Raw genomic sequence first — 57,671 nt, forward strand, 5'->3', positions numbered from 1 at the left:
CCGGGCAGGGCCGCGAGGAGCATCTCCCCCACCGGTCGCTTTGTCTGGTACGAGCGGCGCAGGTAGGGCGTCTTCAGCACGAGGCAACGGTCGCCGCCGATGGCGAGCCCGCCCACTTCCCGGCGCGTCCAGTCTTCGCGGCTGTAAACGCTGACCGGTGAGATGTCGTTGAGGTAATGGAGAAATTGCCGCGGCTTTGATTCGTCTAGAAAAAGCTCCTTGCGGATGGCCGCCTCCGTAGCCGCGTTGCCCGTTTGCCCGAGCACCAGCCGCGCCGGGTCACCGAAGCCCTGGAATAGCACAAACACCAGCAGCACCACGCCGAGGAGAACGAGGAGGCCGTAGAAAAGCTTTTTCAGGAGGTAACGAAGCATCGGGTTCTAAGGTACGGGCGTTCCCCGGTCATCGTCCCGGGCCGGCTAAAGCTTTTTCATCAACCGGACGGCATTGGGCGCGGCGGCCTTGTCGCGGATCGTTCCCTTCTCAAGCAGGTACACTGTCGGGTTGGAACGCGCCGCTGTTTTCACGGCCGTGTTGTCGCAGCTCACGATCAGCACCTCGCTAAGCCCCGCGGAATTGAACAGCACCTTTCCCTTCGACACTTCGGGTGTTACCACGAACAGGGGCACGTTCTTGCTCCGCGCCGTCGCATACCAATTCTTGAACGCCGGCAGCCAGTCGTTGAGGTTGTCGAAGTGGAGCGCAAATACCAGCAGCGCCTTTGGCTCGGAAAGCACCTGCGCGGTGATGTCGTTGCCCGCCGGATCGGTAAGCGAAAAGCCCTTGATCGGCGCCTCGGCATTGCCCTTCCGCACGAGCGTTTGCTCGCGGTCGACGAACTTGTAGGTTGCCAGGTCGGAAGGGAGTTCGCTGATGTCGAAGAAATAGCGCTTGCCGCCTTTCTCGTAAATGAATTTCATGGCAAACGAATCGGGCACGGCACCCGCGGGGATCTTCATTTGCTCGGTTATGTTCCGGCTCACTTTGTAGGGCAGGCAATCGACGACGGGCAGGTAGCGCAGCATGGCCCACTGGAAGATGAAGCTGAAAGCGATGCTCAGCATCAGCACGAGCCGGTTGGCCCGGAAGGAGAACAGCGGCTGGATATACCGCTGGTACGTAAGTAGCCAGAGGATCATCAGCAGCAGCACAACATCCTTCACGAACGAAGCCAGCGGCGTAATGGGCAGGCAGTCGCCAAAGCAGCCGCAGCTGCGGAACTTGCCCGACAGGTAGGCGTAGGCCGTAAGGAACGTAAAGAAGATGATCAGCAGCAGCAGCCCGTTGACCACCCAGCGCCGCCAGATCCCGAGCAGCAGCGCGACGCCGGCAACGATCTCGAGGGCGATCATGAGTACAGCAAGCGCCAGTGAGTGCGCATGCAGGAAATTGAACAGCCCGATGAGCGCTCCCTTTGCGAAGAAGGAGCCCGCCGCCAGCGACGTATTCCAGACCTCGAAGAACTCCTCCATCTTGTATCCGAGCCCGAGCGGGTCGTTGGCCTTGACGAGGCCCGAGACGATGAACAGCACTCCGACAAGGATGCGGAAAATATTGGTAAGCGTTCTCATGATGGCAGTAGCTTATTGCGCGGCCGCCTCATCCTGGAGAATGAGCGCGAACACGGCGTAGTTGAGGATGTCGTTGTAGTTGGCGTCGATGCCTTCGCTCACCAGCGTCTGTCCCTTGTTGGCGAGGATCTGGCGGATGCGTGCGAGCTTCATCAGGATAAGGTCGACGAAGCTTTCCTGCGACATGGAGCGCCAGGCTTCGCCGTAGTCGTGGTTCTTATCGAGCATGAGGCTGCGCGCACTTTCGGCCGAACGGTCGTAAAGCGAAAGGGTGCGCTCGACGGGAAGTTCCTCGGCGGCGTCCTGCGGAAGCTGCAGCTGGATAAGCCCAATGATGGCGTAATTGACGATACCGATAAACTCGCCGCGGATATCGTCGCCAATCCGCTGCACGCCTTTTTCCTGGATGGTGCGGATGCGCAGTGCCTTGATGTAGATCTGGTCGACGATCGAGATGGGACGCAGCACGCGCCACGCGGTTCCATAGTCGCTGGTCTTCTTGGCAAACAGGTCGCGGCAAGCCCCGATCACTTCGTCGTATTGGGCCGTTGTGCGCGCCACTCCTTCCGGTACGTTCATGTAGGTGTAATTGGTACTTTAGCTCCAAAAGTAATAAACGTGAGCCGTGAACCGTCAGCACCCGAACAAGATATATCACCGGTACCCAAGCGCTTTACCCTTAATTGCCGCGGGCGCCTGCTCACGCTGGATGGCCCCGCCGTTCTCGGCATCCTCAATGTAACCCCGGATTCATTCTACGGCGGAAGCCGCGTCGGTACGCAGGACGACCTCCTTCGCCGCGCCGAGGCGATGCTGGCGAACGGCGCCTGGATGCTCGACATCGGCGGACAAAGCACGCGGCCCGGCAGCGAGCGCGTCGCTGCGGACGAAGAACTGCAACGGGTGCTGCCGGCGATCGACGCGCTGCGAAAGCGGTTCCCCGACGCCCTTCTTTCGATCGATACGTTTTATGCAAGCGTGGCAAGGGCGGCCGTTGAAGCCGGCGCGGTGCTCGTGAACGACGTCAGCGGCGGCGCCATCGACCCGGAGATGATCGCAACGGTCGCGGCGCTGCGCGTGCCCTACGTATTGATGCACACGAAAGGCGACCCGCAAACGATGCAGCAGCAGGCACAGTACGGCGATGTGGTTACCGAAGTATTCGACGCCCTCAACCAGCGCCGCCAGGAGCTGGTCGCTGCCGGCATCAGCGATATCATCATCGATCCGGGCTTCGGCTTTGCCAAGACGGCCGCGCACAACTTCCGCCTCCTGCGGCAGCTCTCTTTTTTTCACCGCCTCGAAAGCCCGCTGCTTGTAGGTCTGTCGCGCAAGGCAACGGTTTACCGCACACTCGGCGTAACTCCCGAGGAAGCGCTTAACGGCACTACCGTGCTGCACACGGTTGCCCTGGAGCAGGGCGCGCAGCTGCTCCGCGTACACGACGTGCGCGAAGCCATGGAGGCCATCCGGCTGCTGCGGGCGCTCGAAGATGCCTGAATAAGAAAAGCCGCTCGATCGAGCGGCTTTTTCTATTGTCTTTTTACCTGGATCAATGACCCTGCGGATTGCCAACGGGCGGTGCCGATTGCATACCTGCGCGCGGATCCTGCATGCTTACGGAGCGAAGCTCGACGTCGAACGTGAGGATCTCGTTGGGGCCGATCTTGCTGCCGGGAGGCGGGTTCTCGCCATAGGCCAGCGGCGAAGGCAGGTAGATGCGACCCTTGTCGCCCTGCTTCATCATTTGTACGGCCTCATCGAAACCGCGGAGCATCTGCCCTTTGCCTACCTGGAAGGAAAGCGGCTGGGGATGGTGGAAGCTCGTGTCGACGTTGGAATCGAATGCGGTACCATTCAGCGTGCGGCCTGTGTAGTACACATCCACATAGCTGCCCTTGTCGGCCTTGGCGCCCGTACCGGACGACAGGATCTGAACAAACGCACCGGAAGGCGTTTGCTGTGCCTGTGCGCCGCTTTGCGCAAGGATCTGCTGGATGCGCTGCTGGTCTTCGCGGATCTTGCCCTGGAGTTTCTTGTCGTTGCGGAACGCTTCGTCGCGGCTCTTGGCCTCGTCTTCGCGGGCAGCCTCCTGGGTGGCGAACACATCGAGCACCTTGATGCGGTAGTTGATCTTGCCTCCTTTCTTGAAGAAGGGCGGAACCGCCTGCGGTGTGCGGCGCATGAAGGTGTCCATCGACTGAACTGCGATTACGCTGTCGCCTTTGTGGAGCAGCGGGATGAGCTCGGAGATATCGTAGGGATTCGACTGAGCCGTCACAGGCATGTAGTACGGCTGGCCCTGGTCCCAGGTCGATTGCAGCACGCTGTCTTTGCCACCTGTGTTGACGGAGAGGGTATAATGAACTTTGAGCCACTCGTTAAGCTTCACCTTGGGAGCGCCGCTTTGCGAGATAATCTTGTAAGGCATGCCACCCTTCGTTTTCTTGAAGCCCTGGTCTTTACAGCCGGCGAGGAGCAGGCCCAGGGAGGCGGCAGATAAAAGCGTCTTGAAATGCATGTATCGGTTGTTTATTGTAAAATCGAACTGTTTTGCTGGATGGCTTCGCGGAAGCGCTTCACCGTATCCACGAGTGACGCGCTGTCGCGGCCGCCGGCGGCGTTGAAATGCCCCCCGCCTTCGAACCAGGTTCGGGCGAAGGTATTGCAATCGAAGGTGCCCTTGCTCCGGAACGACCACTTGCGCTCTTCGTCGCGGTCGATGCAAAGCCCCACGAGCTTGATCCCCTGGATCGACAGCGGGTAATTCACGAGCCCTTCGGTATCGCCGGTCTTGATGTCAAACTTGAGCAGGTCGGCCTTCGGGATCGATATGAGGGCCGTATTGAGCTCGTAGATCACTTCCATGCGGTTGGCAAGCACGTGGCCGAGAAAGCGAAGACGGTTCTCGAGGTAATTGTCGTACAGCTGCTCGTGCACGCGGGTATGATCAAGCCCCTGCTCCTTGAGGTGCGCGGCCATGCGGTGCGTCGATGCCTTTGTCGACGAAAAGCGGAACGAGCCCGTATCGGCAACGACGCCTGCATAGAGGCATTCGGCAATCTGCACGTTAACAAGCTCGCGGTGACCCGAATCCACGATAAAATCATACACCATCTCGCAGGTGGAGCTCTTGCCGGTATCGGATACACCGTACTGGAACATCTGCTCGTCGGGCTCCTGGTGGTGATCGATGAGGATCTTGACACAGGAGAGCGCGGACAGCTTCGGAGCCATCGTCTTGGTGCGCCCCATGTGGTTGAAGTCGAGGCAGAACAGCCAGTCGGCGGAGTCGAGCCACTCGTCGGCCGCAGCGCGCTCGAGCTCGTAGTCGAGCACCTCGCGGGCGCCCGGCATCCAATCAACCCAGCGCGCCCAGTTGGTCGGCGAGATCACCTGCACGCTGTGCCCCAGCTGCAGCAGGAAGTGGCGCAGGCCGAGGGTGGAGCCCATCGCGTCGGCGTCGGGCTTCTGGTGCATGGTAATGGCGATGCGGCGGGTCGGGCCGCTGAGCAAGGGGTATATTTCGGAAAGGGGCTGCATAGAAGTCGGCAAACCTACGGCAAAAAAGCGAAGGGGCAGCCCGCCGCCGGCGAAAGCAGCGTCAATAGGAGCGCGTATAGGTGACGCCCTCTTTCAGCCGCACGGAACCCGCATCGGTGCGGAAGCTGCCCGGCCAGGTCTTCCAGCCTTCGTAGCTGCCGGTGATAAGGGCGAAGTGCAGGTGGGGACCGTCGGTGAACCCTACGTTGCCGCTCAGCGCGATCGGGTCGCCGGCCTGTACCACGTCGCCGGGCTTTACCTGTGCGCCGTTCTGCCGGATATGGGCGTAGTAGCCAAAAGTGCCGTCGGCGTGGAGGATGGTGATATTGTTGTTGAATTGCTTGCACGACGGATCGGCACAGTGGCGGTCGTTGCTTTGCACCACATCGACAACGGTGCCGCCGCGCACGGCGCGGAGCTGCGTGCCTTCGGGCATCGAAAAGTCGAGCGCGTATTCGCCCTGGTGCGAGAAGTTGCCGTTGTAGCCCTGGTGGAGTCGGTATTGCTCCCCCTTGCTGAAAGGAAGCAGGTACGTCGTGTCGGAAGGATGTGCCGTGACATCACCCATGGCGATGCGGTAGCTGAACTTCATAGCGTACGATTTGCCCGGCCGCGCGGCGCTGAGCACGCCGATCCGGAATTTGTCCGAATGCGAAGGAACGAGGAATTGCATCCGGCTTCCCTCCGAAAAGGCGAGGTTCGTGTTTTCCATTTTGAACAGCAGCGACACCGGGTACCATTCGGGATTGCTGGCGTAGAGCACGATGCTGTCGCCCACTCGCTCGCTGGAAACTTTGGCGCGGGGCTGCGCGGCGGCGGCGATGGCCTGGATCAGAAACAACAACAGGAAGGCTTGTTTCATAGCAGTGGTTTTTGGTACTGCAAAGGTAAGCCCTGTCAGGGTCGCTTTCGGTAGATGCCCACCGTGTCGGCAAACCGGAAATAGCGCGGGTCGAAGGAGCCGTAGTCGAACTGCCCCCACTTCCCGAAGAATACTTTGTTGGGACCGCTGATCCAGTCGAACTCTCCGGGATAATCTTCCGCGATGATCGACGCGCTCCGGCCGCATTCGATGGTGGAGAGGAGCCAGAACTCGTAGGGCGTTCCCCAGGACTGCAGCAGCGTGTCCTTCGGCCAGCCACCGGCCGGGATGATCCATTTCTTTTCCGCAGACTTCGCATTCGCGGCCAGCAGCTCCCGGTGCCAGTTCAGCCGCGCGGTATAGAGTTGATGCGTTTCATAAACACGTAGTACGCACACGAAGCAAACCGTCGCGATGAGCCCTGCCTGGACGCGCGGCGAGGGAATTGCCGGAAGCACATCGTAGGCCAGCGGCACCGCGACGATGATCGCCAGCGGCAGGTACATGTTTTCAAAGTAAAACTGGTCGCCGCCCTCGGGGTAGCTGATGTTGACCAGGAAGGCATAGCCGAAAAAGAAGGCCGCCTGCAGCGCCGCTTTCCGCCAGGCGCCCCTCGATCCGTAGAAATACAGGCAGCCGCCGAGACCGACCGGTACGAAATAATAGTCGTGGATGAAGTAGCGCAGCAGGCGCGCGTTCGCCGGCATGCTGAAATAGTCGGGAAACCGCGAAACGATATTTCCGAAGCCCGACATCTTATCCTGGTCGTACGAATTGCCGAGGAGGAGCGACTTGATGGCAAAGATCGCGAGGCCTGCGCCGAGGAGGCTGTACAGAAGCCCGCGCCGCCCGGTACCGATACACAGGAACAGCAGCACGAAGGCGAAGGGAAACAGCAGCAGCGGGTGGGCAAAGCCGACCGTGAGCAGCAGCACCGGTGCCGCGAACAGGAAGTGCTCCGGTATCCGGTCGCCGGCACGCGCGCGATCGAGCAGGGCGAGGAACAGGAAGAAGAAGGCAGCACCCTGCGGGAGCTCCGACTGGATCCAATAAAAGCTGTGTGTCGTCATCAGCACGAGGAAGAGCAGGTAGGCGCCCGCCACACGCGTGTTTTTCAGCCAGCTCGCTATAACGAAGAACACCAGCGCCGGGAGCAGCACGAAGGAAAGCGAGTACAGCAGCGTGATGGCCGCGAGCGACAGGCCGGCGCGGGCACCCAACAGCGGGAACAGCTGCGTGAAAAAGGCGGCGAACCGGTTGTTCTGGATCGCGAGGCTGTCGTCGTGCAGGATGCGAAACAAATGAAACGAGATGTCGAGGAAGACGGCGCGCTCCTTGTAAAACAGGGCGGCAAGGCCAAGGAGCAATGCGAAGGTGATAGCCCCGATACGAAGCAGGTTCTTGAGCGACATGGTTGGTTCGGCCGCACTCTTCGGGCGCGGCAGGCTGCCGAAGATAGCCGGAATTGGCCGACTGCCGCAAAGCCTCTATTTTAGCCCCGATTTATGCCAACTGCGATTATTATCGGCGCCGGCCCCGCGGGCCTCACCGCGGCCTATGAGCTCCTCCAGCATACCGACATCCGCCCCATCCTCATTGAGCAGGACAGCCAGGTAGGCGGCATTTCCAAGACCGTTAACTACAAGGGCAACCGCATCGACCTCGGTGGCCACCGCTTCTTCTCGAAGTCGGATGCCGTGATCGACTGGTGGCTGCAGTTCCTGCCGCTGGCCGGAAATATCCGCCCGGAAGACCTCGAGCTGACCTACCGAAACCAGAAGAAAAAACTGGCTGGCGATGCGCGCAATGGCACCGACGACGAAGCGGTCATGTTGCTGCGTCCGCGGAAAAGCCGCATCTACTACGGCGGCAAATTTTTCGACTACCCCCTTCGGCTCAACTGGACCACGCTCGCCAATCTTGGCTTTGTGAAGCTGACGCGGATCGCTGCCACCTATGCCGCCGCCAAAGCGCGGCCCATCCGTCCCGAGCTGACGCTCGAAGATTTTTTTATCAACCAGTTCGGCCGCGAATTGTACAGGACCTTTTTCAAGGAGTATACGGAGAAGGTCTGGGGCGTTCCCTGCCAGGAGCTGCCCGCTACCTGGGGTCAGCAGCGGGTGAAAGACCTCAATGTGGGCAAGGCCCTGCTGGATGCCCTGCAATCGCTTGTGCGCCGCGATCGCTCGCTGAACCAGAAAACCAAAAGCACCTCGCTCATCGAGCAGTTCTTATACCCGATGCATGGCCCCGGGCAAATGTGGGAAACCGTTGCCGCCGGGATCGAGCGGCTCGGTGGCGAGATCCGGCTCAACACGAGCGTCGAGCGTATCCGCTGCGCGGAGGCTGGTACCGTGGAGTCGGTAACCATCCGCGACGCCAAAACCGGTGCCGTCAGCGAGCTGGCAGGCGATCATGTTTTGTCTACGATGCCGATCAGGACCCTCGTAAACAGCCTCGACGGCTGCGCCGTGCCCGACGAGGTACGCCAGGTGGCCGAGGGGCTCGAATACCGCGACTTCCTCATCGTGGGCCTGCTCACGCGGCGCCTGTTGAAAGAAGACCGCGAGGGTATTCCGATCACCGATAACTGGATCTATTTGCAGGACGGCGGTATTCGCGCCGGCCGCATGCAGCTGTTTCACAACTGGAGCCCCGGGATGATCGCCGAGCCGGGCATGCGCTGGATCGGCGTGGAATATTTCTGCAACGAAAGCGATGACTTCTGGCAGCAAAGCGACGAGGCGATCCGGATGCAGGCCATCGCCGAGATGGAGCGCATCGGGTTTATCGATCCCGCGCAGGTGCTCGACGCCACGGTGATCCGCGTGCCGAAGGCCTATCCCTCCTACTACGGCAGCTTCGAGCAATTCCCGGTGGTACAGGATTGGCTCAACACGTTCAACAACCTTTGGTTCATGGGCCGCAACGGCATGCACCGCTACAACAATACCGACCACAGCATGCTCACGGCGATGGCGGTGGTAGACCTCATTCGCGGCACGGCGAGCGACAAAGCCGCCACCTGGAATATCAACGCAGAAATGGAATACCACGAGGCAACAGACGGCAAGGACTGAGCGTCAGCTTCGCGGAAAGTGAACGGAGACGGCATGCGCACTCCGCTCCAGCAGGTCGAAGTTGCCTGCGTCGAGCTCTATCTCCGCTACCGGCGGGCTGCCGATCGTGAGCACGGTCAACTTCGTGAAGAGGACTTTCTTCTCGCGCACGGCCCGCACATCGCGCCACGGAATAAGCAGCGGCGGGTGAAAGAGTCGAAAGAGGAACACCGGCTTCAGATAAAATCCGTCCCGCCCGATCCACAGCACGAGGCAATTGCGGTAGCCGACGCCGTTGATTCCGGCCGAGGTAATACCGATACGCCTGCCATCGAAGGGAAGGTCGTACCGGTATTCCGCCGCCAGCTTGTCCCAGCCTCTTTTTGCCAGTGTCCGGAAGACGACCGGAACCAGCACAACAAATAAAAGCGGGAAATAGGGAATGAATTGCTCCGGATGCATAGCCTTAATGACCTACAGTTTTGATAAGCGTGCCGCGTGCCACGTTGTCGGTAAGCTCCATGCCATTGAGGATGGCCAGCTCGGTGAGCCTGCTTTCCGGTGTACCCAAAGCGGTCAGCACCTGGCGGAGCGTACCGGCCGTACCGACGGTCTTGACACGAACGCGCTCGGGAACGCGGTTCAGCTTATTGGGATCAGTCAGCGCGCGGAAGCCTTCCATGACCGATGTGAACTGACCTTCGTAGGCCGGGTAGTCGGTGGAAGCCGACACGCCGATCAGGTGGTAGATCGCGTTGTTGTACTGGATGAAATACGACAGCGTCCGGATCGTGCCTCCGCTTTGCTGCTGCTGGTCGGCCACTACGATCAGTGCAGGCAGCCCATTGACCGTAGAATTACGGGAGCTGCGCGCCGTGAGCTGGAACTTCTGGAGTTGCGCCGTCGCTGCTTCCTGGAGGTTGGTACCGGGGGCAAGCGTCAGTATCATGAGGGCCTTGCCATCCTGCGGCGCCATCTGGAACTGCTGTGGCGAGTTTTGTGTTTGCCAGCCTTGCGGCACGGGAAACTGGAAGCGAAGCTCGGGATGGTAGAAGGCGCCCCCTTCCACGAAGCCCTGGCGCGGGTCGGCGCCGTACACGATACCCTCGATGCGGCGCAGGTAGGAGTCGCGGTTGACCTTCAGGTTAGCCGTGTTGCCGGTTTTCTGCTGCCATTCGGTGGCGAGCTGGTTGACGGTCACGAAGCGGTCGCCCGGGTCGGGGTGCGTGCTGAGGAAGGGCGGCAGGGCCTCACCGCCGTGCGATTGCGTTTCGCGCTTCAGCGTGTTGAAGAAGTCGGCCATGCGGTGTGCGTCGTAGCCCAGCTTCGTCGAGTATTCCACACCGAGCTCGTCGGCCTGGCGCTCGTCGTCGCGGCTGAATTTGAGGAGCAGCAGTCCCAGTCCCTGCGAGGCCTGCTGCGCGAATTGCCCGAGGTTGGGATTGATGATGACACCGGCGAGAATTCCCACCTGCCCGAGGATCTGGTTGCGCTGCTGGATAACGGAGTGGCGCGCCGTTACGTGGCCGGTTTCGTGGCCGAGAACGCCTTCCATCTGGGCCTCGTCGTTGAAGTAGGCCATGATGCCGCGGGTGAAGTACACGTAGCCGCCGGGGGTGGCAAAGGCGTTGATGACGTCGGCATCGAGGATCTTGTAGTTCCATTGGAGGTTGGGCCGGTGGCTCACGGCGGCTACGGCGCCGCCGCGCTCGCGGATGTAGCGCTGCAGGGCACTGTCGGGGTAAAGCCCGAACTGGGCCACGATCTCGGGGTCGGCCTGCGCCCCCTGCTGGATCTCGGAGGCCTCGGAGGTAAAGACCACCTGCTTCTTGCCCGTTACCGGGTTGCGGGCGCAGGAGTTGATGAGCGCGATGGCTCCGGCCAGGGAGCCGAACAAAAGAAGTCGTTTCATAAAAGCATCTATTGAGTCAAATCCAATCAAAAACTGAGCCTTGCCAAAAATAGGGAGCGTGCCCGTATCTTCGCGCCGCAAAACAGCAAGCATTATGACCAACCGCACATTTACGATGATCAAGCCCGACGCCATGCGCAATGGCCATGCCGGTGCGATCCTGGATAAAATCATTAAGGCCGGCTTCCGCGTCGTTGCCCTGAAGCAAACCAAGCTCAGCCTGGAGAAGGCTGGCGAGTTCTACGCCGTTCACAAAGAGCGCCCCTTCTACGGTGAGCTCACCCAGTTCATGAGCAGCGGCCTTATCATCGCCGCCATCCTCGAAAAAGACAACGCCGTAGCCGACTTCCGCAAGCTCATCGGCGCCACCAACCCCGCCCAGGCCGAGGAAGGCACGATCCGCAAGGAGTTCGCCACTTCGGTAGGCGAGAACGCCGTACACGGCTCCGACAGCGACGAGAACGCGAAGATCGAAGGCGACTTCTTCTTCTCGGGCCTCGAGCAGTTCTAATGCTCCCGGAAGACAGCAGAAACCTATCCTGCAGCCAAACCGATACGTCGAAATAGCACGATAGAAAAGCCCGGATAAACGTATCCGGGCTTTCTTATTCTCCCCTAATTGCAAGAAACTAAAGACTCTTTTCGAGTTTTTTCAGCATGTTGTTGGCCACGGGCTCCACGGTATAGCCGGCCTTGCGGAGGAGGCTGATGACGCCCTTGTCGCCGGGCAGGTGCCCCGCTCCCACCGCCACCACTACCGAATGCTGCGGCATCAGGTCGCCGAGCTTCCGCACCCAGTCCACGTTGCGGCGGTACAGCAGCACGTCCATGTACTGCTCCATCCCGGCATTCTCGCGAACGGTGATGGCGGCCAGCTTGTCAAGACGCTGCGCCACATAGGCCTGCATCATTTCCTCGAACTCCTGCCGGCTGTCGCCCTTGCCGTAATTCTTTACATAATCCACCAGCTGCTGCGCCTGCAGGCGGTAAGGTATCGAGTCGAAGATGCTCATCTGGAAGGCCATCGTTTCAAGTCCGCGGATGCCGCGGTGCTGCTCTCGGGCCTCCACCATGATCAGCTGCTCCATGCCCACGGGATTTTCACAGGTCATGTCGGCCTCCATCAGTGCCGAAGCGGCTAGCATCGGCTTGAATTTCTCGAGCATCGCAAAGGGGATCATCCCCGGCTTGGCGGCAAAGAAGTTGCGTACCGAATCGTAAGCTGTGCGCGGAAGCAGGTCGGCAAGCGTGGTGTCGCCGTTCATCTTCATCTTGTTCATGACGCCCATCAGCTCCTGCATGTTTTCCATGTCGAGCTCGAGGTATACGTAGTCGGAGCGCTTGATGGCGTCGCGGAGGCTGTCGCTCAGGTCGATGCGGGTGGCGCACAGCATATGCATCGTGCCGAAGAGATACGAGGGCTGCTTCAGGTCTTTCCCCGAAACCCGCCACAGGAGCGTATTTTCGTCGGCTGCCGCGTCTTTGTTTTGGGCAGGCGCGCTTACCGCTGCCACGAGCAGCAAGAGGCCCAGGAGGATGCGTTTCATGTGTCTTTCGTTTGGGTTAGCAACCGGCGGCATGGATGCGGTGGATCGTCCCCAAATGCGGCGTACGGCTATCTGCGCTTGTATAGTTCAAGGGGAGTGCCAAAGTCGGCAATCGGCAATCGCTAATCGGCAATGCTGAAGCGCGAAGAAAAAAGGCAGCCTGTACAGACTGACTCTCTTACTGCCGATTCCCGATTCCCGATTGACGATTCACGATTCACGATTCACGACGCTACCGCCTCTTCTCCATACATCTGGTCGCGGAAGCGCAGCGAGGGCGAGGAAATGAACGGGCCGATCTCCAGGCTGTCCCACTTGGCGTCGACGCTGCGGATGGTGGCGTCGTCGGCCACGATGATGTTGGGCCAGTCGCGGCGGAAGCCATCGAGCTCCGCGGTCTTGCGGGTGCCGTCCATGCCCAGGCACGCGCTCCGGTGCGCGGGGTCGGAGGCGGCAGGGCCCTCCCACAGGAACGAGTCGCGGCGCGGGTCGAGGTTGTTGCAAAAGCGCCAGAGCGCCACGCCAAGGTCGTTCGCGTCAACATTATGCTCCACGTAAAGCAACAGCTTCACGCCTTCGAGCTCGGGCCGCTTCGCCAGTGCCTCGTGCAGCTCGCGCACGTGGTTGGGACGATCCTTGGCCACCGACAGTAATAATACGGGAATCTCCTGCTGCAGCAGTTCGCTGTTGACGAACCGGACCTCCGGAAAGGCTTCGCTGATAAAGGAGAGATCGCGGGCGCCGTTGGTGAAGAGGTAGCGGTCGTCCACTTCCTCCTCGTGCTTCGCGGTGCCGTCAATACACATCTTGCCACCGTACCCGAGCTTGCTGCAGCTGTGGTCAAGCACGTCCATGGGTCCCTGCGAGAAATAGATATCGGTTGCCGGGTTGACATTGCGGAACACGTATTGCGCCAGCGACTTGTAGTCCTGTATCTGCACGCCTTCGTCGGCAAGCACCAGGATCTTATTGAACATCATCTGGCCGGCGCCCCACATGGCGTTCATCACCTTCTGGCCCTGCCCGGCGTAATCCTTCTGGATCTGTGCGATCACGAGGTTGTGGGCCACGCCCTCCACGGGCATATCCATATCCTTGATCTCGGGGATGAGCGTCATCTTCATCGGCGCGAGGAAAATCCGCTCGGAGGCTTTAATGAGCCAGGCGTCTTCCTGCGGCGGTATCCCGACGATAGTGGCCGGGTACACCGCATTCTTCCGGTGCGTGATGGCCGTGATATGAAAGCGCGGGTACCAGTCGGGGAGCGAGTAGTAACCGGTATGGTCGCCGAAGGGTCCTTCCCAGATCGGCTCCTCCGAAGGATCCACATAGCCTTCGATGATGAAGTCGGCGTCGGCAGGCACTTCGATCTCGGGCTGCGTGATACAGCGAACGAGCTCCACTTTCCGCTTGCGGAGAAAGCCGGCCAGCATGAATTCATCCACGTTGTCGGGCAGTGGCGCGGTTGCCGAATAGGCATAGGCCGGGTCGCCGCCAAGGGCTACCGCCACGGGCATCTTTTTCCCGAGCTTCTTGTATTCGTTGTAATGCCGCGCCGATACCTTGTGCTTGTGCCAGTGCATCCCGGTGAGCGTTTTGTCGAACACCTGCATGCGGTACATGCCGACATTGCGGATACCGGTATGCGGATCTTTGGTATGAATCACCGGCAGCGTCACGAAGGGGCCGCCATCCTTGGGCCAGCACGTGATCACCGGGAGCTTTGTGATGTCGGGGTCGGTCATGACCACCTGCTGGCATTCACCGCGGCCGCTTTTCACCTTGGGCATCCAGCCCGAAAATTCGGCGAGCCGGGGCAGCATCCGCAGCTTGTCCATGATCCCTTCCTTCGGCGCCGACAACATCTTGAAGAGCCCTTCGATCTCGTGGGCCACTTCGTCGAGCTGCTGCACACCGAGCGCAAGACACATCCGCCGCTCGGAGCCATAGGCATTCATCAGCACCGGGAAATTGTAGCCTGTATTCTCAAAGAGGAGCGCCTTGCCGCCGCCGGCTGTCTTCGATACCCGGTCGGTGATCTCCGCGATCTCCAGCTTCGGGTCTACAAAGGTCTTGATACGCAACAACTCGCCTTCCCGTTCCAGTACGTCGATAAAATGCTGCAGGTTCTTGAATGCCATTGTGCAAAGGTAGCCCCCTGTCCCCCAAAGGGGGCACCTGTGAGCTAGCTTTCCTTACGAAAAGGACCATTCTTTATTGTCGAAACAAATATTGTTGAATGATTCAAATGCGCTGCGTGGACAACAAGCAACGGACATCTGGAATCACGTCACCTACAGATGGATGGTTCAGCGGAGAAGAACCGTCCGACCTATGTGCCCCCTTCGGGGGACAGGGGGCTTACTCCACTCCCTTCGGGCATCCATAGCGCCGGTCGGAGCCGCGGCCACCGCCGTTGCCAAGACGAAACTGCAGGTGCAACCCGGTGAAGTAATAGAGGTCCTTGCGCCGTTCGGACCCGCGCATCGTTCCCTTGTCGGGGTACGCCGCCGAAGGATCGACCTCGGGCCGGCGGAAGGCGAGCTCCACGGCTTTGGAGCCGCGGGTTGCCAGCAGGTCGTTGGCGTCGGCATAGGTGCTGCTGACGTCATCGAGGTAGTCGGTAAATGTTTTCCGGATGCCGACCTCGAGACCGAGCTGCCAGCGGTCGCTGATTGCGTAGGTGACACCGCCGCCGAACGGGATCGCAAGCTGTGTCAGGTGATAGGCCTTGCGGTCGGGGTATTGCGGAAGCCCCTGCCCTTCGGTGCCGAGCGGCATCAGGTACCATTTCTGTCCCGACGAATCGTAGGTGTACGGGTTGAAATGAAACAGGGCGACACCGCCGAATACATAGGGCGACCAGCGGGTATCCTCGAGGTTGAAGAAGGTGTACTGGGCCACGAGGCTGGCCTCGGTAAGTTTCGTGGCGAAGCTGAAGTTGCGCACGCGCAGTTCTTCTTTCGTGTTGTAGCGATCGCTGGCTTCAAGGCTCGAGAGCGTGAATCCGCCGCGAAGGGCAAGGCGCGGGGCAAGATCATAAGAGGCAGTGAGGCCGATGGCCGGGCGGGCAAAGCGGCCCTGAAAGTTGCTGCTTTGCAGGTCGCCGCCGTACTGGCTGACGCCCCCGAAAAGGCCGATACGAAGGGGAGATTGGGCAAACGAACAAAGAGACAAGAGCAGGGCGGTGACGGTTAGCTGGATCCGCATGAAGGTTGGTGTTTTCGCGCAAGCAGGCAAATTTGGGGCCACTCGTCACATTAACAAGAGCATGCGCGCCGTTTCTTTTATTTTCACGGCACAACTCCCGAAATCTTATGCGTCAATTCTTGTTTCCTGCGGCCGCCGCTACCCTGCTATTGGCCGCCTGCAACCAGCAAGCTACCGTTGCCGGCGCCACCATCGACAGCCCGGCCGCGGACAGCCTCTATTCGAATCGTGATACAACCGTCAGCCCGCGCGACGACTTCTTCGACTATGCCAACGGCGGCTGGATCAAGCGCCACCCGATCCCCGACGATCAAAGCTCATGGACCATCGGCCATGCCGTGCAGGAAGACCTCTACGACCGCCTCCGCCATATCAATGAAAGCTCGCTCAATGCAAGCGGCGGCACTGAGCAGAAAGTCGGCAACTTCTGGTGGAGCGCGATGGACTCCACGGGCTCCGAGCAGCAGAAGCTCCAGCCCATTCAGCCCGAGCTCGCAGCCATCGCCGGCACAAAAGACCTGAAAAGCTTCCTCGACGTACTCGCCGGTCTGCAGATGAAAGGCATTGGCGCCGGCTTCAACCCCTCGGTGGCCCAGGACGCCAAAAACTCCGATGCCATGTCCCTGTACCTGAACCAGGGCGGGCTTGGACTTCCGAACCGCGATTACTATTTCAACACGGATGCGCGCACCGTGGGCATCCGCAGCGCTTACCAGGATTACGTGCGGAGCGTATTTGCCGCCCTGGGCAGTGACTCTGTTGCCGCCACGCAAAAGGCTGCCACGCACCTTGCCTTCGAGACACGCCTCGCCAAGGCATCGCGCAAGCTCGAAGACCTGCGTGATCCCTACCGCAACTACAACAAGATGACGATGACGGAGCTTGACAAGCTTTGCCCGGCCATCAACTGGAAAGACCTGCTTGGTAAGGAAGACGTGCACGGCGTCGACACCGTGATCGTGGGCCAGCCTGAATTTTACCAGGAGCTCAACGCGGCACTCCGCAGCACGCCGCTGCCGGTGCTGCAGGACTACCTCCGGTTTCACCTCGTTCGCGGAACAGCTCCGTATTTAGACAGCACAACCTATCTCTCCTATTTCAATTTCTACGGAAAGAAGCTGCGTGGCGCGCAAAAGCCGAAAGCCCGCTGGAAGCGCATGCTCGACCTCGAGAACACGCTGATGGGCGAAGCCCTCGGTAAGGTGTTCGTAACGGAGTTCTTCCCGCAGGAAGCCAAGGACCGCTACTCCAGGATGGTGGAAGACATCCGCACCGCACTGAAAGAACGCATCGAGAAACTCGACTGGATGAGCGACAGCACGAAGCAGAAAGCCTATCACAAGCTCGCGACAATGAAAAAGAAAGTGGGCTACCCCGACAAGTGGAAAGACTTTTCGGCGATGAAGATCGAGCGGCAGCCGCTGGTGCGCAATGTGCTTGCCGCAAACGACTGGTGGCATCACTACGAAGTGAACAAGCTGGGCAAGCCCGTCGACCGCGACGAGTGGGAAATGAACCCGCAGGAATACAACGCGTACTACAACCCAAGCAACAACGAGATCGTGCTGCCTGCCGGCATCTTCACCGTACCCGGTTATAAAGACAATCAGCTCGACGACGCGCTTGTGTATGGCTACGCCGGCGCCACCACCATCGGCCACGAGATTACCCATGGATTTGACGATGAAGGACGCCAGTACGACGAGAAGGGCAACCTGAAGGCCTGGTGGACAGCCAAAGACTCCGCCGCCTTCGCGCAGCGCGCCGCGTACATGGTGCGCCAGTTCAACGAATACGTGGTGGTGGATACAATGCACATCAACGGTAAGGCCACGCTCGGTGAGAACATCGCCGACCTCGGTGGTGCCATCCTCGGCCTCGAAGCCTTCAAGAAGACCGACACCTACAAGAGTGGAAAGCTGGTGAACGGGATGACGCCGCTGCAGCGCTACTTCCTTGGCTACGCGCTTGGATGGCTGGGCCACACGCGCCAGGAAGAACTCGCCAACCGCCTCCTCACCGACGTGCATGCGCCGGCCAAATGGCGTGTGAACGGACCCTTCGTGAATGTTCCGGAATTCTATGAAGCCTTCGGTATCAAGCCGGGCGACAAGATGTACCGGGCAGACAGCCTGCGGGTACGTATCTGGTAACGCTCACGCAGATCGCGCAGATCACGCAGATATATAAGACAAAAGGCTCGCGTTGCGAGCCTTTTGTTATTTGCTGGCACAGCGAAGCGAGCTTCTGCATGACGCGAACCACCTGCATCATTCAGAGTGAACGGTGTTCAGATCGTGGAGTTTGCTTCGCTGCGCTCGCAATGACGTCGGCCGATCACTATGCGAATCGCCTGCGTTCTTATCTGCGTTATCCGCGCTATCTGCGTGCTACTTCTCGTACGGCTCCGGGTTAAACCGAATACCCAATCCAGGGTCTACAGATGTTGCAATCAAGCCATCTGTCCCATACTCCAGGCCGGTCGCCAGGTCCTGGCTGAGAAGCAGCGGCCCGTCAGCGTCGATATAATCGGCCAGTACCGAGAGGTGCGCGATGGCGGCCGAGCCCACGGAGCTTTCATTCATCGAGCCGATCATCACCTTGAGCCCGAGCTCGCGCGCACGGCTGATCATCCGCAGCGCCGGCGTGATGCCACTGCACTTGGTCAGCTTGATGTTGATGCCGTGAAAGTGTCCGGCGCATTTTTCGACGTCGCTTTCAAACACGCAGCTTTCGTCGGCCAGTAACGGCAACGGCGATACATCCATCAACCGTTTCATACCGTCCCAGTCATCTTTGGCAAGCGGCTGCTCTATGAACTCCACACCGAGCTGCGCCAGCGCGTTGATCTTTTCGATCGCCTCGTCAACCCTCCAGGCGGCGTTGGCGTCGATGCGGAACGTCGCGTCGGTATGCTTGCGCAATGATTCCACGATCTCTATGTCGCGGTCGGTGCCCAGCTTGATCTTGTACAGCGGCCAGGGCTTCGCCTGCATCTTCTCCAGCATCTTTTCGATACTGTCGATACCGATGGTAAAGTCGGTGATGGGGGCTTTCGGTGCAGCGGGCATCCAGAAGTCGCGGAGGGGCTTGCGCTTCATCTTGCCGAAAAGATCCCAGCCTGCGATGTCGAGGGCACACACGAGAAACGGGTTTGCCGGGTACAGGTGATGCAGGTAGTGCCAGTAGCGCTCCGGCTCGGTGAAGGCAAATTTCTCCACGAACAGTTTCTTGCGCTCCAGGTCGGCCGCTAGCTTCTCCGTCGTGATATCGTAATACGCGATGGCAGGTGCTTCCCCAAAGCCAACGTGGCCCAGGTGTTCCAGGGCCACGATGAGTGTCGGCTGATGCGTTTTGGTCCCTTTCGAGATCGTAAAGGGATCGCGGAAGGGCAAGTCATACGTTCGGTACCAAAGGCGCATTATCGTCCGCTATTGCTTATGTATTCGCTGAGCTCGTTATTGAACTCCTTCTCCTTAACCAGCTGCTCAAGTCCCAGGTGCATGCGGTAGCGCCAGTAGTGCTTCGGGTCGGCGGGCTGGTTGATGCGCTCCTCCTGCGGGTTGTCGCGGCGAAGCGTGTCGCTCATGCCCAGCAGGTCCTGCAGCTGGAAGATGCTCCACATTGCCGGCGAGTACAGGTGCTGCAGCACGATGGCCCGGTTGATCCAGCTGTCGCAGAAATACGGTGCGGCGCCGTGCGATTCGAGCACTTCGTTGAAGAAGCGCTGCGTTCGGCCGCGGTCCTCTTCCCACCAGCCCCGGATGGTGCTCATGTCGTGCGTCGAAGGGGTGACCACGCTGAGGTAGGGCGCCGTCTTCGGGTGGAAGAATTCGGTAGTCGGGTCTTTCGGCATCCGCTGGATCTCCAGGCTAAGAATGCCCAGATCCTTCATCACCGTCGGCACCGTTGCGGGCACCATGCCGAGGTCCTCGCCACAAATGAGCATATGCGTGGCGGCCTTCAGCGCGGGGAGCTTGCGGAGCGCCTCGTGCTTCCAGAAGTCGTCCTGGCGACGGAAGAAATAGTCGACATACAGGTCGTTGAGACGGGCGCGTGTGCTGTCGTCAAGGTGACGGAAGGAGCTCGTCTTGTCGATGGAAATACGGAAGTGATAATTGGTGCCGTTGGAGCCGGGCTCCTCGAAAAAGAGGATGTTGGCCACTAGGTCGTAGAGTCCTTGCCTGAGGGCGTCGTTCTCCTCGTTGGCTTCCTGCTCCGCGAAGTATGCTTCCACCTTGCGCTGCGTATTGAAGGCCTCGAGCAGGTCGTAGCCACCGCGGTTGTTTTGCTGGAGGAAGTGCTCGCGTACAAACTGGGCGCGGTCGCCGAAGAGCTCGCCCAATACGGCATCCGTGATGTAGGGGCGGCAATAGCGGTCGTAGTCGAACCAGATGCCGCGCTCGCCAAACTCGTGGTGTCGGATGGGCAGGGCCGGGATAAAGCGGCCGAGGATACCTTCCACCGCGTCGAGGGGAATGCTCCAGATGCGGAAGAAGCCGAGGATATGGTCGATGCGGAAGGCGTCAAAGTAGTTCGACATCTGCTCGAAGCGACGCTTCCACCAGCGGAAGCCGTCTTCCTGCATCCGCTCCCAGTTGTACGTGGGGAAGCCCCAGTTCTGGCCCTTCACGGCGAAGTCGTCGGGCGGCGCGCCGGCCTGCCAGTCCATGTGGTACAGGTCGGGCTCCTGCCACGCATCTACGCTGTAGCGGTAGATGCCGATCGGGATATCACCTTTCAGCACGATGCCGCGCTTGTGGATGTACTCCACGGCTTCGCGGAGCTGCAGGTGCAGGTGGTATTGAACGAAATAGTAGAAGCGGATATCCTTGCCGGTCTTCGAGCGGTTGCTCACGAGGCGGTCCACTTCCTGGTCGTTGTACACGTTGTTGGTCTTCCACTGGTTGTAGTCGGCAGTGCCGAACTTGTCGCGCAGGTGACTGAAGGTGGCGTAGGCTTTCAGCCAGTGGTCGTTGTGGGCCACGAAGTCCTTGAAGGTCTCGTCGCGGAGAAACTCGTCGCCGTCGGCCTCGTAGAGCTCGCGGAGCACCTGCATCTTGATCTTCATCACCTCCTCGTAATCGATCTCGGGAAGGCTGTTAAGCTGCTTTTGCTTTTTGCTGAGCGACTTGAGCGAGGAAGCGCCCTTCTTGCCCGCCACCTTGGCGAGGTTGATGTACTGCGGGTGCAGCGCAAAGGCCGAAATGGCGGCGTAGGGATAAGAATCGGCCTTCGTGAAGGTGGCCGATGTATCGTTGACGGGAAGCAGCTGTATCAGCTTCATGCCCACGCCGGAGGCCCAGTCGGCCAGGAGCTTGAGGTCGGCAAACTCACCGACACCAAAGGATGCCTGCGAGCGGAGCGAAAACACGGGGATCGCGATGCCCGCTCCTTTCCAGCTGCTGTTGGGGAGGCGCACGAAGCCGTCGTGGAGGATGGTCAGCGCCTGGGGCTCGTCGGTGCCCATGAGGCTGCGGTTGGCACCGTCCTCGTAGTTCGCGAAATGTGCTTTCTTGAAGTTGTAGATGCCGTATTTATACTGTACCGGGAAGCGGTGATCGGCAAGGTCGATCTTGGCCGTCCACCAGTCGCCGCTGCGCTCCAGGAGCACGGGCTTGTCGGCGTCCCAGTTGCCGAGGGCGTCGCCGTCGCCGAGGAGGCATACGCATTCGTTGGGGTGGAGCAGCGGGGCCTTCACACGAAACTGGTGCGTGTAGGTCTTGGCCTTGCGTACGCGCGGCGAGGAGCTGTGGCTGAAGAATACGTCGGTGAAGGGAGCGGTATAAAAGGCGTTCTCGAATTCGCCGGCATAATTCCAGGTATCGATGAGCACGATGTTGAGCGCCGTCTTTTTCGAAAGGGCTACCGTGCGGTGCTGCTCGGCGTCGGTTACCAGCTCGCCGTGCTCGTTGTGGAGTAGGTAGTGGTACTCGAGCGTTTCCGTTTCCTTCGGATCCACCTCGATGGCAACATGCCAGAACTCATCGTTCAGGAAGCGCATCGGCAGCGCGGCCGCCTCATCGGAGGCGCCCATGGCCAGCAGGTTTCCCGACACGGAAAGCGATTGGCCGAAGCGGGTGTGAAAGCGCAGGTAAAAATCGATCTTCATCAATGCAAGAATTGGCGAGGGTTGGAGAATTATTGTGTGTGGGGCACACAATGTCTGCGAAAATAGGAAAGGGCACCGACCTGAAAAAGGTCAAAATAGAATTGGGGCCGATTTGCGCACTCTCCCCTATTTTTGCCAAAATTTTTTCTGATGGAAGTGAAACGCTCGAAACGCGGCATGTACTGGTTCCTGTTCTTCTTATCCACCGCCGCGCTCCTCCTCGCCATTGTCTTGCATTGGGAGTGGCTGACTCTTATCATCCCGTTCGTGACTACGTTCTTCGTTCTGGCGATGGACATCATCTAAGAGAGAATCTCGGATGTCTGATTTCGGATGTCTGATTTAACATACAGGCCCTGGGCGTTTGCCCGGGGCTTTTTTGTGCCCCTTTCAAATCCCGTCATTGCGAGCGCAGCTCCTTTCGGGCGTCATTGCGAGCGCAGCGAAGCAACCCCTTCCGCTATGCTCACAAAGCTCAATACCCGGTGCATCGGGTTTCGGCTGCAGACACATAGACGAAGGGCTTGCTTCGTCCGGCTCCACTCCGTTACGCCCTCCTCGCAATGACGGTTTCAACAGGCGTTGCCCCGTATCACGCAGCCTCAAACTACAAACCCCAAACTCCAAACTAAAAAAGGGCCCCTCAGGGCCCTTTTCTCTCTTAACCGTATCGTTTACTTCACTTCTTCAAATTCTGCGTCGGTCACGTTCTCGGAGCCGCCGCCTTGCTGGCCACCGGGCTGCTGGCCACCCATGTCGGGGCCGCCGGGCTGACCACCCGCCTGGTTGTACATGCTTTCGGATGCAGACGTCCAGGCTGCGTTCATTTCGGCCATCGCGGCGTCGATGCCGGCGAGGTCCTGGGCCTTGTGGGCTTCTTTCAGCTTCTCGAGCGAGGCTTCGATGGGCGCCTTCTTGTCGGCAGGCACCTTGTCGCCAAACTCCTTCAGCTGCTTCTCGGTCTGGAAGATCATCGAGTCGGCCGCGTTGACCTTCTCGACGCGCTCCTTCTCGGCCTTGTCGGAGGCTTCGTTGGCGCGGGCTTCGGCCTTCATCTTTTCCACTTCTTCCTTGCTGAGACCCGAGCCGGCTTCGATGCGGATCTTCTGCTCCTTGTTGGTGCCTTTGTCCTTGGCCGTTACATGGAGGATACCGTTGGCGTCGATGTCGAAGATCACTTCGATCTGCGGAACGCCGCGGGGGGCCGGCGGGATGCCGTCGAGGTTGAATACGCCAAGGCTCTTGTTCTGCGTTGCCATCGGGCGCTCGCCCTGGAGCACGTGGATCTGCACGCCGGGCTGGTTATCGGAAGCCGTGGAGAAGGTCTCCGACTTCTTCGTGGGAATGGTCGTGTTGGAGGGAATGAGGGTCGTCATAACGCCACCCATCGTTTCGATACCGAGCGACAGCGGGGTAACGTCGAGCAGCAGCACGTCCTTTACCTCCCCGGTGAGTACGGCACCCTGGATGGCAGCGCCGATGGCCACCACTTCATCGGGGTTCACACCCTTGTGGGGCTTGCGGCCGAAGAACTTCTCTACGATCTCCTGCACCTTGGGAATGCGGGTAGAGCCACCCACGAGGATCACCTCGTCGATCTGGGAGGTGCTCAGGCCGGCGTCTTTGAGGGCCTGCTCGCAGGGCTTCAGGCAGCGCGCGAAGAGGGTGTCGGCAAGCTGCTCGAACTTGGCGCGGGTAAGCTTCTTCACCAGGTGCTTGGGCACGCCGTCGATGGCCGTTACATAAGGCAGGTTGATCTCTGTTTCGGAAGAGGACGACAGTTCGACCTTGGCCTTTTCGGCAGCTTCCTTGAGGCGCTGCAGGGCCATCGGGTCTTTGCGCAGGTCGACGTTCTCGTCGGCGCGGAACTCCTCGGCGAGCCAGTCCATGATCACTTTGTCGAAGTCGTCGCCACCGAGGTGGGTGTCACCGTTGGTCGACTTTACCTCGAATACGCCTTCGCCGAGCTCCAGCACGGAGATGTCGAAGGTACCGCCGCCGAGGTCGAAGACGGCGATGTGGTGGTCCTTGCCGCCTTTGTCGAGGCCGTAGGCCAGGGCTGCCGCGGTGGGCTCGTTCACGATGCGGCGCACGTTGAGACCGGCGATCTCACCGGCTTCCTTGGTGGCCTGGCGCTGGGCGTCGTTGAAGTAGGCCGGTACCGTGATAACGGCGTCGGTCACTTCCTGGCCGAGGTAATCTTCAGCGGTCTTTTTCATTTTCTGCAGCACCATCGCGGAGATTTCCTGCGGGGTGTACAGGCGGCCATCGATGTCGATCCGCACGGTATTGTTGTCGCCCTTGGCTACTTTATAGCTCCAGTGGCTGATCTCTTCGGTTACTTCGTTGAACTGGCGGCCCATGAAGCGCTTCACGCTCATGATGGTGTTCTGCGGGTTGGTGATGGCCTGGCGTTTTGCCGGGTCGCCCACCTTGCGCTCGCCGTTTTTGAGGAACGCCACTACCGAGGGGGTTGTGCGGCGACCTTCGTCGTTGGCGATGACCACAGGCTCATTGCCTTCCATAACGGCCACGCAGCTGTTGGTCGTGCCTAAGTCTATACCGATAATCTTTCCCATTGCGTATACTGTTTTTGAATTCACCCTGTAGCATCAATCATTATGCCCCGGGGCAGGAATGTGCAATTTTGTCAGTGCTTCGCCCTTCGGCTAACGCTACGGGTGGCAATTGTCAGGTTGAGCTTAGCAAAACCTGTCATCCTGGGCGGGACAAGCGATGACATGGCAGACCGGGATAGATGAGCGAGAATTTTGCCCGGGATCTCCGGCGTACGGATTCCCCCGAGGCAAAGCGCCATTGGGTAGCCGCCAGGCGACTGCGTAAGCTCGGTCCGGGCCTGCGATGGCAAGATGTAAGCCTCCGATGGCGAGATGTAAGCGTGCGATGACAATTTGTAAGGGTGCGATGGGTAGTTGTAAGCGTCCGATGGGTCGCTGTAAGGGTGCGATGGGTAGTTGTAAGAGTGCGATGGCAAGTTGTAAGGGTGCGATGGCAAGATGTAACAGTCCGATGGGTAGATGTAAGGGTGCGATGGCAAGATGTAAGCGTGCGATGGCAAGATGGAAGCGTGCGCAGGCTCACTTGATGCGTGCGTTTGGGTAACGTATGCGTACGTATGCTTCCTCCGGCAGGTCAGCACGACTTGGTATTCGTCCGGGGGCCGCGTGGGGCCAGGCCGGGCAATCCCGTTATCCCGGGATCCCGAACCGGGCCGACGGCCCGGTGGTTCGCAAAGGCAGGACGGCACGACGGCACTACGGGAACACACAGCAAACCAGGCTATTGTTGCGTTTGCCGTCATTTTGTTCCCGCGTCGTCGTGCCGTCGTGCCGTTGCTTCGTCGTGCGCCATGCCGCTTGCGGCCGCATTGGCCGGCTCTAAGGGAAGAGATCCCGCCGGTGCGGGATGATGGCTGGGCAACCAGCCAGGGATGATGGAAAATTGTTGTCACAGCGGGTGCCGGCGAAGCGCTATTACCACATCAGCCCATCAGCACATTACCACATTAAGTATTTTGCACCCGATGAAACGCCTCCTGACCGCAGTCCTCCTGTTGCTGACCAGTACCGCCTTCGCCCAGAAAGGGCTGACCGACTCCGCCCGCCGCGTGCTCGATTCGCTGCCCGAGTCGGATATCGACATCCCGATCACCATCAATCTCCGCCCGCTGTATGCGCTGGCGGAGAAGAAAGTGGATACGGCCTTCGTGTCGCCGGGCTGGCCGGCCGGCTGGGTGCAGCCCGAGTGCGGCACCCGCTACAAGTACCACCTGCGCCGCTCGCCGCTCCGCTTCGCGGCATCGGGCACCTCCTTCAACCTAGCCTTCACCGGCTATTACAAGATCATCGGCTCCTCGCGGGCCTGCCTGAGCGGCACCGTGCTGAGCCCCTGGACACCCGAGTGCTCCTGTGGCGTCAGCGAGACCGAGCGCCGGATCGTGATCGGCTTCGGCGCCACGTTCCAGCTGCAGCCCGATTACCGGCTGCTGACGAAGATCGTGCGGCCCGAGCCGCAGGCGCTCGACAAATGCACGGTATGCTTTTGGGGGCAGGATGTTACGTCGACCGTCGTCGACGGCATCCGCGCCAAGCTCGACGCCTCCAAGAAAGAAATGGAAGATTCCTTCGGCGTCGTCAACCTCCGGCCCTACCTGCAGCAGGCCTGGAATAAGCTCAGCACGGTTTATGCAATTCCAGGTGCGGGCTACTTCTCGCTCCACCCCAAACGCCTCCGTATGGAAAATATCAAGGCCAGCAATGACCTCCTCAACATCTCGATAGGTATCTCGGCTACCCCCGTCGTTAGCCTGGCGCGCCCTGCCGAAGGCAGCAGCCCCGTTCCCAACCTGAGCAACGCGGCCCATCCCGGCGGCTTCAACATCTACCTCGAGGCCGCGCTGCAATACGACTCGCTGTCGCAGGTGATGAACCAGTACATGCTCCACAAGCGCTTCGACGTGTCCGACGGGCTCTTCAAAAAATATATCGTGGTGGAAGGCACCCGCGTCAGCTCCGACTCGACCGGTAACCTCCGCTTCCAGCTCGACTTCTCCGGCTCCTTCAACGGCACGGCGGTCTTTATCGGCAAGCCTGTGTACGACGGCGTCAAAAAGACCATCGAGGTGCAGGAGCTCGAGTACGACCTGCAAACGAAAAACCTCCTGCTCAAAGGCGCCAAGTGGCTGTTCAGCAAAAAGATCACCTCCGAACTGCAGAAATATGCCTCCTTCCCGATGCAGCCTTACTACGACAGCGCGGCGAAGAACATCAACGAGTGGCTCAACAAGGAATGGATGAAGGGCATCAAGGGCGCCGGCTCCGTAAGCGAGCTCAAGATCACCGGTCTCTGGGCCCTCCCCGACCACCTGAAGATCCGCACGAACTGCGCGGGCAAGCTGGCGGTGATCGTCAACGAGATCAACTTGTAGGCAGGTTGGATAGTTTTTATTTCCTGAAACGATCCTAACGTTTTTTGATACAAAAGCCCCGCTGATAGCGGGGCTTTCTATTTCAAATTTTCAATATTCAATTTTCAATTTTCAATGCTCAAGGACGGAGAAAGTGTAGCGGTACCCGGCTGCACTTGGATATTGAGCATTGAGCGTTGAAAATTGAATATTATCGGCCCAAAGAAAGATCAAAGAAAAAAGTACCCCCCGCACTAGCTGCCACCTTCGGTTGACAGGGGCCCTTTCCGAAACGAGAAGTACCGCTGCGACATATAGCTGAACAGGACCACGATCCCCGTGGTGATCATCAGCGACGGCGTGGGATAGAGGTGAAGTATTTCCACGAACAGCTTCAGCAGGGCGTAGTTCAGCACCATGCAGGCGAGGGCCACGAGGAGGTAGCGTACGAACTGGATGCGCCGGCGCAGGTACGAGCCCTGGAACACCACGAACATCGACAGGTAAAACCCCGTGGGAAAGGTGACGCAAAACGCGATCAGGAAGGCCGCGATGTGCGGCGTGAACGTCAGCGGGCCGAGGTGGAGCATCTGCTCGCCCAGCACGTAGTGGTAGATGATGTAATAGAGCACGATGTTGAACAGGGTATTGCCGCCGCCGCAGGCCGCGTAGCGAAACATCTGGATCGTCATCACCCGGCGGAAGGGCGGGTAGAACAGGTCGATGACGCGCAGCACAAAACTTCTGACGGTATGGTGAACCCGGTGCATGGGACGGCGAAGATAGTCTGCTAATGAAATAGTCTGCCAGTCTGCCAATACGGACAAAACCGGGAAGGGAGGCAGGTTCAGCGTGCCGATCCGAAGGCCGGCACATTAGCAGACTAGCAGACTAGCACATTAGGCCATTATCTTTGCGGCCTAATTTGAAGCAGAAAATGAGCCTTGTAGCCCGTGTCAAAGAAGTAAGTGCCGAAGCCATCAACCGCCTGTACGGGGCGTCGGTGAGCGCCGCCGACATCCTCGTGAGCCAGACGAAGCCCGAATTTGAAGGCGACTATACCGTGGTGCTGTTTGCATTGGTGAAGAGCCTCCGCAAGTCGCCCGAAGCCCTCGGCCAGGAGCTGGGCGCGGCGATCGTGGAGAGCAACCCGGAGCTGTTTACCCAGTTCAATGTCATCAAGGGCTTTCTCAACCTGACACTGGCCGACAGCGTGCTGCTCGGGTACCTGGCGTCGTCGCCGGAGCAGGCAGCAACGGGCAGAAAGGTGATGGTGGAGTACTCCTCCCCCAACACTAACAAGCCGCTGCACCTCGGGCACCTGCGCAACAACTTCCTGGGCTGGAGCGTCGCCGAGATCCTCAAGGCCGCCGGCAACGAGGTGATGAAAACCTGCATCGTCAACGACCGCGGGATCCACATCTGCAAAAGCATGATCGCCTGGCAGAAGCTCGCCAACGGCGCCACGCCGCAAAGCAGCGGCATGAAGGGTGACCATTTCGTGGGCCACTACTACGTTTTGTTTGAAAACGAGCTGAAGGCGGAGACCGAGCCCATCTTCGAGCGTCTCAAGAACGGCAAGTTCGACACGCTCGACGAAGCGCAGCGCATCAAGGCCGAAGCCATTTATAAGAACTGGGCCAACGGCGACCGCAAGGGCGAGGCCGCCCAGAAAGCCCTCGACGGGCTCAAGGAAATTGCCCGCGCGTCGACACCGGTGATGAAGGAAGCGCAGCAGATGCTCGTGGACTGGGAAGCCGGCAAGCCCGAAGTGATGCAGCTCTGGAAGCAGATGAACGGCTGGGTGTATGAAGGCTTTGACGCCACCTACAAGCGCATCGGCACCGACTTCGACAAAACCTATTACGAAAGCCAGACTTACCTGCTCGGCCGCGACATCGTGCAGGAAGGACTCGATAAAGGCGTCTTCTTCCGCAAGGACGACGGCTCCGTGTGGATCGACCTCAGCGCCGACGGCCTCGATGAAAAGCTTGTGCTTCGCAAGGACGGCACCTCGGTGTACATCACGCAGGACATGGGTCTTGCCGAGCAGAAGCACGACGAGTTCCCCTACGATCAAAGCCTCTACGTCATCGCCGATGAGCAGAACTACCACATGAAGGTGCTGCAGCTTATACTTAAGAAGCTGGGTCGCCCCTATGCCGACGGGATCCATCACCTGAGCTACGGGATGGTGGAGCTGCCCACGGGCCGGATGAAAAGCCGCGAGGGCACGGTAGTAGATGCCGACGACCTCGTAGACGAAATGGTACAGGTAGCCGAGACCGAAACGAAGGAGCACAGCAAGACCGACGACTTCAGCGAAGGCGAGCTCAGGGAGCTTTATGAAACCATCGCCCTCGGTGCGCTCAAGTTCTTCCTGCTGCATGTCGACCCCAAAAAGAAGATGCTTTTCAACCCCGAGGAGACGATCAAGTTCCAGGGCTTCACGGGTCCGTTTATCCAGTACACCTATGCGCGGATTCGCTCGATCCTGCGCAAGGCCGGCGATGCCGGCACCGGCGCCCCCGCGCCCACTTCGCTCCTGCCGAAGGAGAAGGAGCTCCTGCTGCTCATTGAGCAGTTTGGCAGCACGGTGCAGCAGGCCGCGTCGGAATATAACCCCTCGGTGATCGCCAACTATGCCTTCACGCTGGCGAAGACCTACAACGGTTTCTATGCCGAGCATTCGGTGCTCAGTGCCGAGAGCGAGGAGAAGAAAGGCCTGCGCCTGCAGCTGTGCCGCCGCACGAGCGAGGTGCTGAAGGCCGCGATGGCGCTGCTGGGAATTCGCGTGCCGGAGCGAATGTAGGTTCCGGTGCTGGATACTTTGATATACGCCGAAAGTTGTTTGTTACGAAGCCCCGCCGATGGCGGGGCTTTGCCGTTCCAATTTTCAATGCTCAATACTCAATTCTCAAGTGGGGTATCTCTTTGATTATTGAAAATTGAGAATTGAAAATTGAACATTACCGGCCTGTGGAGTGATTCAGGCAACGACTCCACTATTCACTACCCAAGTGGGGCCTTTGTTTTGCAGCTTCGTTGGGAAACGGGATCAAGATTCATGAACCACAACAACCTGGGTGCTCCCTCCGGTGGACAGGGTGGCGGGCCGGATACTTTGGAGCGGATTCCGGTGACGGTGTTTGCCACGCCGGAGGAAGGAGCTATCGCCGCCGCCGCTGAAATTGCCACGCTCTTACGCCAACGGGCAGCCGAAGGGCGGATGTGCGTGCTCGGCCTCGCCACGGGCAGCACGATGCTCCCGGTGTATGGGGAGCTGCTCCGCCTGCACCGCGACGAGGGCCTCTCCTTCCGCAACGCCATCACCTTCAACCTCGACGAATACTTCCCGATCAATGGGGCGGCGTACCAGAGCTACCGGCAATTCATGCAGCGGCATTTATTCTCGCATGTCGACATCGACCCCGCCAACGTGCATATTCCCGATGGCTCGCTGCCGAAGGAAGCGGTGCGTGCGGCCTGCGCGGCATACGAGGAAGCCATTGCCGCGGCGGGCGGCATCGACCTGCAATTGCTCGGGATCGGGCACAATGGGCATATCGGATTTAACGAGCCAGGCTCCGGTTTGCATACACGGACGCGTCTCGTGAACCTCGAGCCCGGCACCCGCCTCGCCAACGCCTACGAGTTTGCCAACCCCGGGCAGGTGCCGCGCCTGGCCATCAGCATGGGGCTCAGCACGATCCTGCAGGCCCGGCGGATACTCCTCCTGGCCTGGGGCCCGGGAAAGGCCCGCATCGTGCGCGCCGCCGTGGAAGGGCAGCCTGCCGAATCGGTGCCGGCATCGCTGCTCCAGCAACATCCCGATTGCCGCTTTTTGGTGGATGCGCCCGCGGCCGCCGAGCTCACACGGATCCGTGCGCCCTGGCTCGCCGGCGAGGTCGACTGGACAGCCGCAACGGTGCGCCGCGCCGTTGTTCGCCTCGCGCTCGAGCGCGACAAGCCCGTGCTGTGGCTGGGCAACAAGGATTATACAGAGGGCGGCCTCGGCGATCTCCTTGCCGATCGAGGCGATGCCTATGCCATCAACCTCGAAGTGTATTACGCGCTCCGCGACAGCATCACCGGCTGGCCCGGCGGGCGACCCGACGCCGGCCCAAGGCACCCCGAGCGGCCTCAGCCCTGGCCGAAGCGCGTGCTGCTCTTCTCGCCGCATCCCGACGACGACATCATCTCCATGGGCGGCACTTTTCGTCGCCTTCACGAGCAGGGACATACGGTGCACGTTGCCTACCAGACATCGGGCAATATTGCCGTTACCGACGAGTTCCTTGTGCGGCACCTCGACTTTGCCGCCGGCTTCGAAGCGATCGCCGCCAGCGACAACGAGGGCACGCGCTCCGTACTGGCGGACGTGCAGGCCTACCTCGCGCAAAAGGGCCCGCACGACCTCGACTCCGAGCTGATCCGCTCACTGAAAGGCCTCGTACGCCGCGGTGAGGCACGGGCCACCTGCCGCTATGTGGGGATTCCGCCGGGGCAGGTTCACTTCCTCAATTTGCCCTTTTACGAAACGGGAACCATCGAAAAGAACCCGATGGGACCTGCCGACGTTGCGTTAACAAAAAAATTATTGCAACAGGTGGAGCCCCAGCAGGTGTTCGCCGCCGGTGACCTTGCCGACCCGCACGGCACCCACAAGGTTTGCCTCGATGTTGTGCTGCAAAGCCTCCGGGAACTAAAAGAAGAAGGCGCGGCCTGGATCGCCGATTGCCGCCTCTGGCTTTACAAAGGAGCCTGGCAGGAGTGGGATGTAGAGGATATCGACATGGCGGTGCCTATGAGCCCGGGGCAGGTGCTGGAGAAGCGCCATGGCATTTTCATGCACCAGTCGCAGAAAGATATTGTGCCGTTCCAGGGCGACGACGCCCGTGAATTCTGGCAGCGCGCCGAGGAGCGCAATGCGCATACCGCCGACACCTATGCCCGCCTCGGCCTCACCCGCTATGCCGCGATCGAGGCATTCAAGCGCTGGCAGTTCTGACCGGCACCCGATTTGCGGCTGGAAAGAAAAAACAATTATGAAAAAATGGATTCTCCTGGCCGGCATCCTGTTTACCGTGACGGCCGGCGCCGAGGCGCAGGTCAAGACGAAGCAAACAACGACAACCAGCACCAGTGAAAGCGGCACCAAGACAAAGGTGAAGCCGAAGACCACCGTGGGCGACAAAGCCTACAATGCCGTGCACCGCAAGAAAAAGCGCAGCCACGGAATGAAGACGAAAACCACTTCGGAGACAACGATCCGGAAGGACGAATGACTCCGAACCCGCTAAGGGCCTGACTTTAAAGGCGCTAGCGGGATCCTTTTCAAAATTTTCCAAAATTTTTTTAGGGCGGCCTTTGTTTTTTTAGCATCGGCCGCCCTATATTTGCACTCCCAATCGGGAATGGCTGCGTAGCTCAATTGAATAGAGCATCTGACTACGGATCAGAAGGTTTCAGGTTTGAATCCTGACGCGGTCACAGAAAGAGAGAGTCCTGCTGAAAAGCGGGACTTTTTTATTGTTCTAAATCAAGCAGTTACGTATTAGACAATTTAGATCCCACACTTCACCTTCCCGAGTTGGTTCTGTGATTGAATAGTATTCAGGCAATTCAAGGATAACCTTACCTTTTTGCCTGGTGCGGATGATTCCCGCCTATGAGGAAACGGAATAACGAGATCTAAGGCAATACAGGTCTAATTGATAGTGTTTTGTACTTCCTTGACCACTATGGTAGTTCTTTGCTGAAGGAGGATTGCTCATAATCCATTCGACAATCCACCAGATCCACAGGCCAGTTTAATGATGGTGGATGGCATCGTTTATCGCCTTACGTAAAGCAATTTCGTTAGCATATCTTATGGCGCCACGTTCAGTGATGGCATCAGCAATGGCGGCAATAGCGTTGGCATGGCTTACGGAATCCCGGTAAAGGTCGAATTGACGCTGGAGTGAAAAATTGGCCCCTACCAATTCATTCTTTTCCTTGTCGAACTTGATGCATCCTTTATCAAAGCCCAGATCGTACATTTTCCAAAATGCTGCTGCAAGGATTGGAAGGCCTAGTCCAACCGCCCAAAACATAAAGGCTCGGGATACCGTGTAGCATTTTTCGACTGGCTGTTGTGGATTAGTGTTGGCAGTGCCGGCGTGTACGTGATTTACTGTCGTGGAGTTCGTGGATGTGGTGTTATTCGTAGTGTTCATCTTGCCGCAAATGTAGCCGTACTCTGGCGAGGTGACCGGCAATTGAAGCGTTAGAAAATCAACATTTATGCACGTTTATGCGCGCAACCCCGGCCCAATTAATTCGGGTGCAATCCATCGCCTAACCTCTACATTTGCGCCCCTTTTCAAAAAGACATTCCATGAAATGTATTGTTGGTCAGGACGTACATTAGGCTTATGGAAAAGCCTTACATCATATTGCAAGCGTCACATGCGCACGAACTGGAAAGGGAAGTGAACGAACACATCAAACAAGGGTTCAAGGTTAAAGGCGGTGTGACAGCAAAAGAGGATTTTTTGTTCCAAGCCATGTTGTATCCTGACCAATCAACTGGGAAGGGAAACCATTCCGATTTTGAAGCAAATAGACCGGACCACACCATTTAGGAACGGTAAACCTGCGTTCCATCCCATAACCAGTTTTGCTGCCTGGCCCTCCATAATGATGTTTCAACTCCAACTGCGTTGCAATGGAACACAATGCCTTATTGGCTATTTGTCCTATCTTGTCTAGCAACACTACCAGAAACGCTAAACATGAGTCCGTCCAAAATATATTACGTCGAAGATGACATCGATGACGCGCAGCTGCTCAGTGAGGTATTTGCCGGCAAGGGCTACGAGATCCGCGTGTTTCCCGACCCGGTGGAGCTCTTTCACCAGTTGCATGCCGACGAGATCCTCCCGACGTTGATCATCCTGGACATGAACCTGCCGAAAATGACGGGCTCCGAAGCGCTCAAGCTCCTGAGCCAGGAACCGAAGTTTCACCGCATACCGGTGGCGATCCTTTCCACCAATCCCAGGCAGGGCTCCTTTATCGACGAGAAGCAACTCTATTTCATGAAGCCCGCGCAATTCAACGACTATGATGCGATCGTGGCGCGGATGCTCGCTTATGCGCGCCCGGCTCCGGGCAGCTGACCTTTTCAAAACAAGAAAGCCTCCTGCTTGCGCGGGAGGCTTTGCTATGTCGTTTCGCTGGATCAGTTCACCGGCTGGCCGCCACCATGGAAGGAAGCGGAACCGGGCGTGTACGAATCTTCCACGCTCAGATCAACGATAAGGAAGGTTACCGTGAACACACCATTCGCACGGGTCCATACGGCGTTGACCAGGATCTGGCCGTTCGCTGCATACTGTGCCTGGAGAGCCGCGTAGGCATCCCGAACATTCGGGGGTACATTGATCGTTGCAACAGTTGTTGCGTGTGCGAACAATTCCGTGCTGCCGGTGAAGCCTGTCGTGAGCAGAATACCTGCCAGTAGGATCTTTTTCATAAGGGACGGTTTTTGGTTGAATAAACGGATTACTTAGCCAAAATAGATTTCCCGCTCAACAATAACAATAGGAAAAGTACTATTTCGGGAAACTTCCGCCAGGAAAAATAGGGTGCTAATGGAGAACCTATACCGCCACCTAAGTAGGCTTCTCCCTTTCGTCGGAATGGGCCGCTGTAGTGCTTTATACCGGGGAGCTTTTTTGACAAACTACGGTTGCCGGTAACCGTTACCATAGTCCTTTCCGGGCGCCTTCAGCAGCACCGGCACCTTCGCAGCTGTTTTCGACCTGATATGCCGCGTTTTTTTGTCCTTCGTGAGCCGGTACTCATCACCGCTGTCGTCGGCATTGAGCTCAAAATGAAAGCGGCTCCGTCCCGGTGCGAACGTGAACCGGTCGTGGCCATGAAAGGCCCAGAGGCGCAGCAGGCGGGTATCGGAGCGAACGAACTGGCGGTCGTACAGGAGCCGCCCGCGCGCGCCATCCTTCAGGGCAAATACCTGCACCCGCGCTGTATCCCCCGTGCCGGTGACGACGAATTCCTCGTCCTTATCGCTGCCGTAGATATCCACGTAACCCGACAGGAAACGGTAGTACCGGAGCCCGTGCTTGCGCAGGTCGTCGCGGCGGCCCTTCAGCTGGGCCAGCAGGCGCTCGCCGTTGCGGGCATAGATCTCCGGGGGAAGCGCTTTCACGGAGGCCTCAAGAACGGAGTCGGACAGGGCCGATTGCATGCTCTCGAGAATGCCGGTCCATTGCTGCCGGTCGAGGTCGCTCAGGAAATACCGGTCGAAGGGCCAGCTTTTGAAGGTGATGCCGCGCCAGTTGCTGATGTCGCCTTCGTAGGAAACGAGGTACTTGAGAATGGTCGCCTGGAAAAAGCGCGGCAGCACGCCGTTGCTGAAAAAGAAGGCCTGGTCGCGGTCGCGCGGAAGTGCGGTAACCAGGTTGCCCGGCCGATCGGCCCAGCGCCACTGCCCGGCGTGGCGGTCCCAGTCGCCGATGAACAGGTCGAGCAGGCGCGCCCGCAGGATCGACGGCGCATCGGGACGCACGGTGCCTTTGTCGACAAGCCGCTCGAGCACCTTCTCGGAATTCTGCGTTTTGCTTTCACCGGCCTCGCGCTCCTCGAGGAGGCAGACGGTGCCGGCAAAGCGCTCGCGGAATTCGCCAAAGGCGGTATCGTCGGGAACGTAATAAAATACAGGATCGGCGCCGCTGACACCGAGGGCGCGCGACAGCGGTGCAACCACAAGCGGCGCGTAGGGATGCGAGCCCGATACCTGCTGCTGCACGAGGCTGAGGATAAATGTTTTCGCCAGGATGGGCGGCAGCGCTTTCGTTACTTCCTTCTCAACGGTGCGGAGCACCCAGGTATGTCCCTGTGCGTCGCTCAGCTGCAGGGAGAGCGTCTGGTTGCCTCCGCCGAGCTCCTTTACGCGGAAGCCCTGGGCGCGCAGGTGAAACACGGGTAGCTTCACCGGTGTTTCCCACAGCTCGCGGTAATTGTTGCCCAGCAAAATGCGGTTGATGATACCGGGACGCTCGTATTGCAGGCTCGCCGGCACGCGCACCGAATCGCCCTGCGCCCCCGCCGCGGCGGGCAGCAACGCTCCCATCAAGCCAATCCTGATTGTCTTCCAAAGCCGCTCGATCACCTTGGTTCCCAGCACGTACATAGCCATTTGAAGGATTGACTTTGCAAATCCCGTACTAGCCCCATCCGTGGCGGCGGCGCCCGAAAATGCCGTACTATTGCCCTTCAGTGACCCGCACATGAAAATCGCGCTCTGGACCATCGGCAAAGCACACGAGCCCTACGTAAAGGCCGGCGTGGAGGAGTTTACCAAACGTCTCAACCGTTACTTCAACGCCGAGTGGCAGGTGATCCCTGTGCCGAAAGGCGTTGCGCTGCTCCCGGAACCCGAGCAGAAAAAACGGGAGGGTGAATTGCTGCTGTCGATGCTCAAGCCCGACGATTACCTCGTTGCGCTCGACGAGCGCGGCAAGAGCCTGCCCTCCGAAGGGCTTGCGGCATTCCTGCAGCAGCGGGCCACCGAGAGTGCCCGGCAGGTCGTGTTTCTCATCGGCGGCGCCTTCGGTCTCGACGCGCCCGTGCTGAAGCGCGCGCAGCTGCAGTGGTCGCTCTCGTCGCTCACCTTCCCGCACCAGCTCGTGCGGCTGATCCTTGCCGAGCAGCTGTACCGGGCCTGCACCATCCTTCGCAACGAAAAATACCACCACAAGTAAGCCATGGAATCTTTTGTCGATTATATCGCCACCGTTGTCCTTATTGCCGTTACCGTGCTGATCAGCATCGCTGCCTTCCAGAAAGAGCAGTTGCTCGAAGACCTTATTTTCTACCCGCCGGCGGTGCAGCGCGGACAGTGGTACCGCTTTTTCTCCTGCGGCTTTATCCACGCCGACTTCTTTCACCTGGCCTTCAACATGTACGCGCTTTATGGCTTCGGGCGTTTCCTGGAGATCGCTTTTGCGCAGATCTTCCCCGGCTACGGGCGCATCCTTTATACCGCGCTTTACCTGCTGGCGCTGCCGGTATGCCTGCTTCCCACCTACCGCCGCAACCGCGACAATTACCATTACCGGAGCCTTGGTGCCTCGGGTGCCGTGAGCGCCGTCATCTTTGCCGCGATCATGCTGATCCCAACGGCCAAGATCGGGCTCATCTTCCTGCCCAAAATGCCCGGATTCATTTTCGGTCCGCTCTACCTGCTCATCTCCACCTACCTCGATCGCCGCGGCGGGGGCAACATCAACCACTCGGCCCATATCTGGGGCGCCCTGTTCGGGATCGCCTTTATCATCATCGCCTGCCAGCTCGGCGACTATCCCCTGCTCACGAATTTTGCGTCGGAGGTGAAGGGCTACCGGATGCTGCCGTAGGAGCCAGCCGCAGCTGGAGGATCGTGCGCGTAGCCCCTGTTACTTTGAAGCGGTCGTCGATGCGGAACCCGGCGATCCAGATGATCTTTTTGTGCGACTCCACTACCCACAGCCGGTCGCGCAGCATGCGCGGCACCTTGCTGTCGATGAAGAAGCGCGCCAGCTTTTTCTTCTTGCGCATTCCCAGCGGGTAGAAATAGTCGCCGGCTTTCCAGCGCCGCACAACGAGCGGGTACTGGATGTGACGCGCATCGAGCAAGGCAACCGCGGGATCGTTCGGGATAACAGCCGGCGGCGCCGGGAGCGTGTCGACCGAAAGGAGATGGTCGTCCAGCAGCAGACCCTCCTCTCCCTTTGACAGTATATATACGGTATCGGCTCCTCCCTGCAAGGGCGCGAAAAGAAGCCACGCACCGTAGCGCAGCGCGCGGTGCGTGGCTGAGTCGATAAATCGGCCGGGCTCGCTTTCGAGCAGTCGCCGCAGGCCTTCCGTTTGCCCGGTTGTAAACCCGAAGGGACGGGCCAGCTCGTAGAGCACCGTTTGCAGCGGTGTCGCGGCCAGCAGCTTGCGGAGCGGCACGCGCGTGATTCCATCCTTCACCTCTACGAGCTTGTGTAGCTGCGCATCGATCGCCGCGCGGTATAGCTGCTCCGCTTCGCGGAAACGCTCGATGTTACCGGTCAGGTTTTGCCGCAGCTGCGGGTAGATCGTTTCGAGTAGCGGCAGCAGTTGCTGGCGCAGCGCGTTGCGGGTGTATTTGGTGGAGGCGTTGGAGGAGTCTTCGCGCCAGCGGATACTGTGCGCTTCGGCCCAGGCACGGATCTCGTCGCGGCCGGCAAAAAGCAGCGGGCGGACGACGCGGCCGTTCTGTGGCGGGATACCCTGGAGGCCTGCGATGCCGGTGCCGCGGAAGAAATGGTGCAGCAGCGTTTCGATGCTGTCGTCGCGGTGGTGGGCGGTGAGGATTCGTGAATCGTGAATCGTGAATCGTGAATCGTGCGGCCCTTCCTGGTGCAGCAATTCGTCAAACCAACGGTACCGCAACTCGCGGGCGGCAACCTGGATGGATACTTTATTCGTTTCGGCATACGCGTTCGTATCGAAGCGCTTTTCGAAATAAGGAACGTGTAAAGTCGTTGCAAGCTCCCGCACAAAGGCAGCATCGCCGTCGCTTTCGGCGCCGCGTAACTGAAAGTTGCAATGGGCAATGGCAAAGTCGAAGCCGGCCTCCCTGCAGAGATGGGCCAACACAACCGAGTCTAGGCCGCCACTCACGGCCACGATACAGCGCTTATTAACCAGGTCCCAGTGTTGTTGCCCGATATAGTTCCGAAAGCCGCTTAGTAAATCCACAGGTACAGTTTTAGGACGATGCTCATTCACGATTGACGATTGACGATTCACGACTACATCGTCAGCTCCTCGTACGCCGAACGGAGCTCCGAAAAAGCATGATTGTCGCCGGCTGCTTTGGCCTGCCGCATGCCCGCTTCATACACCGCGATGGCGGCGTTTTCGTCACCGATCCGCTCAAGCAGCTTCGCCAGGTGGTAGTAGCTTCCGACGTAGCCGGGCTCGCGGGCCAGCAAGCCCTCGAAAAGGCCGCGGGCCGTGGCGTCGTCGCCGGTTTTTATGTATTCGAGGGCCAGCGCATGCTCCAGGAAAGAGTCGTTGGGCTGGCTGTGTAAAAGCTCCTTGATACGCGCGATCCGGTCCATCACAAAATTGATTTTGGCAGGGGCGAAAGCTTATATTTGCATGCCGGATGGTTGCTTATGCAACCTTTGGCTTTTCACCTTATTAAACCTGTTTGTTATTATGAAAATCTTGGTGTGTATCAGTAAGACGCCAGATACCACGGCAAAAATAGCCTTCACGGACAACAACACGAAATTCGCCGATGCCGGTGTGCAGTGGATTATCAATCCGACCGACGAATGGTATGCCCTGGTGCGCGCTATCGAGCTCAAGGAAGCCGATCCCGCATCGACCATCCACCTCGTGACCGTAGGCGCTGCCGATGCCGAGCCCATCATCCGCAAAGCGCTGGCCCTCGGGGGCGACGAAGCGATCCGCATCAACGTGGAGCCCGTCGATTCCTACCAGGTTGCCACCGCCATTGCCGAAGTGGCCAAAGAAGGCGGTTACGACCTCATCCTCACCGGTAAAGAAACCATCGACTATAACAACGGCGCCGTTGGCGGCATGCTCGCCGAGCTGCTCGACCTTCCTTACGTAGCGCTTGCCACAGGCCTGCAGCTTTCCGGCGGCACGGCCACCATCAAGCGCGAGATCGAAGGCGGCGAAGAAACCCTCGAAGGATCGCTGCCCCTGGTGATCTCCTGCCAGAAGGGAATGGCCGAAGCCCGCATCCCCAACATGCGCGGTATCATGGCTGCCCGCACAAAGCCCCTCAAGGTTGTCGAAAGCAGCGCACAGCCCCTCACGCAGGCTGCCTCGTACGGACTGCCGCCGGCAAAAGCAGGCGTCAAGCTGGTCCCCGCCGACAACGTCGACGAGCTTATCCGCATGCTCCACGAAGACGCACGCGTTATCTGATCTCAGAAGTCAGATCTCAGATCTGAGATCCGAGATCTGAGATTTCATCAACCGATCCCCTGAATTCAAAGATTTACACATCATGAGTGTTTTGGTTTTTATCGATCATATCGACGGACATATCAAGAAGGCTTCGCTGGAGGCCGCATCCTACGCATCGAAGATCGCGCAGCAGAGCGGCACGAATGCCGAGGCCGTAGTACTCGGCGCGCCCGCCGACCTCGCTTCGCTGGGTAAGTACGGCATCAGCAAAGTGCACCAGGTGCAGAACGAGGCCTTGAGCGGTCTCGACGCACAGGTTTATACCGCTGTCATCGCGCAGGTTGCCGAAAGCACCGGCGCCGACATCATCGTCTTCTCCAACAACAGCAGCGGCAAGGCCATCGCCCCCCGCCTCTCGGTACGCCTCAAAGCCGGCCTCGTGTCGGGTGCCACGGCGCTTCCCGAAACGGGTTCCGGATTTACCGTACGCAAAAACGTGTTTTCCGGTAAGGCCTATGCGAACGTTTCAGTAACAACCGCCCGCAAGGTGATCGCCCTCAACCCCAACGCTTTCGCCATTTCCGAAGGAGAAGGCAGCGCCGAGGTTGTTGCTGCCAATGTAACTGTCGGCACGCCGAAACTGAAGGTGACCGGCTCTACCAAGACCAGCGGAAAAGTTGCCCTCGCCGAAGCCGATGTGGTGGTGAGCGCAGGCCGCGGACTGAAAGGCCCCGAGAACTGGAAGATGGTGGAAGACCTCGCCGACCTGCTCGGTGCCGCGCTTGCCTGCAGCCGCCCCGTGGCCGATGCACACTGGCGCCCGCACAACGAGCACGTAGGTCAGACCGGCGTGGCCATCGCCCCCAACCTCTACATTGCCATCGGTATTTCCGGCGCCATCCAGCACCTGGCCGGCGTCAACCGCAGCAAGACGATCGTGGTGGTCAACAAGGATCCCGAAGCACCCTTCTTCAAGGCAGCTGATTACGGAATTGTCGGCGATGCGTTCGAGGTGGTTCCGAAGATGATCGAAGCAGTGAAGAAATACAAGGGTGCCTGAGTAAGCTCAACACCAGTGCCATAGCCCCTGCTATGGCATTTTTCTTGTTTAATTTGTAGGTTTGTACGTAGTCTAAGTCTTAGAAACCGGATATGAAGAAAATCGAACTGGAAATTGTGGCGTTGTCGCATAGCATTACCCAAACCCATTCGTATGCCGTTGTGCTCGGCGAAGTGGGCGGTCTTCGGCGCCTACCGATCGTGATCGGAGGCTTTGAGGCCCAGGCGATCGCCGTGGCGCTCGAAAAGATGCAGCCAAGCCGGCCCCTCACCCACGACCTCATGAAGAATTTCATGAATGCCTTCAATATCGAGCTCCACGAGATCATCATCTCCGACCTGCAGGAAGGCATTTTTTATTCGAAGCTGGTCTGCACATCGGACAACGACACCATCGAGATCGATTCGCGAACCTCCGATGCACTGGCCCTCGCCGTTCGCTTCGGATGCCCGGTATATACCTACGAGCATATCCTCGACAGCGCCGGCATCATGATGGAAGACAGCAGCAGCACGAAGCGCCGCAAGTCGTCTGGCAGCGCCGAAGAAGAAGAGGAAGAAGAAACCACGTCCACCACTACTTCTTCTGAAGACCTCCGCTCCCTCTCCCTCGACGATCTCAACACCCTTCTTGGCGAAGTGCTGGAGCAGGAAGACTATATCCGCGCCATCGCGATCCGCGACGAGATCAACAACCGGAAGAAGCGTAAATAAGTTTGTGGTTTGTAGTTGCTGGTTTGTAGTTGGCTAACGCCGGCCACTTGTTATCGCGCATCGCGAAACCACAAACTACAAACTACCAACTACAAACAATCCCTTTGCTCGTTTTCCCCAACTGTAAAATCAACCTGGGCCTGCAGGTGCGCCGCAAGCGCGCCGATGGCTTCCACGACCTGGAAACGTTGTTCTACCCCGTGCCGGTGCAGGAGGCGCTCGAGGTGCTGCAGGCGGAAGGAAAGGGCGTGCTGCACTTTACCAGCAGCGGCAACCGCGTAACGGCGCGGCCCGAGCAAAACATCTGCGTCAAGGCCTACGAGTTGCTGCGGCAGCGATTCCCTTCGCTCCCATCGGTTCGGCTGCACCTGCACAAGCTGCTCCCCAGCGGCGCCGGTCTGGGTGCCGGGTCGGCCGACGGAGCCTTTGCCCTGGCCGCGCTCAACCAGAAATTGCAGCTGGGTCTCGGCAACGACGAACTCGCGGCCCTTGCGCTGCAGCTGGGTTCCGATTGCCCCTTCTTCATATACAACAGGCCGGCCTTCGCCCGCGGCCGCGGCGATCTGCTCGAACCCCTCTCCCTAAGCCTGTCAGGATACACCTTGCTGCTGGTCCACCCCGGTGTAGCGGTGCCAACCGCAGAAGCCTTCCGGCACGTGCGCCCCGACGATGAGCGGCCCTCGCTCCGCGCTTTGGTCAGCGAGCCGGTAGACCGCTGGCAGGACCTGCTCCAAAACGACTTCGAAGCCTCTGTGTTTGCGGCCTTTCCGGTCGTTGCGCAACTGAAAGAAAAAATCCGTTCGCTTGGCGCCGTCTATACCGCCATGTCGGGCAGCGGCTCAACTGTGTACGGCCTTTTTGCGGCCGGAACGCTTCCCTCAAAGCCCGGCTTTCCGGATGGCTACTTCGTGCGCACGGTGCCGCTGTAGCAACTACGGCAAAAAGCGCCTACATTTGTTCCGCATGCATCCCGCAACCCGTCATATCCTCCAGGGCAACCTCGACCTGCTCAACCACTAACGGGTCTCCCGCCGTCCGCTGCTCCTATTTTCTCAGGGATAGCAGCCTTTCCGACATCCATTACTCATCTCTCATTACTTATTTATGGCAACGAAGACGACGCGGGTCAGCGACCCCAATTATTATATGCAGCTGGAGCAGCAATACGGCGCTCACAATTACCACCCGCTACCGGTAGTGCTCGAGCGCGGACTCGGCGTACATGTGTGGGACGTGCAGGGCAAGCAATACTATGACTTCCTGAGCGGCTATTCGGCCGTGAACCAGGGGCACTGCCATCCACGGATCATCGAGGCGCTGGTAACCCAGGCGCAGAAGCTGACGCTCACGAGCCGCGCCTTTTACAGCAACCTGCTCGGCGAGTACGAGCAGTACATCACGCGCTACTTCGGCTACCAGAAGGTGCTGCCGATGAACAGCGGCGTTGAGGCGGTTGAAACGGCCATCAAGCTCGCACGACGCTGGGGCTACCGCGTGAAGGGCATCGCCGAGGGCGCCGCCAAGATCATTGTGTGCTCGGGCAACTTCCACGGCCGTACTTCTACGGTCATCTCCTTCAGCAGCGACCCATCTGCCTACCGCGACTTCGGCCCCTATATGCCCGGCTTTGTGCAGGTGCCCTACAATGATGCCGATGCGCTCGCGAAAGCCTTGCAGGACGAAACCGTGGCCGGCTTCCTTGTAGAGCCGATCCAGGGTGAGGCCGGTGTGCTTGTGCCCGACGAAGGCTACCTGCGCCGCGTGCGCGAGCTGTGCAGCGCCGCCAACGTGCTCCTTATTGCCGATGAAATTCAAACGGGTCTCGGCCGCACGGGACAGCTGCTTGCCATCGACCACGAGGAAGTGCGCGCCGACATCCTTGTTCTTGGCAAAGCCCTCAGCGGCGGCGTGCTGCCCGTGAGCGCGGTACTGGCCGACGACCCGGTGATGCTGACCATCGCACCAGGCGAGCACGGTTCCACCTACGGCGGCAACCCGCTTGCCTGCGCCGTCGCCATGGCCGCCCTGGACGTGCTGCGCGACGAAGACCTCGCCACGAACGCCGAGGAGCAGGGCGCTTATTTCCGCCAGCAGCTCCGCTACCTGCAATCGCCCCTGGTGAAGCTTGTGCGCGGCAAGGGCCTCCTCAACGCCATCGTGATCCAGCACCCCGACAAGGAAGCCGCCTGGCAGCTTTGCCTGCGGATGATGGAAAACGGCATCCTTGCCAAGCCGACCCACGGCGACAAGATCCGCCTTGCACCGCCACTCGTGATCAGCCGCGCCCAGATCGACGACTGCGTGGACCGCATCGGGAAGAGCCTCGCGGCAATGGGCGAAGCTTCGTGAATCGTGAATCGTCAATCGTGAAAGGCTGACGCCTGCAATGAAAAACGGATGCCTTTGGCATCCGTTTTTTCTGCGCTTGCGCATTGACGATTGACGATTCACGATTCACGTACCGAATGCCGACCTTTACACAAACGATCCCATGGACACACATCTCCACCACACCGAGCAACACATGGAAAGCAGTGATGTCATCAAAGACATCGTAATTGGCATGAGTGATGGCCTGACCGTTCCCTTTGCGTTGGCGGCCGGCCTCAGCGGCGCGGTGCACGACGCGCGGATCGTGGTGATCGCCGGTATTGCCGAGATCGCTGCGGGCTCCATCGCGATGGGTCTTGGTGGCTACCTGGCGGGTCGCACGGAAGCCGATCACTACGAGAACGAGCGTCGCCGCGAGTACTACGAGGTGGAGCACCTGCGTCACCGCGAGGTGCAGGAAACAAAGGATTTCTTCGCAGGGCTTGGTCTCAGCGAAGACCTGCAGGAGCGGGCCACGGCGGAGATCGCAGCCGATACCGACCGCTGGGTCGACTTCATGATGCGTTTTGAGCTCGGGCTCGAGCAACCCGATCCCAAGCGGGCCCGCCAGTCGGCCTTCAACATCGGGATTAGTTATGTTGTCGGCGGCCTCGTACCGCTCTCCCCTTATTTCTTTGTGCAGGAGCCGGTCAACGGGCTCAAGATCTCCGTACTGGTAACCCTTATCTGCCTGTTTCTCTTTGGCTGGGTGAAGAGCAAGCTGACGGGTGTGCCGCCCTTCAGCGGCGCATTGCGTGTGCTGATGATCGGTGCGCTGGCCGCCGCCGCCGCCTTCGGCATTGCAAAGCTACTCGGCGCCTGACCGTATTTCTACAGCAAGAGCAAATGCGCTATGCAATAACAAAGGCCTCCCAAAAGGGAGGCCTTTTACTGTAACCCAATTTTTCTTTAGAGCTTGATCACCTGCTTTTGCAGGGCAGCTCCTGTGCGGGCGTTGACCAGCTGGAGCAGGTAGATGCCGGGGCGCACCGTGGACAGGTCGATCGTGGTGCTTGCACCGCTGAACGACTGGAGGCGCGTGGCGGGCGCACCCTGGGCGTCGAGGAGCTGTACCGAGAAGGGACCTGCGTCGCTGCCGCTGTAGCGAACCGTCAGCTGGGTGCTGGCGGGGTTGGGGCTCAGCTGCACGCTGGCCGCCGGCGACAGGCGGGCCGTGGCATCGCCGCCTGCAGCCGTGCCACCCGACTGGGTGATCGGCGGGCAGAAGTTCACCGAGATACGGAACCCAATGGCCTTGCCGACGCAGCTGTTCGAGCCGGCCAGCGGCGTTACCTTGATGTAGGCATACTGTACGCCCGGGCCTGCGTTGACCGTGGTAAAGGAAGGCAGGCTTGTGCCGGTGCCCGAGGCAGCCAGCCCGACGGAGGTATTGTCGTTGGTCCAGGAGAAGTTGGTCGCCGTACCGCTGAAGGCGATGGGCGCCGTTACGGTACCGTTGCAATACACCTGGTTGGCGATGCCGTTGACCGTAGCCATCGGCTTGATGGTAATATTGGTAGTAGCCGTCGGCGAGCAGCCACCCGAGGCGCCCACCGTGTAGGTCACCGTGTACGTTCCGGCAGTAGAGGCCGCGAGGTTAACAGTACCCGTGACTGCATCGATGGAGAGACCTGCGGGCGAAGCCGAGAAGGTGCCGCCCGTTGAACCCGTGCGGGTAACCATGGCAGGGCCTGCCTGGCAATAGGGCGAGCCGGCATAGTTGATCGTGCCTGCCGAAGGCGAAACAGCGATGCTGAAGCTGGCAGCCGTGCCCGCGCAACCGTTGGCGTAGGGAACGACATTGACCGTTGCGGTCTGCAGCGCACCCGTATTGTTCACCGCGGTGAATGACGGGATGTTGTTGGTGCCGGCAGGGATAAGGCCGATCGATGTGTTGTTGTTGGTCCAGCTGTAGGTCGTGCTGGCCAGGGCGCCGGTGAACGAAACAGGAGCCGTGGCCGAGCCGGCGCAGAGGGTCTGGCTGCTGATTGCGTTGACGGTCGGGCGCGGGTTGACGGTCATGCGGAACGACAGGATCTTGGCGGTGCAGCCTGTGCCGCCTACCGGGAGAACGCTGATCGTAGCATACTGCGGCGTGACACCGGCGTTGACGGCGGTGAACGACGGGATGTTGCCCGTGCCGGAGGATCCGAGGCCGATGCTGTTGTTGCTGTTGGCCCAGTTGTAGGTGATACCGGCAGGTCCGCTGAAGTTAATCGGGGCGGTGCTGCTTCCGGCGCACAATACCGGGTTGCCGATCGAAGAGGCATCGAAGAGCGACGTGGGGCGGATAGACACCTGCGTGCTCGAAGAGGAGGCGCAGGCCGTGCCGCCGGCGAAGCTGTAGGTCACGGTGTAGGTGCCGGCAGCCGAGGCGGCGATGTCGATGGCGCCGGTAGCGGCGTCGATCGAAAGGCCTGCGGGCGAAGCCGTGAAGGTGCCGCCGTTGGTGCCGCTGAAGAACACGCTGGCCGTACCCGTAGAAGTACAATAGGGCGAGCCGGGATACGAAAGCGTTGCGGAACCTGACTGATCGATCGTGATGCCGGCGCTGGCGTTGCTGAACGTAGCGGGGTTGCTGTTGACCACGCGCACTTTATAGGTGCCGGCGGCCGTACCCTGCGGGATCGTGGCGCTGATGGGCGAGCCGTTGGCGGCAACGCTGATGATGTTGCTGGTAGTGTTGCTCGGGAAGTTACCCGAGGCATCGGACAGCTGTACGTAGAACGAGCCGCTGTAGCTGCCCACGGGGCTGAAGCCCACCGTAAGGCTGTTGTCGGAGCCGTTGCAGAAGCTGTTGCCCGAGATCGTGTTGAGCGTAATGCTGCGCGGGTTGATGGTGAAGGTCTGCGTGTTGGAAGCATTCACGGCACCCGTGGTGGTTACGCCAACAGTAGCAGTACCTGCCGTAGCGACCAGCGAGGGGTTCACCGACGCGGTAAGAACCGAGCTGCTGACATACGTGGTCGTGAGCGGCGTGCCGTTCCAGGTGATGACCGAGCGGCCACCGTTCTGGAAGTTCGAGCCGTTCACCGTAAGGGTGAAAGCGGCATCACCGGCATAACCCGAGGAAGGGCTCAGCGAGGTCGTTGTGGGATCGGCAAAGTAGCCGGCGAGGCGGATGTCGTCGAGGCGGATATCACCGGCTCCGTCTTTCGTAAAGCGGATACGCAGGTTGCTCGTCGAGGGGATTGTGCCCGAAGCAACGATCGGCGTCCAGGTCGACGTGACCGTCGGGTAGCTAAAGGTCAGCGGGGTCCAGGTTGTACCGTTGCTGCTTACTTCGAGTACCATCGTGGCCACCGTGTTGCTGCGGTACATACCGAAGCTCAGTACGGGGTTCTGGTAATTGGTCGTATTAATGTTGGAGATAACGAGGTCACGCTGTACCGCGCCGCCTTGTCCCATAAAGAAATTCACAACTGCAGATGCATTCGCATAGCCTCCGGAAGGAGTGGTATTGCGTACATCCGTGCTATTGGCGGTAGTGGAGCTGAAGCTGAGCCCAACGCCGTTCGAATAGCCCGAATAGCTGCCAACCACGGTACCGCCCGTGGCGAGCGTGCCGCCGGTTTCCAGGAACACAACGGCTTGCGCAGGAGCGACACTGCTGATCGTGGCGGCGTTGCTCTGTACGTTGCCGCAAGGCGCGTTGCCGCTGACCTGAAGGCGGTATTGATAGCCGGCCATGGAAGCCGTAAGGCTGTTGATAGCGAGATAGCTCGTCGTGCCGTAGGTAGTGGCGTAGGGTGCGCTGTTGGCTACTGCCGACCAGTTGGCGCCAGCATCGGTGGAAACCTGCCAGGTGCGGCCGTTCGTAGCGGCGCCGGTAGACGTAGCCATGAACGTAGCGCCGCCCGAAATATAGCCGGTAACCGAAACCGGCTGCTGGGTGATGGAGGGCGCAGCGATGATGTTGGCACTGTTAACAATCACCGAACTCGAGGTCGTCGACCAGCAACCGGTGCTGCTGTTGAACGCGCGGAGGTAGTAGGTGCCGCTGAAGAAGGCGGTATAGGCCGTTGTGGCTACCGAGTCGGTTTGGGTACCGCTGCTGCGGAGGCCCTGCCAGTAGTACACAACGGGAGCGCCCGGATCAGCAATAGCGTTGAGTGTGGCCGAGCCGCAACCATTCGACACGGTCGGTGTCGGCGGTGCGGGGGTCGTGTTCACGGTCATCGTTACCTGGTCGGAAACGCCGTTCGTCGTAACACAGGAGATCGAGGAAGTCATGGTCACCTTGACGACGTCGCCGTTGGCCAGCGCGGCATCGGTGTAGCTGTTGCTGTTGCTACCGACGGTCGTGCCGTTCTTGGTCCATACATAGGTTGGCGTGCCGCCGTTGACGGGCGTGGCCGTGAAGGTGGCCGAGGTGCCGGAGCAAATTGTCGTGCCGGGTGCGCTGCTGATGCTTACCGAAGGCGTGACGGCAGCTACGACAGCTACGTTGGAGCCGTTGTCGGAGCCGTAGAATTCCGGGTTGTCGTTAAGCACGCGGAAGCGGTAGCCTGTACCAGCGGTATAGCCTGCCGGGATGGTCACCGGGATCGGCGAAGTGGCACCCGAGCCGATGATATTGCTGGTCGTGTTGTTCGGGAAAGCGCCGCTGGCGTCGGATACCTGCACTTTGAAGGTTCCGTTGAAGGTGCCGCCGGCAGTGAAGCTGACGTTGAACGTATTGTCAGAAGCGTTGCAATAGGAAGCGGCAAAGGAAGCCGGGTTCACCGAGAGACTGTTGCCATTCAAAGTTGTGCCGCTGCCGGAAGTGCTGTTGGCCGTTGTGGTTCCGCTGCTGTTGCGGGCGATGGCCTGGAAGCTGTAGGAGGTGTTGCCCGTAAGACCGGTCACGGTCTTTGTGCCCCAGGCAGCCATCGTAGCCCATGCTGCGCTGACACCCAGCGATCCGTTGGCCTGCACATACTGGCCGGAGTTCGTTTCGATGATGGCGTATTCGGTACCAGCAGGGTTGGCATCGCTGTTCAGCGCTACGTCGAGCGTGGTGATCGTGGGGTTGTTAACACTGGGCGCTGCGGGCGTTGCAGCGGGCGATACAAAGGTCGCATCGTTGCCGGTAGCGGAACCGCCAGCATTGCTCGCGCTAACATTGAAATGGTAGGTTACGTTCGGATCGAGGCCGGAGATAGCGGCCGACACAGGCGTGTTGCTGCTGCCACTCACCGGGCTTTGCGAAGCGGCGACCGAGGTGCCGTAGGCATTTGTAAGACCGTAGTTGAAGGTAACGGTAGTGGAGGCCGTAGCGGCATTCACCGTGCCGTTCAGTGTTACCGAGCTGCTGCCATTGGTCAGCGATGCGGCACCGGTCGTTGCAGAAGGCTGTGTAGATACCGTGAGGGTCTGTGTGTTCGACACAGTAGCGGCACCGTTAGTGCTGACACCAATATTAACCGTCCCACCCGATGCGATGGCGCCGGCGGGAATAGTTGCCGTCAGTTGGGTGCTGCTAACAAAAGTTGTGGTAGCTGCAGTACCACCATACGTTACAACAGAAGAAGCAGTGCCCGACGGAAGATTGCTGCTGTTTGCGCTTCCCTTGATGAAGTTTGTGCCATTGACCGTAATGGTGAAGGCACTTCCACCAGCAGTCACAGTATTCGGAGAGATGCCGGTAGTTGTCGGTGATGCGGGGATACCGGTCAGCTTCACGTCATCAAAACGATACTGCGCGGTGGTTGTACTATTTCGAAAACGGATCGACAATGAACTTGTCGAAGGAATCGTTCCAGTCGGAGTGTAATAATTCCAAGTTGAATTCCCTGACTGTGTGAAAGTGAGGGGCGTGTAGTTAGTGCCATCCGAACTTACTTCAACAACGATTCCACCGGCAGCAGTCACATTCTTGAGCATTCCAAAAGAAAGTGTCAAAGACGAAAATGCCGATGTATTGATTCCGGAAATTACAAATGTGAACCCCGCCGATGTATTGGTGAGGAAGGCGTTGCCGCCCCCAGAGGCTCCGGCATAAGCGGTAGATGCAGATGTCGTTCTTATTTCTCCTGTTCCGGAGAAAGTCAGACCAGTGTTTTGGAAGCCGGTACTTGCACCAATGTTTGTTGTAGCCGTGGTACCCATGTTCTCCGAAAAGATCGTCTGCGTCGTCTGCGCGCCGGCTACTGCGGCCGTCAATGCGGCGCTCACGGCGAGGAATAGCCGGCGCAGGCCGTTCTTCCGGAACCGGGTTCTGGTTGTGCTGTGTGTGACCACTGTAGGGGTCGCTGACAGAAATGACTGTGTCATATCGGTTTTGGTTTTTTACGTTTTAATGTGCGGAGTGAATTGCGGCGACCGCCGCAGGGAGTCCACAGGGTTCGGTTCAGCAGGGGAAATTGGATGGTGCAGTCTGGTTAGTAACGGGGGCAAATCTAGTGGCCCCAGGGCAAGCAAAATCGTTGGAAAGGTTACCAAAATAAGAAATCGGGCCCATCCGGAAGAACATTGGGCATAAAATCTTTTGAAACGTGGATAACTCGCTGGCCTGCAGCCCACAACCGGTCCTGTCGCCGGTGCTCGCCGCAATTATTTTGATGAAGCGGGCAGGTCCTCGGGGGCGAGGAGCACGGTAAGGAGCATCAGAATGGTCAGCACCGGGAGCAGGTAGATTGCCGTTTGCTTGACCGGGCACTCCCCATAGGCGCAGGCGCCGATCAGCAGCAGGTTCTTGAAGGCCCAGGCGACGTTGAAGGCCTGGAAAAAGAGGTTGAGGCGGCGGCTCCAGATCCGCGGGATGAAGATCAGCGCCAGGAACAGCGCGCTGAAGATCAGGTGCAGCAGGCCCGGCTTGCCGTAGTTGGTCGGGCCCGGGTCCATCCCATACACCACGATCCCGCGCGAGGCGATGATCACCCAAGGCTGGAAGCAGGCGATAATCAGGGCAACAGCCGCAAGGGCACCGAGGTATTTGAGGAAGCGCATGGCGCGAAAATAAAGAGTTTGGAGTTTGGGGTTTGATGTTTGGAGTTTGGCCGGCCCGCTGAAGCTTTAGCGAAGGCGGGAGTTTGAGGTTTGGCTCTGCCCGCTGAAGCTTCAGCGATGGCGGGAGTTTGTAGTTTGTGGTTTGTAGTTGCGCGATGCGCGGCGGGAAGCTTTGGCTTAGGCTGGCGCACAAAGGCCCCGCTCCGCGGGGCCTTTGTCATGCTGAGCGAAGCGAAGCATCTGTGATTCCGCCATAAGCGACTGTCCGTACCTGTAATGAACGCTGCCGGCAAAAGGCACTCGCTTTGAAAGCTTGCGATGGCCTTGTTGCCGGCACCGATCCTTCGCTTCGCCCGCTACGACCAAAGGGCCGCGGAGCGGCCCTTTGCTACAAAAAAGGTTAACGTTACTTCTTGAATTTCTGCTGCAGCGAAGCGAGCTTGTCGGCGAAGGAGCCTTCCTCCTGCTTCGGTGCGGCGGGCTTCGGTGCGCGCTGGGGTTGCGGACGCTGCGACTGCGCGGGACGCCCCTCCCCTTTCTGCGGCGGCGCCGCGGTCTTCATCGTCAGGGCGATGCGCTTGCGCGGCACATCGACTTCCGTAACGGTCACCTGCACCTTCTGCCCCAGCTTCACTACCTGGTTGGGATCGCTCACGTAGCGGTTCGACAGCTGCGACACGTGCACGAGGCCGTCCTGCTTCACGCCGATGTCGACAAAGGCGCCGAAGGCCGTGATGTTGGTGACAAGACCCGGAACCTGCATCCCCACCTTTACATCCTCGATGCTCTTGATCGACTCCTCGAAGCGGAACTCCTCCACCGTGCCGCGCGGGTCGCGACCAGGTTTCTCGAGCTCTTTCAGGATGTCGTCGATCGTGTAGGTACCTGCCGTCTCACTGACATATTTCTTTTTGTCGATGCCCTTGCGGAGCTGCGATTGTTTGATCAGGTCTTCAAGCGTCGCCTGCAGGTCGGCGGCCATCTGCGCCACGAGGCCGTAGCGTTCCGGGTGCACCGACGAATTGTCGAGCGGATTTTCGGCACCGGGAATGCGGAGGAAGCCCGCGCACTGCTCGAAGGACTTCGGTCCCATCAGGGGCACTTTCTTCAGCTCCTCGCGGCTCCGGAAGGGACCGTTCTGGTTGCGGTAGGCCACGATGTTACCGGCCAGGGTTGTAGAAATACCGGACACGTACTGCAGCAGGTGCTTGGAGGCCGTATTCACATCGACACCCACGAAGTTCACGGCGCTTTCCACCACGCGGTCGAGGGCGCTTTTGAGCTTCACCGGGTTCACGTCGTGCTGGTACTGCCCCACGCCGATCGACTTGGGATCGATCTTCACGAGCTCGCTCAGCGGGTCGAGGAGGCGGCGGCCGATGGAGATGGCGCCGCGCACGGTGACGTCCTGGTCGGGAAATTCCTCGCGGGCCACTTCGGAAGCGGAGTAGATGGAGGCGCCGCTTTCGTTGACCTGGAAGATGCTCACCGGCTTTCCGAAGTCGATGCCGCGCACGAGGGCCTCGGTTTCGCGGCCGGCGGTTCCGTTGCCGATGCCGATGGCTTCGATATCATATTTCGCCACGAGCTTCTTCAGCTCGGTGACGGCATTGTCGGACTGGTGCAGGTAGATAACGGTATGGTACTGCAACGCGCCCTGTGCGTCGAGGCACACGGTCTTGCAGCCGGTGCGGTAGCCGGGGTCGAGGGCAAGCACGCGGCGTGAGCCCAGTGGTGAGGCGAGCAGCAGCTGGCGCAGGTTCTCGGTAAATACATTGATGGCATCCTCGTCAGCCTTGTTCTTGGAGAGGAGGCGGAATTCGTTTTCGATGGAGGGCTTCAGCAGGCGGTTGTAGCCGTCTTCCACGGCGCGCTTTACTTCGGACGCCGCGGGGTTCGATGCTTTGACAAACTGCTTTTCCAGTAGTTCTACGGCCGACGCTTTTTCCACCGCGAGGTCCATCAGGAGGTAGCCTTCTTTTTCGCCGCGGCGGATGGCCAGCAGGCGGTGCGAGGGGCATTTGGCGAGCGGCTCGTTGAAGTCGAAGTAATCACGGTACTTCTGCGCCTCGGGCTCTTCTTTCTTGCTTTCGAGCACACGGGCGGTCAGTGCGGCTTCCTTTTCAAAGAGCACGCGGATCTTGTTGCGGGCTTCGGCGTCTTCGCTCACGCGCTCGGCGATGATGTCGCGGGCGCCCTGCAGGGCCTCCTTCGTGTCTTTCACCTGCTCATTCACAAAGGCCTGCGCGGCGCCTTCCACGTCGAAGGATTCCTGGGCCAGGAGCCGGTCGGCGAGCGGCTCGAGGCCTTTCTCGATGGCCGCCACGGCGCGGGTTTTGCGCTTCGGCTTATAGGGCAGGTAGAGATCCTCGAGCTCATTGGCGCTATAGCATTCGTCGATCTTCTTTTGCAGTTCGGGTGTCAGCTTGCCCAGGTCGCCAATCGTTTTGAGCACGGTTTCCTTGCGCTTCGCCAGCTCGTTGAAATAGCCGATCTCTTCGACCACGTTGCCGATCACGACCTCGTCGAGACCGCCCGTTGCTTCCTTGCGGTAGCGGGCCATAAAGGGAATGGTAGCGCTTTCGGCGAGCAGGTTGTCGATGGCGGTCACCTGCTTCTCGGCCAGGCCCAGCTTGCCGGCAAGGTGGCGGAGGTATTTTGTTTCCATAGAATTTCCAGTGTTTTTCGGGGAGGGCAAAAGTAAGGTTCTTAAGGTTCTGAGGGTTCTTAAGGTTGAGGGTTGGCGGAAGGTTTTGGTGGGTTTTAAAAGGTATTGAAGGTTTTGAGAGGTTTGCCGACGCCGTTCGTCATTGCAAGGAAGAAGGCGCCGGGCGCCGGGTGACGAAGCAAGCCCTGGGAGGCCGCCTCCGCGGCCGCAGCGGAAACACGGGATTCACCTATAGGACCGTTATTGCGAGCCGAACGACGTTAAGCGAAGCAAGCCCCTGCAGGCTGGCGCTGATGCCGCCCGGGGCTGCGGGGGTAAACTTGGACGGGATTGCTTCGCTGCGCGCGCCATGACGGATCACAAACTTTTCTTTCCCGACCTCGCCAGAAAAAACCGTAAGAACCATAAGAACCATCAAAACGTCTCTACCGGTTCGTGCTAAACACCGACCGAACAGTCGTTGCCGCAACAACTGCGTCGGAGCGGTCGCCGAAGGCACGGAAGTAGACGAGGATCGTATACTGGTTGTCGGTCGCCCAGTTGTTGCCCTCGGTGGCGCTCATGTCGGCCGGATAGGTGCGCCCCCGGGGCACTGTTGTGTAGAGATAGTTGTAGTAGCCCTGCTTCAGCATCAGCTCGCCCTCGTACACGCCGCGCTCGGAGTTGAATTCCATGCGGCCGCGGCCATCCTGCATCCAGTCGCTCAGCTCGCCGAAGATGTACACGTCGCGGTCTTTGAAGGGCTCACCCGAGGGAGGGCGGAACGTGAAGTGTACGTTGCCGTACTCCGACTGCCAGAAGGGATTGATATTGTCCATCGCCTCGATCGTGTAGGCGCCGTTGTTGTCGCGGTACTGCACGCGGATCTTGCCCTCCCGCGGTGCATCGGGCTTCACAAACACTTGCGTGGTATCGCGCCGCGAGTTGATCCGCTCCACGCGCTCGCTCATAAGGCGAAGGCTGCGCAGGTCGAGCCAGCGCCACTCCATGCCGGCAGGGATCGCCGTGATCGACTCGTCGCTGTACTCGTAATAGTTGCCCCGGTAGATGGTCGGCTGCTTCATCTGGATCGACGTCACCCAGTTGTTATTCTGCAGAACAACCACGGTAAAGTCCTGCGGACCCATCAGGTTCAATTTGTTCTGGTCGGGTGTGATGCCGATATGCAGCTTGTGGTGCGTGCTGTAATACTGCGAATTGAACGGCTGCAGCAGCTGCGCGGCTACCTTCGCCTGGTTTTCGTACACCACGAAGCGTTTGGTAAACACGGCCTGCGCGGTATCACCGTTCAGGAATACGCGGAGCAGGTAGTTGCCCGAGCGCGAGGGCATGCAGTTGCGATCCGGAAGCACGGCCTGGTAGTGCGTGTAGCGCGACGAGGTGACCGACGACATGCGGTAGTTGCTGATGCGGTTGTTGGAGAATCCGCGGATATACTCGAAGCTGTGGAGGATGCTGGGTGTCCAGTCGGCGTCGCACAGCTCGTAAGAGTAATAGTAATTTTTCACGTCGGCGTCCATATCGTCGAAGTGCAGCTCCAGCGATTCCAGCGAGCCGAGGGGGATCATCGGGAAGGAGGTCTGGTCGCCGGTGCGGTAGAGCTGGATGGTCCGGATGTCAAAGGCAGAGCCACTCCCGGATCTCGGATCGCGGATCTCGGGTGTCGGATGTGCGGTGCGGGGAGTTGCCCACAAAGTGGTGGCAGACGAAAAAAGGACCAGGATGAGGGCGATGATACGGTTCATATGGAATGCTTCGTTAACGCGCGGCCGGTTATCTTTGGCGCGGTAGCCCCGGATAGACGCGAATCGGCGCCGGAGGGTTCCCGAAGAAACGAAAAAACACTGTGAATATTTCCTCGTTTATTGCCCGCCGCATCGCCTTCAACCAGCAACGGAGCTTTTCGCGCTTCATCATCCGCCTCAGCACGGTGGCTACGGTCATCAGCGTGATGGTGATGATCGTGACACTTTCCTTTGTCAACGGCTTCCAGGGCGTGGTGAGCCAGAAGGTCTTCTCCTTCTGGGGGCACCTGCGGATCGGCTACCGGCAGCCGGGCAAGAGCGCCATCGCCGAGGAGCTGCCCATCACGCAGAACGACTCGGTTGTGCGCACCGTAAAGAGCATGCCCGCGGTTCAGAGCATTCATCCCTTCGCCACCAAGTACGCCATCCTCAAAACCCCCGACGAGATGGAAGGCACGCTCGTCAAGGGCCTCGACAGCACCTACGACTTCGCGCACCTGGCGCCTTTCCTCGACAGCGGGCGCTGGATCCGCTTCACCGATTCGTCCTACAGCCGCGAGATCGTGGTTTCGCGCTATACCGCCAACCAGCTGCACCTGAAGGTCAACGACCGCCTGCTGATCTACTTCGTGCGCCCCGACGGCTCGCTCCGCCCCGACAAGCTAACGGTGGTGGGGATCTACAAGACCGGTATCGAGGAATACGACAAGACCTTTGCCCTTGGCGACATCCGCCTTATCCGGCGCCTCAATGGCTGGCAGGACAACCAGGTGGGCGGCTACGAGGTATTCCTGAAAGATTATAAGGACATGGACCGCGCAAGCGCCGCCATCTTCTCCGAGCCCTCTTTCCCGCAGCTCTGGGAAACCCACACCATCCGCGAGATCTACCCCAACATCTTCGACTGGCTCGGGATCGTGGGCTCCAACGGCAGCATTCTCCTGGGCATCGTGGCCGTGATCGTCATCATCAACTTTATCACCTGCCTCATCATCCTGGTGCTGGAGCGCGTGCGGATGATCGGCATTCTGAAGGCCGTGGGCGCCACCGATTGGGCCATCCAGAAGATCTTCCTCGTGCACTCGGCGCTCGTGACCATCATCGGCATCAGCATCGGCACGGGCCTCAGCCTGCTGCTGATCTGGCTGCAGCAAAAAACGGGTTTTGTAAAGCTGAAGGAAGAAGAATACTACATGAGTACCGCGGCCGTGCAGATCGACTGGACGCAGATCGGCTGGGTGGTAGGCGCCACGCTCCTGCTGTCGATGCTGGTGCTGCTGATCCCGTCACTGCTGGTGCGGAAGATCCGGCCGATACAGGCGATACGCTTTTCGTAGCCCATCCCCCGGCCCCTTCCCGAAGGGAAGGGGAGTTTGCAAACACGCTCCTTGTTTGTTTGGAGAAAGTCATTCCCCTTCCCTTCGGGAAGGGGTTAGGGGTTGGGCGAGGTGACTCACAATAATCCCCGTAGCCACCGCCGCATTGAGGCTTTCCGCACCTCCAATCCTGGGTATGGTGATCTTTTGCGTGGCACGGGCCAGCAACTCCGGGCGGAGTCCTTTGGATTCGTTGCCGATCAGGAGAATGGCGGCACCGGTTAATTTGGCGTCGTAAAGCGAGGTGCCATCCAAGGCGGCCGCGAGGATGGGTACCTGTTGCCCGTCGAGCCAGTTGTTTTCCTCGTCGTACCAAACGTTTACGCGTGCCAGTGAGGCCATCGTGCTTTGCACCACCTTGGGGTTGAACAGCTCGGCACAGCCGCCGCTGCACACGACGTCGCGGATGCCGAACCAGTCGGCGATGCGGAGAATGGTGCCGAGGTTGCCGGGATCCTGGATGGTATCGAGATACAAGGTCAGCGCGCCGGTACCCTGAGGCTTTATCAGTGCCGGGCGGGTTCCCGTCCACTGCCGTGCAACCAGGAGCACCGCGTGGGGCGTCTGTAGCTGCGAGATGCGTTCGAGCTCTGTTTCCGTGATGGCATGAAGCTGCTGCGGCGGCACGAGGGCGCCGTGGCTCTCGATCCATTCGGGGAGCGCGTACACGGCTTCCACCTGCGCGGGAATGGCTTCGAGCAGCTCGCCCACGACCTTGGGGCCTTCCGCGATAAAGAGACCCGTTTCCGCGCGACCTTTTTTGAGGCCTAATCTTTGAATATCTTTGAGCGCTCCTTTACTCAGCATTGACCGGAATAAATTAAATGGATGAAGACGGCAGCACAACGCTTATACCGCCTCAAAAATAGCTTCTTGTTTGCTGCCCTGATGCTGCTTTCCGCCTGCTCGGTGAAGAATTACCCGATCGGCCGTCCCTTCGTGTACGAAGCCAACGTGCACGTGCAGGACGATTCGCTGAAGCGCGACGACCGCAACGACCTCGAGACGCGTCTCCGCCAGCAGCTCCACGACAGCATCAACGTGCGGCGTGTATCGAAGGCCTTCGTCATCAGCCAGCTCCGCAACCCGCCCGTATA

General features: G+C 59.3%; 47 protein-coding genes and 1 tRNA gene (2 of these 48 only partly in view). 22 read left to right on the plus strand and 26 right to left on the minus strand.

The window, feature by feature from the left end; genetic code table 11:
- The 3 genes in view from ACYU7Z_RS04990 to ACYU7Z_RS05000 are tightly spaced (at most 45 nt apart) and all read right to left on the minus strand, a layout consistent with a single transcriptional unit that may run on beyond the window.
- Positions 1-374, minus strand: partial view of an ABC transporter permease gene (locus ACYU7Z_RS04990; protein ID WP_460567998.1) — the 5' end (the start) only. It extends 673 nt beyond the left edge of the window; only the first 374 of its 1,047 coding nucleotides appear in the window; its start codon is at positions 372-374; its stop codon lies beyond the left edge, outside the window.
- A gap of 45 nt (positions 375-419) precedes the next feature.
- A complete protein-coding gene (locus ACYU7Z_RS04995; RefSeq protein WP_460568000.1) occupies positions 420-1,571 on the minus strand; it encodes a DoxX family protein in 1,152 nt (383 codons plus the stop codon).
- 12 nt (positions 1,572-1,583) lie between these two features.
- Positions 1,584-2,150, minus strand: coding sequence for a DUF1599 domain-containing protein (locus ACYU7Z_RS05000; RefSeq protein ID WP_460568002.1), 567 nt, complete (start codon positions 2,148-2,150; stop codon positions 1,584-1,586).
- Between the two features lie 39 nt (positions 2,151-2,189).
- Between ACYU7Z_RS05000 and folP the strand changes: the two genes are divergently transcribed.
- The gene (gene folP / locus ACYU7Z_RS05005; RefSeq protein WP_460568004.1) at positions 2,190-3,071 is read left to right on the plus strand and encodes a dihydropteroate synthase; all 882 of its coding nucleotides are present in this window, start codon (positions 2,190-2,192) and stop codon (positions 3,069-3,071) included.
- A gap of 52 nt (positions 3,072-3,123) precedes the next feature.
- Here the strand turns inward: folP and ACYU7Z_RS05010 are convergent, their stop codons facing one another.
- The 4 genes from ACYU7Z_RS05010 to ACYU7Z_RS05025 all read right to left on the minus strand — a co-directional run bounded on the left by ACYU7Z_RS05010 (position 3,124) and on the right by ACYU7Z_RS05025 (position 7,388).
- Positions 3,124-4,092 (minus strand): FKBP-type peptidyl-prolyl cis-trans isomerase, encoded by a 969-nt coding sequence (locus ACYU7Z_RS05010; protein ID WP_460568006.1) that lies wholly within the window; start codon positions 4,090-4,092, stop codon positions 3,124-3,126.
- Positions 4,093-4,103: 11 nt separating this feature from the next.
- Positions 4,104-5,114 carry a DHH family phosphoesterase gene (locus tag ACYU7Z_RS05015; protein WP_460568008.1) on the minus strand — a complete coding sequence of 337 codons (1,011 nt, stop codon included), beginning with the start codon at positions 5,112-5,114 and terminating at the stop codon, positions 4,104-4,106.
- A gap of 61 nt (positions 5,115-5,175) precedes the next feature.
- Positions 5,176-5,976, minus strand: a complete 801-nt coding sequence (locus ACYU7Z_RS05020; RefSeq protein WP_460568010.1) for a M23 family metallopeptidase — start codon at positions 5,974-5,976, stop codon at positions 5,176-5,178.
- Between the two features lie 35 nt (positions 5,977-6,011).
- Complete coding sequence (locus tag ACYU7Z_RS05025; RefSeq protein WP_460568012.1) at positions 6,012-7,388, minus strand: hypothetical protein; 1,377 nt, start codon at positions 7,386-7,388, stop codon at positions 6,012-6,014.
- A 93-nt stretch (positions 7,389-7,481) separates the two neighbouring features.
- On the opposite strand from ACYU7Z_RS05025, the gene ACYU7Z_RS05030 reads away from it, so the two are divergent.
- A complete protein-coding gene (locus ACYU7Z_RS05030) occupies positions 7,482-9,056 on the plus strand; it encodes an NAD(P)/FAD-dependent oxidoreductase (protein WP_460568014.1) in 1,575 nt (524 codons plus the stop codon).
- Positions 9,057-9,059: 3 nt separating this feature from the next.
- On the opposite strand, the gene ACYU7Z_RS05035 is transcribed toward ACYU7Z_RS05030, so the two are convergent.
- Positions 9,060-9,497, minus strand: coding sequence for a hypothetical protein (locus tag ACYU7Z_RS05035; protein WP_460568016.1), 438 nt, complete (start codon positions 9,495-9,497; stop codon positions 9,060-9,062).
- A gap of 4 nt (positions 9,498-9,501) precedes the next feature.
- Positions 9,502-10,947, minus strand: a complete 1,446-nt coding sequence (locus ACYU7Z_RS05040; protein WP_460568018.1) for a M48 family metalloprotease — start codon at positions 10,945-10,947, stop codon at positions 9,502-9,504.
- A gap of 94 nt (positions 10,948-11,041) precedes the next feature.
- On the opposite strand from ACYU7Z_RS05040, the gene ACYU7Z_RS05045 reads away from it, so the two are divergent.
- Positions 11,042-11,458 (plus strand): nucleoside-diphosphate kinase, encoded by a 417-nt coding sequence (locus ACYU7Z_RS05045; protein ID WP_460568020.1) that lies wholly within the window; start codon positions 11,042-11,044, stop codon positions 11,456-11,458.
- Positions 11,459-11,576: 118 nt separating this feature from the next.
- On the opposite strand, the gene ACYU7Z_RS05050 is transcribed toward ACYU7Z_RS05045, so the two are convergent.
- The 3 genes from ACYU7Z_RS05050 to ACYU7Z_RS05060 form a co-directional block, all read right to left on the minus strand.
- Entirely contained in the window at positions 11,577-12,494 is a 918-nt protein-coding gene (locus tag ACYU7Z_RS05050; RefSeq protein WP_460568022.1) for a TraB/GumN family protein, read from the minus strand.
- A gap of 224 nt (positions 12,495-12,718) precedes the next feature.
- The gene (locus ACYU7Z_RS05055) at positions 12,719-14,635 is read right to left on the minus strand and encodes a UbiD family decarboxylase (protein ID WP_460568024.1); all 1,917 of its coding nucleotides are present in this window, start codon (positions 14,633-14,635) and stop codon (positions 12,719-12,721) included.
- Positions 14,636-14,855: 220 nt separating this feature from the next.
- The gene (locus tag ACYU7Z_RS05060; RefSeq protein ID WP_460568026.1) at positions 14,856-15,704 is read right to left on the minus strand and encodes a DUF6089 family protein; all 849 of its coding nucleotides are present in this window, start codon (positions 15,702-15,704) and stop codon (positions 14,856-14,858) included.
- A 107-nt stretch (positions 15,705-15,811) separates the two neighbouring features.
- Between ACYU7Z_RS05060 and ACYU7Z_RS05065 the strand changes: the two genes are divergently transcribed.
- The gene (locus ACYU7Z_RS05065) at positions 15,812-17,857 is read left to right on the plus strand and encodes a M13 family metallopeptidase (RefSeq protein WP_460568028.1); all 2,046 of its coding nucleotides are present in this window, start codon (positions 15,812-15,814) and stop codon (positions 17,855-17,857) included.
- Positions 17,858-18,094: 237 nt separating this feature from the next.
- Here ACYU7Z_RS05065 and ACYU7Z_RS05070 read toward each other — a convergent pair whose 3' ends face one another.
- Both ACYU7Z_RS05070 and ACYU7Z_RS05075 read right to left on the minus strand, forming a co-directional pair.
- On the minus strand, positions 18,095-19,099 hold the full coding sequence (locus tag ACYU7Z_RS05070) for a dipeptide epimerase (RefSeq protein ID WP_460568030.1): 1,005 nt from the start codon (positions 19,097-19,099) through the stop codon (positions 18,095-18,097).
- A gap of 26 nt (positions 19,100-19,125) precedes the next feature.
- On the minus strand, positions 19,126-21,816 hold the full coding sequence (locus ACYU7Z_RS05075; protein WP_460568032.1) for a 4-alpha-glucanotransferase: 2,691 nt from the start codon (positions 21,814-21,816) through the stop codon (positions 19,126-19,128).
- Between the two features lie 156 nt (positions 21,817-21,972).
- Here ACYU7Z_RS05075 and ACYU7Z_RS05080 point away from each other — a divergent pair, with 156 nt between their 5' ends.
- Complete coding sequence (locus ACYU7Z_RS05080; RefSeq protein WP_460568034.1) at positions 21,973-22,122, plus strand: hypothetical protein; 150 nt, start codon at positions 21,973-21,975, stop codon at positions 22,120-22,122.
- Positions 22,123-22,490: 368 nt separating this feature from the next.
- Here the strand turns inward: ACYU7Z_RS05080 and dnaK are convergent, their stop codons facing one another.
- Complete coding sequence (gene dnaK, locus ACYU7Z_RS05085; RefSeq protein ID WP_460568036.1) at positions 22,491-24,395, minus strand: Hsp70 family protein; 1,905 nt, start codon at positions 24,393-24,395, stop codon at positions 22,491-22,493.
- Positions 24,396-25,360: 965 nt separating this feature from the next.
- On the opposite strand from dnaK, the gene ACYU7Z_RS05090 reads away from it, so the two are divergent.
- Positions 25,361-26,764 carry a DUF4403 family protein gene (locus tag ACYU7Z_RS05090; protein ID WP_460568038.1) on the plus strand — a complete coding sequence of 468 codons (1,404 nt, stop codon included), beginning with the start codon at positions 25,361-25,363 and terminating at the stop codon, positions 26,762-26,764.
- 233 nt (positions 26,765-26,997) lie between these two features.
- On the opposite strand, the gene ACYU7Z_RS05095 is transcribed toward ACYU7Z_RS05090, so the two are convergent.
- Positions 26,998-27,513 (minus strand): GtrA family protein, encoded by a 516-nt coding sequence (locus tag ACYU7Z_RS05095; RefSeq protein ID WP_460568040.1) that lies wholly within the window; start codon positions 27,511-27,513, stop codon positions 26,998-27,000.
- 167 nt (positions 27,514-27,680) lie between these two features.
- Here ACYU7Z_RS05095 and argS point away from each other — a divergent pair, with 167 nt between their 5' ends.
- From argS to ACYU7Z_RS05115, 4 genes are all read left to right on the plus strand, one after another.
- Positions 27,681-29,555: an arginine--tRNA ligase gene (gene argS / locus ACYU7Z_RS05100; RefSeq protein ID WP_460568042.1), complete on the plus strand. Its 1,875-nt coding sequence runs from the start codon at positions 27,681-27,683 to the stop codon at positions 29,553-29,555.
- Positions 29,556-29,810: 255 nt separating this feature from the next.
- Positions 29,811-31,754: a 6-phosphogluconolactonase gene (locus tag ACYU7Z_RS05105; RefSeq protein WP_460568044.1), complete on the plus strand. Its 1,944-nt coding sequence runs from the start codon at positions 29,811-29,813 to the stop codon at positions 31,752-31,754.
- A 37-nt stretch (positions 31,755-31,791) separates the two neighbouring features.
- Positions 31,792-32,031 carry a hypothetical protein gene (locus ACYU7Z_RS05110; protein WP_460568046.1) on the plus strand — a complete coding sequence of 80 codons (240 nt, stop codon included), beginning with the start codon at positions 31,792-31,794 and terminating at the stop codon, positions 32,029-32,031.
- 131 nt (positions 32,032-32,162) lie between these two features.
- Positions 32,163-32,236, plus strand: a tRNA-Arg gene (locus ACYU7Z_RS05115).
- Between the two features lie 320 nt (positions 32,237-32,556).
- Here ACYU7Z_RS05115 and ACYU7Z_RS05120 read toward each other — a convergent pair.
- Entirely contained in the window at positions 32,557-32,964 is a 408-nt protein-coding gene (locus ACYU7Z_RS05120) for a hypothetical protein (RefSeq protein ID WP_460568048.1), read from the minus strand.
- A gap of 198 nt (positions 32,965-33,162) precedes the next feature.
- Here ACYU7Z_RS05120 and ACYU7Z_RS05125 point away from each other — a divergent pair, with 198 nt between their 5' ends.
- Together ACYU7Z_RS05125 and ACYU7Z_RS05130 are read left to right on the plus strand one after the other, a co-directional pair.
- Positions 33,163-33,372, plus strand: coding sequence for a hypothetical protein (locus tag ACYU7Z_RS05125; protein WP_460568050.1), 210 nt, complete (start codon positions 33,163-33,165; stop codon positions 33,370-33,372).
- A gap of 150 nt (positions 33,373-33,522) precedes the next feature.
- Positions 33,523-33,909 carry a response regulator gene (locus ACYU7Z_RS05130; protein WP_460568052.1) on the plus strand — a complete coding sequence of 129 codons (387 nt, stop codon included), beginning with the start codon at positions 33,523-33,525 and terminating at the stop codon, positions 33,907-33,909.
- A gap of 62 nt (positions 33,910-33,971) precedes the next feature.
- On the opposite strand, the gene ACYU7Z_RS05135 is transcribed toward ACYU7Z_RS05130, so the two are convergent.
- Together ACYU7Z_RS05135 and ACYU7Z_RS05140 are read right to left on the minus strand one after the other, a co-directional pair.
- Positions 33,972-34,265 (minus strand): hypothetical protein, encoded by a 294-nt coding sequence (locus ACYU7Z_RS05135; RefSeq protein ID WP_460568054.1) that lies wholly within the window; start codon positions 34,263-34,265, stop codon positions 33,972-33,974.
- A 210-nt stretch (positions 34,266-34,475) separates the two neighbouring features.
- On the minus strand, positions 34,476-35,945 hold the full coding sequence (locus tag ACYU7Z_RS05140) for a hypothetical protein (RefSeq protein ID WP_460568056.1): 1,470 nt from the start codon (positions 35,943-35,945) through the stop codon (positions 34,476-34,478).
- A gap of 97 nt (positions 35,946-36,042) precedes the next feature.
- Here ACYU7Z_RS05140 and ACYU7Z_RS05145 point away from each other — a divergent pair, with 97 nt between their 5' ends.
- Together ACYU7Z_RS05145 and ACYU7Z_RS05150 are read left to right on the plus strand one after the other, a co-directional pair.
- Entirely contained in the window at positions 36,043-36,516 is a 474-nt protein-coding gene (locus ACYU7Z_RS05145) for a 23S rRNA (pseudouridine(1915)-N(3))-methyltransferase RlmH (protein ID WP_460568058.1), read from the plus strand.
- Positions 36,517-36,519: 3 nt separating this feature from the next.
- On the plus strand, positions 36,520-37,170 hold the full coding sequence (locus ACYU7Z_RS05150; protein ID WP_460568060.1) for a rhomboid family intramembrane serine protease: 651 nt from the start codon (positions 36,520-36,522) through the stop codon (positions 37,168-37,170).
- Here ACYU7Z_RS05150 and tilS read toward each other — a convergent pair.
- Both tilS and ACYU7Z_RS05160 read right to left on the minus strand, forming a co-directional pair.
- Positions 37,124-38,524, minus strand: coding sequence for a tRNA lysidine(34) synthetase (tilS, locus tag ACYU7Z_RS05155; protein ID WP_460568062.1), 1,401 nt, complete (start codon positions 38,522-38,524; stop codon positions 37,124-37,126). The genes ACYU7Z_RS05150 and tilS overlap by 47 nt on opposite strands.
- A 53-nt stretch (positions 38,525-38,577) precedes the next feature.
- Positions 38,578-38,889 (minus strand): tetratricopeptide repeat protein, encoded by a 312-nt coding sequence (locus tag ACYU7Z_RS05160; RefSeq protein ID WP_460569140.1) that lies wholly within the window; start codon positions 38,887-38,889, stop codon positions 38,578-38,580.
- A 100-nt stretch (positions 38,890-38,989) separates the two neighbouring features.
- Between ACYU7Z_RS05160 and ACYU7Z_RS05165 the strand changes: the two genes are divergently transcribed.
- The 6 genes from ACYU7Z_RS05165 to ACYU7Z_RS05190 all read left to right on the plus strand — a co-directional run bounded on the left by ACYU7Z_RS05165 (position 38,990) and on the right by ACYU7Z_RS05190 (position 44,678).
- Entirely contained in the window at positions 38,990-39,730 is a 741-nt protein-coding gene (locus ACYU7Z_RS05165; RefSeq protein WP_460568064.1) for an electron transfer flavoprotein subunit beta/FixA family protein, read from the plus strand.
- A gap of 82 nt (positions 39,731-39,812) precedes the next feature.
- A complete protein-coding gene (locus ACYU7Z_RS05170; protein WP_460568066.1) occupies positions 39,813-40,772 on the plus strand; it encodes an electron transfer flavoprotein subunit alpha/FixB family protein in 960 nt (319 codons plus the stop codon).
- A 92-nt stretch (positions 40,773-40,864) separates the two neighbouring features.
- A complete protein-coding gene (locus ACYU7Z_RS05175) occupies positions 40,865-41,485 on the plus strand; it encodes a bifunctional nuclease family protein (protein WP_460568068.1) in 621 nt (206 codons plus the stop codon).
- Between the two features lie 104 nt (positions 41,486-41,589).
- A complete protein-coding gene (ispE, locus tag ACYU7Z_RS05180; RefSeq protein WP_460568070.1) occupies positions 41,590-42,414 on the plus strand; it encodes a 4-(cytidine 5'-diphospho)-2-C-methyl-D-erythritol kinase in 825 nt (274 codons plus the stop codon).
- A 175-nt stretch (positions 42,415-42,589) separates the two neighbouring features.
- Positions 42,590-43,834, plus strand: coding sequence for an ornithine aminotransferase (gene rocD / locus ACYU7Z_RS05185; protein ID WP_460568072.1), 1,245 nt, complete (start codon positions 42,590-42,592; stop codon positions 43,832-43,834).
- A 142-nt stretch (positions 43,835-43,976) separates the two neighbouring features.
- Positions 43,977-44,678, plus strand: a complete 702-nt coding sequence (locus tag ACYU7Z_RS05190; RefSeq protein ID WP_460568074.1) for a VIT1/CCC1 transporter family protein — start codon at positions 43,977-43,979, stop codon at positions 44,676-44,678.
- 86 nt (positions 44,679-44,764) lie between these two features.
- Here ACYU7Z_RS05190 and ACYU7Z_RS05195 read toward each other — a convergent pair whose 3' ends face one another.
- The 4 genes from ACYU7Z_RS05195 to ACYU7Z_RS05210 form a co-directional block, all read right to left on the minus strand.
- On the minus strand, positions 44,765-49,519 hold the full coding sequence (locus tag ACYU7Z_RS05195) for a beta strand repeat-containing protein (protein WP_460568076.1): 4,755 nt from the start codon (positions 49,517-49,519) through the stop codon (positions 44,765-44,767).
- Positions 49,520-50,389: 870 nt separating this feature from the next.
- The gene (locus ACYU7Z_RS05200; protein ID WP_460568078.1) at positions 50,390-50,785 is read right to left on the minus strand and encodes a hypothetical protein; all 396 of its coding nucleotides are present in this window, start codon (positions 50,783-50,785) and stop codon (positions 50,390-50,392) included.
- A gap of 406 nt (positions 50,786-51,191) precedes the next feature.
- Positions 51,192-53,453, minus strand: a complete 2,262-nt coding sequence (locus tag ACYU7Z_RS05205) for a Tex family protein (protein ID WP_460568080.1) — start codon at positions 53,451-53,453, stop codon at positions 51,192-51,194.
- Between the two features lie 425 nt (positions 53,454-53,878).
- Entirely contained in the window at positions 53,879-55,198 is a 1,320-nt protein-coding gene (locus tag ACYU7Z_RS05210; protein ID WP_460568082.1) for a DUF5103 domain-containing protein, read from the minus strand.
- 101 nt (positions 55,199-55,299) lie between these two features.
- Between ACYU7Z_RS05210 and ACYU7Z_RS05215 the strand changes: the two genes are divergently transcribed.
- On the plus strand, positions 55,300-56,535 hold the full coding sequence (locus tag ACYU7Z_RS05215) for an ABC transporter permease (RefSeq protein WP_460568084.1): 1,236 nt from the start codon (positions 55,300-55,302) through the stop codon (positions 56,533-56,535).
- A 69-nt stretch (positions 56,536-56,604) separates the two neighbouring features.
- On the opposite strand, the gene ACYU7Z_RS05220 is transcribed toward ACYU7Z_RS05215, so the two are convergent.
- Positions 56,605-57,381 carry a TrmH family RNA methyltransferase gene (locus ACYU7Z_RS05220; protein WP_460568086.1) on the minus strand — a complete coding sequence of 259 codons (777 nt, stop codon included), beginning with the start codon at positions 57,379-57,381 and terminating at the stop codon, positions 56,605-56,607.
- Positions 57,382-57,402: 21 nt separating this feature from the next.
- Here ACYU7Z_RS05220 and ACYU7Z_RS05225 point away from each other — a divergent pair, with 21 nt between their 5' ends.
- Positions 57,403-57,671 carry the beginning of a BamA/TamA family outer membrane protein gene (locus ACYU7Z_RS05225; RefSeq protein WP_460568088.1) on the plus strand. Its footprint extends 2,104 nt past the window's final position, so the window shows 269 of its 2,373 coding nt (coding positions 1-269); the start codon lies at positions 57,403-57,405; its stop codon lies beyond the right edge, outside the window.

This window comes from Flaviaestuariibacter terrae, assembly GCF_054777635.1.

Excerpts from the sequence above, each read along its gene's own strand:
- ACYU7Z_RS05170 (WP_460568066.1), top strand. The coding sequence starts at position 39,813 with ATGAGTGTTTTGGTTTTTATCGATCATATCGACGGACATATCAAGAAG.
- ACYU7Z_RS04995 (WP_460568000.1), bottom strand. The coding sequence starts at position 1,571 with ATGAGAACGCTTACCAATATTTTCCGCATCCTTGTCGGAGTGCTGTTC.
- ACYU7Z_RS05190 (WP_460568074.1), top strand. The coding sequence starts at position 43,977 with ATGGACACACATCTCCACCACACCGAGCAACACATGGAAAGCAGTGAT.
- ACYU7Z_RS05075 (WP_460568032.1), bottom strand. The coding sequence starts at position 21,816 with ATGAAGATCGATTTTTACCTGCGCTTTCACACCCGCTTCGGCCAATCG.
- ACYU7Z_RS05160 (WP_460569140.1), bottom strand. The coding sequence starts at position 38,889 with ATGGACCGGATCGCGCGTATCAAGGAGCTTTTACACAGCCAGCCCAAC.
- ACYU7Z_RS05140 (WP_460568056.1), bottom strand. The coding sequence starts at position 35,945 with ATGTACGTGCTGGGAACCAAGGTGATCGAGCGGCTTTGGAAGACAATC.
- ACYU7Z_RS05025 (WP_460568012.1), bottom strand. The coding sequence starts at position 7,388 with ATGTCGCTCAAGAACCTGCTTCGTATCGGGGCTATCACCTTCGCATTG.
- ACYU7Z_RS05120 (WP_460568048.1), bottom strand. The coding sequence starts at position 32,964 with ATGAACACTACGAATAACACCACATCCACGAACTCCACGACAGTAAAT.
- ACYU7Z_RS05110 (WP_460568046.1), top strand. The coding sequence starts at position 31,792 with ATGAAAAAATGGATTCTCCTGGCCGGCATCCTGTTTACCGTGACGGCC.
- ACYU7Z_RS05145 (WP_460568058.1), top strand. The coding sequence starts at position 36,043 with ATGAAAATCGCGCTCTGGACCATCGGCAAAGCACACGAGCCCTACGTA.
- ACYU7Z_RS05200 (WP_460568078.1), bottom strand. The coding sequence starts at position 50,785 with ATGCGCTTCCTCAAATACCTCGGTGCCCTTGCGGCTGTTGCCCTGATT.
- ACYU7Z_RS05165 (WP_460568064.1), top strand. The coding sequence starts at position 38,990 with ATGAAAATCTTGGTGTGTATCAGTAAGACGCCAGATACCACGGCAAAA.
- ACYU7Z_RS05040 (WP_460568018.1), bottom strand. The coding sequence starts at position 10,947 with ATGAAACGACTTCTTTTGTTCGGCTCCCTGGCCGGAGCCATCGCGCTC.
- ACYU7Z_RS05130 (WP_460568052.1), top strand. The coding sequence starts at position 33,523 with ATGAGTCCGTCCAAAATATATTACGTCGAAGATGACATCGATGACGCG.
- ACYU7Z_RS05020 (WP_460568010.1), bottom strand. The coding sequence starts at position 5,976 with ATGAAACAAGCCTTCCTGTTGTTGTTTCTGATCCAGGCCATCGCCGCC.
- rocD (WP_460568072.1), top strand. The coding sequence starts at position 42,590 with ATGGCAACGAAGACGACGCGGGTCAGCGACCCCAATTATTATATGCAG.
- ACYU7Z_RS05045 (WP_460568020.1), top strand. The coding sequence starts at position 11,042 with ATGACCAACCGCACATTTACGATGATCAAGCCCGACGCCATGCGCAAT.
- ACYU7Z_RS05095 (WP_460568040.1), bottom strand. The coding sequence starts at position 27,513 with ATGCACCGGGTTCACCATACCGTCAGAAGTTTTGTGCTGCGCGTCATC.
- dnaK (WP_460568036.1), bottom strand. The coding sequence starts at position 24,395 with ATGGGAAAGATTATCGGTATAGACTTAGGCACGACCAACAGCTGCGTG.
- ACYU7Z_RS05150 (WP_460568060.1), top strand. The coding sequence starts at position 36,520 with ATGGAATCTTTTGTCGATTATATCGCCACCGTTGTCCTTATTGCCGTT.
- ACYU7Z_RS05060 (WP_460568026.1), bottom strand. The coding sequence starts at position 15,704 with ATGCGGATCCAGCTAACCGTCACCGCCCTGCTCTTGTCTCTTTGTTCG.
- ACYU7Z_RS05220 (WP_460568086.1), bottom strand. The coding sequence starts at position 57,381 with ATGCTGAGTAAAGGAGCGCTCAAAGATATTCAAAGATTAGGCCTCAAA.
- ACYU7Z_RS05050 (WP_460568022.1), bottom strand. The coding sequence starts at position 12,494 with ATGAAACGCATCCTCCTGGGCCTCTTGCTGCTCGTGGCAGCGGTAAGC.
- ACYU7Z_RS05205 (WP_460568080.1), bottom strand. The coding sequence starts at position 53,453 with ATGGAAACAAAATACCTCCGCCACCTTGCCGGCAAGCTGGGCCTGGCC.
- ACYU7Z_RS05105 (WP_460568044.1), top strand. The coding sequence starts at position 29,811 with ATGAACCACAACAACCTGGGTGCTCCCTCCGGTGGACAGGGTGGCGGG.
- ACYU7Z_RS05090 (WP_460568038.1), top strand. The coding sequence starts at position 25,361 with ATGAAACGCCTCCTGACCGCAGTCCTCCTGTTGCTGACCAGTACCGCC.
- ACYU7Z_RS05125 (WP_460568050.1), top strand. The coding sequence starts at position 33,163 with ATGGAAAAGCCTTACATCATATTGCAAGCGTCACATGCGCACGAACTG.
- ACYU7Z_RS05010 (WP_460568006.1), bottom strand. The coding sequence starts at position 4,092 with ATGCATTTCAAGACGCTTTTATCTGCCGCCTCCCTGGGCCTGCTCCTC.
- ACYU7Z_RS05175 (WP_460568068.1), top strand. The coding sequence starts at position 40,865 with ATGAAGAAAATCGAACTGGAAATTGTGGCGTTGTCGCATAGCATTACC.
- ACYU7Z_RS05000 (WP_460568002.1), bottom strand. The coding sequence starts at position 2,150 with ATGAACGTACCGGAAGGAGTGGCGCGCACAACGGCCCAATACGACGAA.
- ACYU7Z_RS05135 (WP_460568054.1), bottom strand. The coding sequence starts at position 34,265 with ATGAAAAAGATCCTACTGGCAGGTATTCTGCTCACGACAGGCTTCACC.
- ACYU7Z_RS05055 (WP_460568024.1), bottom strand. The coding sequence starts at position 14,635 with ATGGCATTCAAGAACCTGCAGCATTTTATCGACGTACTGGAACGGGAA.
- ACYU7Z_RS05065 (WP_460568028.1), top strand. The coding sequence starts at position 15,812 with ATGCGTCAATTCTTGTTTCCTGCGGCCGCCGCTACCCTGCTATTGGCC.
- ACYU7Z_RS05030 (WP_460568014.1), top strand. The coding sequence starts at position 7,482 with ATGCCAACTGCGATTATTATCGGCGCCGGCCCCGCGGGCCTCACCGCG.
- ACYU7Z_RS05015 (WP_460568008.1), bottom strand. The coding sequence starts at position 5,114 with ATGCAGCCCCTTTCCGAAATATACCCCTTGCTCAGCGGCCCGACCCGC.
- ACYU7Z_RS05035 (WP_460568016.1), bottom strand. The coding sequence starts at position 9,497 with ATGCATCCGGAGCAATTCATTCCCTATTTCCCGCTTTTATTTGTTGTG.
- ACYU7Z_RS05210 (WP_460568082.1), bottom strand. The coding sequence starts at position 55,198 with ATGAACCGTATCATCGCCCTCATCCTGGTCCTTTTTTCGTCTGCCACC.
- argS (WP_460568042.1), top strand. The coding sequence starts at position 27,681 with ATGAGCCTTGTAGCCCGTGTCAAAGAAGTAAGTGCCGAAGCCATCAAC.